Below are 57,671 nucleotides of genomic sequence, written 5' to 3' on the forward strand. Positions count from 1 at the left end.
GAGCCTAATAAAAATTGTATTAATATGTTTCATGATGGAGATTGGGCAGTTGCTAAATTAATAAAACATAAACTTAATGGAGATCATATTTTTTATGCAGAACTTATTGAAAGAATTATAAAAAAAAACGATCCTTTTATACCATGGTCTGTAACTTTAGCTAGACATTGTCTTGATAGACAAGAACCATTAGTAGAACAAAAAGATTTTACATTAAAAGAAAATCATTATAGAAAAGATTTAAGAAATTTAGATTTTATTACTATAGATAATTTAAACACTAAAGATATTGATGATGCTCTTTTTATTTATAAAAACTCTGATAATGAATTTTGTTTAACAGTAGCAATTGCCGATCCAACAGCATATATAGAATATGGAAGTAAATTAGATATAATGGCCTCTAAAAGAGGTTTTACTAATTATTTGCCAGGATTTAATATTCCTATGTTACCGAGAAACTTATCAGAAGATATCTGTTCATTACATCCTAATCAGTCTCGTCCAGTATTAGCTTGTCGCATTATTATACAAAAAGATGGTAGTATTTCTAAAAACATTCATTTTTTTTTAGCATGGATTAAATCTAAAGCAAAATTATCTTATGAACACGTTTCGGATTGGATTGAAAAATCTGGAACATGGACACCTCAAAACAAATCTATTGAAAAACAAATATCACTTTTACATCGTTTATGTTTACTCCGTATAAAATGGAGAAAAAAAAATGCAGTATTATTTAAAGATAGTTTAGAGTATAGATTTCATTTTTCTGAAACTGGAAAAATTTTAGATGTATTCGTAGAAAAAAGACGTATTGCTCATAAAATAGTAGAAGAATCTATGATAATTGCAAATATATCTGCAGCTAATTTTTTATCTAAAAATTTAGGATTTGGAATATATAACATTCATACTGGATTTGATCTTATTAATGCTGAAAATGCGGTTTCTTTTTTAAAAAATTATAACTTAAAATTTAGTGTTAAAGAAATTACAACCCTAAAAGGTTTTTGTAATCTTAGACGTGTTTTGAATATATTATCTGATAATTATATTGATAGTCGTATTCGTCGTTTTCAATCTTTTGGAGATTTTAGTATTATACCTGGTCCTCATTTTGCACTTGGTTTTTCAGAATATGCAACTTGGACTTCTCCTATTCGTAAATATAGTGATATGATTAATCATCGTTTATTAAAATCCATTATAAATAAAAATCAAGCAATAAAACCAAGTGAAGAAATAAAATCTAAAATCAGTGAACAAAGAAGAAAAAATAGAATGGCTGAAAGAGATGTTTCAGATTGGCTTTACACTATATTATTACAAGATCAAAAATATCAAAATAAAATATTTAACGCTGAAATAATTGATATTTCTAGAAATGGGATAAGAGCTAGATTAACAGAAAATGGCGCAAATGTTTTTATACCTGGAACGTTTTTACATCCTATTAGAGAAGAAATAACATTTAACCAAGAATTAGGTAAAGTTTTTATTAACGGTGTTGTGCATTATAAAGTGTCTGATTATATTCAAGTAACTTTATCAGATATTAAATTAGCAACACGAACTATTATTGCTAGACCTGAGTATTAAATATTTAAATATTTTAAATAAGTTATAAAAATTCAATATAAATCAGGAGTATAATATGAATATTTCAATATTTGATTTGTCTATATATATAAAATTTTTTATAGGTTTATGTGCTTTAGTTAATCCAATTGGAATGATTCCTATATTTACAACAATGACTAATCATCAGTCTTTATTAGAAAGAAAAAAGACTAATTTAATAGCTAATATTGCTGCATCATTAATTTTATTAATATCGTTATTTTTTGGTGGTAGCATTTTGAACGCTTTTGGTATTTCTATTAATTCTTTTCGTATTGCTGGTGGAATATTGATTATTAGTATTGCTTTTTCTATGATAAGTGGTGATTTTATAAATAAAATAAAATCAACTAGTCATGAAGAAAAAAAAACAATAGATAACATTAGCGTTGTTCCTTTAGCTATGCCTTTAATTGCAGGTCCTGGAGCAATTAGTTCAACTATTGTTTGGAGCACTTATTACTCCACTTGGATGAATTTATTTGGATGTAGTTTTGTTATTTGTTTATTTTCATTAGTTTGTTGGTTATGTTTTCAAGTTTCTCCATTTGTTGTTCAAATTTTAGGAAAAACTGGAATTAATGTTATTACTCGTATTATGGGATTATTACTAATGTCTCTTGGAATAGAATTTATTAGTGCTGGTATTAGTTCTATTTTTCCAAAATTATTACATTAATATTTTTAATATATTAAATTCTTATTGGATGGTTTCTTGAAAAATAATATTATTATTTTCCGTCATTTAGGATTAGAACATTGGCGTACTACGTTTAATAAAATGAATGCTTTTACAACATCACGTAATTTATACACGTTTGATGAAATTTGGTTTGTTCAACATTATCCAATTTTTACAAAAGGACAGCTAAATAAAGATGAAAATATAATTCATCTTAATAATATTCCTTTAGTATGTGCTAATAGAGGAGGTCAAATTACGTACCATGGACCTGGACAACAAATATTATATTTTTTAATTAACTTAAAACGTCGAAAAATTAGTATTCGTGAACTCATTGATATTATGCATAAAATAATAATAGAAACATTAAAAAATTTTTCTATAGAATCATATATTAAAAAAAAATCACCAGGTGTATATGTGTATCAAAAAAAAATATGTTCTTTAGGATTAAGAGTAAAAAAAGGATCTACCTTACATGGTTTAGCACTAAATGTTAACATGGATTTAAAACCATTTAAATATATTCATCCATGTGGAGATGCAAAAATAAATATGACACAAATAAAAGATTTTAATCCTAACATTCAATTAAAAGACATAAGAACTATTTTAATTGATAATTTGTCTAAATTATTTAATGTGATTATGATAAATGGTAAAAATATTAAATAATTTTTATTAAATATAAAGAAATTAAATAAATAATATGTATTTAAATACCTGTACTTGAGATAATAAATCTTATGAAGAAAGATAAAGATATTTTTTTGAAAAATAAAATATCAAACAAATCGAATATTATTCCTACTAAAAAAATTTATAATACTTCAAACATATTAAAAAAACCTGATTGGATAAAAATTAAACTACCTATTAGTACATCTCGTATAAATTATATAAAAAATGCTTTAAGAAAAAATAATTTACATTCTGTTTGTGAAGAAGCACATTGTCCAAACTTATCTGAATGTTTTGATAATGGTACTGCAACGTTTATGATTCTTGGTTCTGTATGTACAAGAAATTGTCCTTTTTGTGCAGTACTTCATGGAAAACCTGATGCTATAAATATAGAAGAACCAAAAAAATTATCGAATACCATTTTTGATATGAAAATTAATTATGTAGTGATAACCTCTGTAGTTCGTGATGATTTATACGACGGTGGCGCTCAACATTTTGTTAATTGTATTCAAGAAATTAGAAATAAAAATAGAGTAAAAATTGAAATATTAGTTCCTGATTTTAGAGGAAAAATAAATTTAATTTTAAAAATTTTTGAACAATCATTACCTGATATTTTTAACCATAATATAGAAAATATTCCAAGAATGTATAAAAAAATTCGTCCTGGAGCTAATTATAAGAGATCATTGTCTTTATTGGAATTATTTAAAAACAAATATCATAATATTCCTACTAAATCAGGTTTGATGTTAGGACTTGGTGAAAAAGATCATGAAATTATTAAAGTAATGAAAGATCTTTATTCAAGTGGAGTAACGTTATTAACCATTGGTCAATATCTTCAGCCTAGTTTTCGTCATTTACCAGTAGAGCGATATATATCACCTTTAGAGTTTGAAAGTCTTAAAAAAGAAGCGTTATCTATCGGTTTTACTAATGCTTTTTGCGGTCCTTTTGTTCGTTCATCATATCATGCTAGTGTTCAATCTCATTTACCTATTATCAAAAAATAATATTTTCTATCTTTTTGAAAATTATTTGTTACCAATTTTTTATATTATATAATTTGAACATTTTTTATTTAAAAAAAAATATATAATATTTTTACTGATGTAAATTATTTATATTAGAGGCTTAATAGTGTTAGATCTTAATTTTTTTAAAATCCCAAAAATTATTATTGCATTAGACTTTAACAATAAAAAATCAGCTATGGAACTAGTGAATCTTCTTGATCCTAATATTTATTATTTAAAAATTGGAAAAGAAATATTTACAATTTTAGGCTGTCAATTTATAAAAGAATTGCATAAAATAGGATTTAAAATTTTTCTTGATTTAAAGTTTCATGATATTCCAAATACTGTTTTTAATGCTACAAAAGCAGCAGCAGATTTAGGAGTTTGGATGTTAAGTGTTCATGCTTCTGGTGGTAAAAAAATGTTAATTGCAGCAAAAAAAGCCTTACAATCTTTTCAAACCGCTCCTTTATTAATCGCTGTTACAGCATTAACTAGCTTAAAAGAAAAAGATTTAAAAGAAATTGGAATTCAAATTTCATTAACAGATTATATTGTGAAATTATCAAAATTATCTAATGATTGTGGTTTAGATGGTATAGTATGTCCAGGGCAAGAGTCAAAAAAAATAAAGTTTTTATTTGGCAATACATGCAAAATTATTACACCAGGTATTAGAATTTCTCAAGATTTATTATATGATCAAAATAATGTCATTACTCCTAAAGAAGCTAAAAAATTTCAAATAGATTATATAGTAATAGGACGTTCTATTACGATGTCAAAAAATCCAATAAAAAAATTAGATGCAATAATAGAATCTATGCAATAAATATTTTAAAAATATATTTAATTCTATATTAGGAAAGTTCATGCAATTAAAAAAAATAGATAAAGCTATATTACCTACTCCTTGGGGAAATTTTTTTATATTTGGTTTTGAAGAAAAACAAAATGGTAAAAATCATATAGCTCTTGTATATGGTAATATACAAAAAAATACTCCTATTCTTTCAAGAGTGCATTCAGAATGTCTTACAGGTGATGCTTTATTTAGCTTAAGATGTGATTGTGGAAATCAACTAAAAATGGCTATGAAAAGAATTGTCAAAGAAGGTAGTGGTGTTTTAATTTATCATCGTCAAGAAGGAAGAAATATTGGTCTTCTTAATAAAATTAGAGCATATGCTTTACAAGATAAAGGATTCGATACTGTACAAGCTAATCAAAAACTTGGTTTTTCTGCAGACGAAAGAGACTTTTCATTATGTGCTGATATATTTAATATATTAAATATTAATAAAATTCGTTTACTAACAAATAATCCTTTTAAAGTGAAAATGCTTTGTAATGCTGGAATAAATATTGTAGAAAGAGTTCCTATTATTACAAAAAAAAACTCTACTAATGCTTATTATTTAAAAACTAAAGCTGAAAAAATGGGCCATTTATTACATGAGTCTAATAATTAATGTTAATCAAAATTTATATTTTTTTTGGTTTATTTTTTTGTGTTTTATTTAATAAGCAGGGGTTTTTTATAAACCCCTAATAAATATTATTATAAAAAATTTTTATATTTCATATTTTTATAAAATATAATAGATAATTATTAAGAATAATTACTTGTTTGTATATGTGATTTTTTAATGTTTTTATGTAATATATTAAAATTAATTTTTATTTATAACTCATTTAAATTTGTATTTTTAGATATTAATATTTTTTTGTATTTTAAAGATTTATAATTCTTTATATGATATATTTATTTTTTGTTCTTTTTTTAACTTTTCTATAAAACGTTAAATTGATTAATATTTTTTAAAATTTTAAAAGGTATATATATTTATATGTATATAAAATTTATAAAATATTTTTTATAATTTTCAGTATTACACTGGTTTTCAGTGTTATACTGATCAGTAGTATTTTATATTTACAACTATAACAATGGACTTAAAAAATAAAAAATTTTTTCAAGAATTATCATCCAATATGATCTGGTAGACCAGACTTTTTTATCTAATAAATAAGAATCAGAAATATATTGGTTTTGTATACAAAATAAACTATTTCCAAAATTACTATCATCAATAACTAAAGTAATTTCAAAATTCAACCAAAGACTTCTCATATCTAAATTTACAGTTCCAATAAGACTTAATTGTTGATCTACTAATATACTTTTACTATGTAATAATCCTTTTTTAAACTGATAAATCTTTACTCCAGCTTCTAATAATTCACTAAAAAAAACTCTACTAGCCCATTTTACTAAAATAGAATCGTGATATAAAGGTATAATAATGCTAACTTTTACTCCTCTTTGGGCAGCTGTACAAATAGCATATAACAAATCTTCACTAGGAACTAAATAAGGAGTAGTCATAATTAATTCATGTCTAGCTGAATAAATAGCAGTTAATAATGCTTGATGAATCATATTTTCTGGGAAACCTGGTCCTGATGCAATTACTTGAATGCTAGAATTTTTATTAGATTTATTTTCAACGATTTTATTTTTAGGTAATGGAGGTAAAATTTTACAACCTGTTTCAATTTCCCAATCACAAGAGTAAATTATACCTATTGTTGCTGCTATCGGTCCTTCTATTCTTGTCATTAAATCAATCCATTGACTAATTCCTGAAGATTTTTTAAATAAATAAGGATCAACAAGATTCATACTACCTGAATATGCAATGTAATTATCTATTAATACAATTTTTCTATGTTGTCTAACATCTATTCGTCTTAAAAAAACTCTGATTAAACTAACTTTTAATGCTTCTACTATTTGAATACCAGATTCTCTCATGATTTCAGCCCAAGGACTTTGAAAAAAATCAATACTTCCCGCAGAATCTAACATTAATCTACAAGTTATTCCGCGTTTTGCAGAATTAATAAGAGCTATTGCAACATCATCAGCTATTCCACCTGGTTTCCAAATATAAAATACCATTTCTATATTATTACGTGCTAAATAAATATCGCGTATTAACATTTGCATTATTTTTTCAGTATTAGTTAATAATTCAATTTTATTACTTTTAATTCCAGAAATACCTTGTCTATGTTTGCATAATTGAAATAATGAATTAGCTACTTCACTATTATTCATTTGAAAAATATAGGTACATGATTTTAGTTCATTAAGCCATTTATTAGAAATAGACCAAATTCTATTTGCGATTTTTTTTTGTCTTTTTCCTAAATATAATTCACCAAAAAAAAACCAAATAGAAATTCCAATAAGAGGAATAATGTATACTATTAAAAGCCAAGACATGGAAGAGGGTATGCTACGACGTTTTATTAATACTCTAAAAGTAATATTAGCAATAATTAAAAAATAAATTGAAAAAACTAGATATTTTATTACATGGTAGAAAATATCCATTCATTGAAGGTCCTATTCATACTTTTTATTAAAAGTGTCTTATATTTAATTAAGTATTCTTTTTATTTTAAACAAAAAGAATAAAATAATTCATTAATAATCAAAATTTATTTATTAGTATTTTAAAATTAATTTTATTTAGTATTTTAAAAAAATAATTAGTTAATAACTATATAATTGTATATTTTTTAAAAAAGAATTTAATAAAATTATTTTGAGCATTGTAAAAAAATTAAAAAATTTCTAAAAAAAATTCTGATTAGTATTTTATATGCATATTCTTTTAAAGAATATAAACGTATATTAAACTATTTACATATTTAAATTAATATTATTTTTAAATACGTAATTATTTATATTTTATATCAATTGTTATTATTTAGATAATACTCATAGGTAATAATTCACAAGGCTTTCCTGTTTCGTTGATCGCTACATAAATGAATTTTGCTTCTGCAGCACAATAAAATTGACCTAATGGTTTAGAATGAATTTTTTTAATCCATATTTCAACATTAATAGTAATTGAACTTTTTCCAATTTTAATACAATGTGCATAACAATTAACAATATCTCCAACTGATATAGATTTTAGAAAAGTAATATTATCTACTTGCACAGTAACCACTTTTCTACATGAAATTTCTTTTGCTAAGATTGCTCCACCCATATCCATTTGAGACATAATCCAACCACCAAAAATATTACCATTGGCATTAGTATTTGTACGCATAGCAAGTGTTTTTAATACTATAATTCCTTTTGGTAATTGATTTTTTTCTGACATTATTAAAATATTCGCTCTATTATAAAATTATTTTTCTTTTGATATTTTACAATTTATATAAATACCAGTTATTAAAATTACAAAAAATGTTAAAAATGTAAATCCAAATACTTTAAAAGCTACCCATGTTTCTTCTGAAAAATAAAATGCTATGTAAACATTTAAAATACTACAAAATAAAAAAAATAAAGACCAAAAAAAATTAATTTTACGCCAATAAACATTAGAGATAGTTATATCTTTTTCTAGTAATCTTTGCATTATTGTCTTTTTTGTTAAAAATTGACTAATTAATAATATTATAGAAAAAATTATGTAAACTATTGTTATCTTCCACTTAATAAATTGACTATTATGAAAAAATATTGTAAGGGAGCCGAAAAAAGTAATTATAAAAAAACTAAATAAATTAATTTTATCTATTTCATGATATAGTATCCAATAAAGTATACATAGTAATCCTGAAGAAATAATTAAGCTTCCAGAAGCTATGAAAATATCATAAAATTTATAAAATATAAAAAAAATAAACATTGGTAATATATTTAATATATGTTTCATAATATATACCTAAATAATTTTAAAATTTTTAACAACGTATTAAAAGCATGTAAAATCGAAATAAAAATATAATTAAAATAGCATATAATATATTAATATTAATATTTAATATAAAAAAAATAATATTTTTATTAACAATATAAATATTAGAAAATAATACTGTTAACATAAGTTTTCCAAAAATCCAAAATAAAACACCTGGTGCTATTATTCTAATATTTTTACAAGATATATACATACTTAGACGTATAGAATCAATTAAACTATGTTTTTTGAAATGAAAAATAATTGGTGATAAAGATAATATTATTGTTAGAAAAATACCTAGAATAAACAATAATAAATATCCTAATTGAGCAATAAAAGTAATCATAAAATTTAAAATAAATAAACTTGGCAAAGAGAAAAAACAAGAATAAATTAATGATATAATTGATTCTTTTTTATTTTTAGATAAAGAAGAAATTAAAGTAATTAAACTTGATAAAAAAAATGTTTTATTCATTAGCAATGCTATTGTTTTTAATATAGAATATTTTAATAATTGCTTTTTTTCATCAAAATTCATATTATTAATTGATTCTAATAACCTATTAGTGCTAATAAAATTACTCTTTTCTATTATAGATATAATATGCATTTCCGGTTTAATCAACATATCTATTAATACATTAATACATGTAATAAAAATTGATAGAAAAAAAATAGTTGATATTTGTTTATAAAAAAAACATTGCGTATCATATCGTAATTCTTTTAAAGTAATCATTATTCGTATACTCCTCATAAACGTTATATATAATAAAAGATTATACATATTATTTTAGATGAGCATATTTATATATATATAATTATAGATTGTATTTAGTAGATTTTTTTAACAATTTAACAAATGCTTTTATTTTTTTAAACATCAAATCTTGATTAATTAAATTTTTTTCAATAATTTCTATAATTGCAGAACCGCATATTATACCTGATAAACCAGACGTTATAGCTTTTTTAACTTGTTCAGTATTAGAAATGCCAAAACCTTGTAATAATGGAATAGAAGTATATTTTTTTATTCTTTTTATAAAATTTTGAGATAATGAAAATATATCATCTTCTTTTCCTGTTATTCCCAAACGAGACAATACATAAATATATCCTTTAGCATATAAAGAAATTTTCTTTAATAAATCATCATTAGCATCTGGTGGACATATAAAAATAGAATCAATTTTGTATTTATTTGCATTATTATAAAAAATTTTTGATTCTTCAATTGGAACGTCAGCTATTAAAACTGAATCTATACCAGAACTAAGACACTGTAGATAAAAATTATTAATACCTTGATTATATATAAGATTAGCATATATTAAAATGCCAATAGGTATTTCTTTATATTGTGTTCTTAAACTTTTTAATATATCGAAATATTCTAAAAAAGTATTTTTATTAGATAAAGCACGTAAACTTGATTTTTGAATAATAGGTCCATCAGCTAATGGATCTGAAAAGGGAATTCCAATCTCTAAAGCGTCGATACCATTTTCAATTAAAATCTTAATTATTTTTATTGATATTTCTAAAGTAGGATCACCTAAAACAACAAAGGGAACAAAACACCCTTCTTTCAGCATAGATAATTTTTTAAACATTTTTTTATATCGGTTCATTATATTTTTCCTTTTTTAAAAAATTATTTACTGTATTAATATCTTTATCTCCACGTCCAGAAAGATTGACAATTAAAAGTTGTTCCTTTTTAGAATTAATTTTCATTATTTTTAATGCATATGCTAATGCATGAGAAGATTCTAAAGCAGGAATAATTCCTTCTTTTTCACATAAAGTTTGAAATGCAAAAATGGCTTCTTCATCATTGATTGAGACGTATTGAGCACGATTAATACTCTTTAACCAAGCATGTTCTGGACCAACAGAAGGAAAATCTAATCCTGCTGAAATGGACCATGAATTTTCAATTTGACCTTCTTTGTTTTGCATTAAATAAGACTTCATTCCAAAATAAATACCAGTTCTTCCATGTGTTAATGGTGCACCATGTTTACCTGTTTCTATACCTCGACCAGCTGGTTCAACACCAATTAAAGAAACTTTATGATTATCAATAAAATTTGAAAAAATGCCTATAGCATTAGAACCTCCACCAACACATGCAATAATTGAATCTGGCAATTTATTTTCTTTTTCTAATATTTGTTTTTTTGTTTCCGTTCCAATAACTTTTTGAAATTCACGTACAATAGTAGGATAAGGATGTGGTCCTGCTGCAGTTCCAATCATATAATGAGAAGTTTTATGATTTTTAGACCAATCGCGTAAAGCTTCATTACATGCATCTTTTAAAGTTCCCGAACCGTTAGTTACTGGTATAACTTGTGCTCCCATTAATTTCATACGACATACATTAGTAGATTGTCTTTTAATATCTTTAATGCCCATATAAATTCTACATTTTAAATTTAATAATGAACACGCAATAGCAGTAGCCACACCATGTTGACCAGCACCTGTTTCCGCAATAATTTCTTTTTTTTTCATTCTAATTGCTAACATTGCTTGTCCTAAAACTTGATTCGTCTTATGTGCACCTCCATGTAATAAGTCTTCTCTCTTAAGATAAATTCTAGTTTTTGTACCTATAGTTAAATTTCTACATAAAGTTAACGGAGTTGGTCTACCTGCGTAATTTTTCAATAAATCATCGATTTTTTTTTGAAAATCTAAATCCTGTTGTGCAGCTATAAAATGTTTTTCTAATTCAAATAAAGCAGGCATTAATATTTGAGGAACGTACATACCACCAAATTCACCAAAATACGGGTTTAGTAAAGTCATGTAATTATTTCCTTAATATATTTAATATGAATTAATTTAATAATTTCTTAATTTTTGAAATATTTTTTTTATTTTTTTATGATTTTTAATACCAGGAGAACTTTCTACACCAGAATTTAAATCTAATCCTGAACAATTTAATTTTAAAGCTAAAGTACAATTTTTTAAATTAATTCCTCCTGCTAAAAGAACATTATCTAATAAGTAGTTATTTAAAAGAGACCAATCAAAAGAGGTGTTACTTCCTCCATGAGAAGAGTCTAATATATACATGTTTATATTCTGCCAATTAAGAATAGGTAATTTTGATTGAATAGAAAAAGCTTTCCAAATTTTAATTTCTTTAGGAAGAGCCATTCTTAATTTATTAACATATATTTGATTTTCTTGACCATGCAATTGAATCGCATATAGAGATAGTTCTTCAGCAATTTTAGTGATAATATTAATTTCTTCATTTTGAAAAACTCCTATTAATCGTAATTGCGTGTCAATAGTGATATTTTTTGCAATATTTTTAGAGATATTTCTTAAAGAAGATTTAATAAAAATAAGTCCTCCATAAATTGAACCATATTTTTCTGCAACATTAATATCAATCTTTCGTGTTAATCCGCAAACTTTATTATCACCTATAATTATAGAACGAACTGCTATATCTAAATTTTTTTTAGACATTAAATGTGAACCAATTAAAAAACCATGAACTAACTTGCTTAATTCTTTAATTTGACTATGATTACGTATACCTGATTCACTGATAATTATAACTTCTTTTTTAACAACTAAGGGAGCTAACATACGACTACGATTCAAATCAATTGATAAATCATGTAAATTACGATTATTAATACCAATAATATTAGCATTTAATTTAAGAGCACGATTTAACTCTTCAATATTGTTTACTTCGGTTAGTATATCCATATTTAATGTTTTTGCTATTCTAGAAAGTTGTTTATACTGCGTATCATCTAAAATAGACAACATCAATAAAATAGCATCTGCATTATAATATCGAGCTAAATATACTTGATATGGATCGATAAAAAAATCTTTACATAAAATAGGTTGACAAACACGTTTTCGCACTATATCAATAAATTTTAGATTTCCTTCAAAATATTTTTCATCTGTGAGAACTGAAATAGCAGAAGCATATTTTTTATAAATATGCGCAATATTAATTAAATTAAAATTATTTCTAATAATTCCTAAAGAAGGAGATTTTTTCTTACATTCAAGTATAAAAAAAGTTTTTTTATTTTTTAGGGAATAATAAAAATCACGTGTTTGTGTATTAATTTTGTCTTTAAAACTGATTAAAGGTTGTTTTTTTTTTCGAAACATTATCCAATCATGTTTATCTTGTATAATTTTTTTAAGTATAGTCTCTTGCATAATTGTCTTCTTTTAGCATATCAGAAACGTTTTTTATATATTTATAAATATCTCCACTACGAATTTTATCTAATGCTAATTCAGTATTTTCTTTTAAATTTTCTTCTCCAAATACTTTTAATAATAAAGCTGTATTTACTGCGATTAATTCTTCGTGTATTTTTTTTCCATTTCCTTTAATAATTTGATAAATTAAATTATAATTTTCTTCTGATGAATTATTTAAAGATAATTTTTCGGTATGCATTTTTAAACCAAAGTCTTTCGGTTGTAATTCATATGAAATAATTTTCTTATTTAATAGTTCAGAAACATATGTAATTCCATTTAACGTAACTTCATCGGTATTATTGCCATGTAACACTATTCCTCTTTTATATTTTAATTTTTTTAAGATAGTTATCGCAGGACTGATTAATTTTTTATCATAAACACCAATTAGAGTAAGAGGAGGTCTTGCAGGATTAAGAAACGGTCCTAATATATTAAAAATAGTTTTAGTTTTTAGAATTTTTCTGACATTATCGGAATATTGAAAACCATTGTGATATTTAGGAGCAAATAAAAAACAAATGTTTAATTCATTTAAAGTTTGAAGAGATGTTTTTGAAGATGCATACAAGTTTATATCAAATTTTCTTAAAAGATCAGAAGAACCTAATGTACTAGAAACCCCTTTATTACAGTGTTTAATAATTTTAAATCCACAAGATGCAGCAACAAATGCACTAATAGTTGAAATATTAATAGTATTTTTAGCATCACCACCCGTCCCTACTATATCTGAAAAGATATAATTAGGTTTTAAAAAAGATTTCATATCGTCTAAAAATGCATATATTGCTCCTATAATTTCGTTTTCTGATTCGCCTCTAATTTTCATTGCGATTAAAACAGAAGCTAACTCAATTTCTGTTATTCTTCCAGAAGAAATAAACTTAAATAATTCATAACTTTCTTTTTGATTCAAGTATTTTGAATCATAAATTTTTTTTAAAATATTTTGCATGTATAACCTTGAAAAATTTTAAATAAAATATTTATATATAAAGTTTTTTTGTGTTAGTTGAATTTTACAATAATCTATTGACGTAGATAATTCAATTTAAATTTAGTAAATTTTTTTTGTAAAAGTTTTATAAATCTTTTTCAGTATAAAAAATATTATACAATTGTTGTTGTAGTAAATTAATTTATTATGTTTTTATTTTTAGGAATGTTTAAAATGAATAATGTAGTAATAATAATATTATTTTCTTTAGTATCTATTACATGGGGCACTACTTGGATTGCAATGAAAATTATCACAGAAACTATTCCTCCATTTTTCGCTACTGGAATACGTTTTTTAATAGCATCTCCTTTATTGATCGTTTTAGCTTATTATACAAAAACACCTCTATTATTTCCATATAAACAAAGATGGTTTCAATTAATTATTTCTATATTTTATTTTTCTATACCATTTACATTAATGTTATATGGAGGCAAATATGTCAATTCTTCTCTAGCTTCTATTATATTTTCAAATATGCCTGTAATTGTATTAACAATATCATCCTTGTATTTAAAACAAAAACTATTTTTAATACAAAAAATAGGAATATTTATTTCATTAACTACATTATCAATTATCTTACTTATAGAATTAGTATCACAATCTTTTTTTCAATGGAAAGGTATTTTAGCTTTACTAATCGCATTGTTTAGTCATGCTATGATTTATTCTGAATGTCAAAAAAAATGTTGTAATGTATCAGTTATTACTTTTAATGCATTACCCTCATTATTATCTGGTATATTATTATCTATAATATCTTGGTTTATAGAACATCCTCATATTAGTTTATTTTCTAAAAAATCTATTTTAGCCATATTTTACCTTGGTGATTTTTCTGGCATTTTTGGAATTCTTTCTTATTTTTATTTACAAAAAAAAGTTAGTGCATTCTATGCATCTACAGTTTTTTTAATTTTTCCATTTATTTCTGGATTTTTAGATAACTATATTTATAAAAATACTATTTTATTTTATGAAATATGGTTTATTTTTCCTTTATTTATAGGAATATTATTAACTTTAATTCCAGTAAATTATTTAAAAAAAAATAAATAATCTAATATTAATGTTCTATAAATTCTAAAATAATCAAGGATTTTAAATGACTGAAAAAGTACAAAAAATATTGTCACGTGTTTCATGTATTTCACGTCGAAAAATAGAAAAAATGATAAATACTGGAAGTATTTTTATTAATGGCAAAAAAGCTTTAATTGGTCAGCGTTTAAATAATAAAAATCTTGATGAAATAATAATTATGGGAAAATTAATTTCTATAAAAAAAATCGATTTTAAAACTAAAATTATTATTTACAATAAACCTGAAGGAGAAATTTGTACTAGATATGATCCTAAACAACGTCCTACTGTATTTGAGAAATTACCTTTTTTCAAACATAACAACTGGATTAGTGTTGGAAGATTAGATATTAATTCTAAAGGATTATTAATTTTTACAAACAATGGTGATTTGGCTAATAAACTTATGCATCCTAATAATAAAATAGAACGAGAATATTGCATGCGAATTTTTGGAAAAATTAATAAAAATACAATGAATATTTTAAAAAATGGAGTTAAAATTAAAGATGGTTATGCTTCATTTAAGAAAATAGAAGCTATTAACGATAAAAAATCAGGTCAAAACAAATGGTTTAAAGGTATTTTATGTGAAGGAAGAAATCGTGAAATTAGATCTATGTGGAATAAAGTTCAATGTCAAGTCAGCCGATTAATTAGAATTAGATATGGAAATATTATTTTACCGAAAAATTTAAAACCAGGTCATTGGCTTGAATTAAATTCAATTTTAGTAAATGACTTATGCAATTCAATCTCTATTAAATAATTTTATAATATTTTACATTATATTAAAAATTATTGATTATTTTAATAAAACATTCTACTTTTAAAAAGGTTTATTTTGTGAATTTAATTGTAAATTATGGCTTGTTTTTAGTAAAAATAGTTACTGTAATTATGATCATTTTTTCTTCATTGTTATTATTTACTCTAATATTAAAAAGAAAAAACAATAAAAAAAGTAATCTAAAAATTACTTTATTACAAGAAAAATATGATAATGCTAAAATGAAAATTTTGTTTTCTACAATGAAAAATTTTGAAAAAAAGATATGGTTAAAAAAAGAAAAAGAAAAAAATAAAAAAAATAAAAATAAAATTCTATATGTTTTAGATTTTAAAAGTGGAGTATATGCTAATGAAGTGCTTGGATTAAGAGAAGAAATATCGGCCATACTTTCAGTTGCAAATAAAAACGATGAAGTATTATTGCGTTTAGAAAGTTCTGGCGGAGTTATTCATGGATATGGCTTAGCTGCTGCTCAATTAAATAGATTACGTCAAAATGGAATAAGATTAATTATATCTGTAGATAAAATTGCAGCTAGCGGAGGTTATATGATGGCATGCGTTGCAGATTGTATTGTTGCAGCACCATTTTCAATAATAGGATCTATTGGTGTCGTTGGTCAAATACCTAATTTTAATAAATTATTAAAAAAATTTCATATTGACATGGAACTTCATACTGCTGGTGATTATAAACGGACATTAACTATGTTTGGTAATAATACTGAAGAAACACGTAAAAAATTTCAATCAGAACTAAATGCGACGCATGATCTGTTTAAAAATTTTATAAAAGAAATGAGACCTTGTTTAGATATTGAAAGTGTATCTAATGGTGAGCATTGGTTTGGAACGACTGCTTTAGAAAAAAAACTAGTCGATAAAATAAGTACAAGTGATGATATTTTAATTTCTAAAATGGAAGAATATATTTTATTAAATATTCAGTACGTCTATACTAAAAAAATAATAGAACGTTTAACTACATCTATTGCAGATAATATTAGTCAAATTTTATTAAAGTTATTTTTTTATAAAAATTATTTATAATAAAAGAAATAAATAAATTTTTTAAGAAATTTAATATTTCATTGTTTTTTAAAAACAAATAAATATAACTTAATAAGTTATGATTTACTAGGTAAAAATATGCAAAAATCTCTTGTAATAGTTGAATCTCCAGCAAAAGCAAAAACTATAAATAAATATTTAGGACAAAAATATATAGTTAAATCTAGCATAGGACATATTCGGGATTTATTTAATAGCAAATATAAAAATAAAAAAAACTTAAAAAAACCCATTAAGAAAATAAAAAATACTATTTTACAATCTGATAAAAAAAATATTTTTTTTAAAACAATGGGTATTAATCCTTATCAAAATTGGAAAGCTGAATATTATATTTTACCTGGGAAAGAAAAAATAATTTCTGAGTTAAAAAATATTGCAAAAAAAGTAGATCATATATATCTTGCTACAGATTTAGATAGAGAAGGCGAAGCAATTGCTTGGCATTTAAAAGAAGTTATTGGAGGAGACTCTTCTAAATTTAGTCGTGTAATATTTAATGAAATTACAAAACATGCTATAGAAAACGCTTTTAAAAATAAAGGTCAGATCAATATGCATCGAGTACAAGCCCAACAGGCACGTCGTTTTATGGATCGTATTGTAGGATACATGATATCGCCTTTATTATGGAGAAAAATTTCAAGAGGTTTATCTGCTGGACGTGTTCAATCTGTAGCTGTTCGAATAATTACTGAACGCGAAAATATTATAAAAAACTTTATTCCAGAAGAATATTGGAAATTAAATGTAACTCTATTTTCTAAAGACAAAGAAGAAATTACTATGGAAGTTACACATGATAGTGATAAAAAAGTTTTTCTAAAAAATAAAAAAGAAGTAGATTCTGTAATAAAAAAAATTAAAACATCATCATGTATTGTAGAAAATTATGAAAAAAAAACACTTTATAAAGTAGCACCTGCTCCTTTTATAACGTCTACTTTACAACAGTACGCAAATTTTTATTTGAGTTTTAGTGTAAAAAAAACAATGTTTTTAGCACAAAAGTTATATGAAGAAGGTTATATAACTTACATGAGAACTGATTCTATTTATTTAAGTAAACATGCTATTAAAAAAGCTAGAGAATATATAAAAAATACTTATGGTAATGATTATTTACCTGAAGAACCAAATATATATTCTAATCATAAAAATTCTCAAGAAGCTCATGAGGCTATTCGACCATCTAATGTAAAAATAAAAAATATAGATTCTGATGAATTGACTATAGACGCTAAAAAATTATACATATTAATTTGGAATCAATTTATAGCATCTCAAATGAAACCAGTCATATATGAATCTATAACTCTAACAGCATCAATTGATAGATTTAAATTAAAAAAGAAGAAAAAAATAATAATTTTTAACGGTTGGAATAAAATATTAAAAGAAGAAAAGAACATAATTTTTCAAACTTCTGCAATAAATATAGGCAGCATATTATTGATAGATAAAATTAATTGTTATCAATTTTTTACTAAACCTAAACCTCGTTTTAATGAAGGATCTTTAGTTCGTGAATTAGAAAAAAAGGGAATTGGAAGACCTTCAACTTATGCTTCGATAACATCGAAAATACAAGAAAAAGGTTATGTCAAAATAAAACAAAATAAATTTTATGCAGAAAAAATGGGAGAAATTCTTACTATTAGATTAAAAAAAAGTTTTAGTAATTTAATTGATTATAATTTTACTGCACGTATGGAAAAAACACTTGATAAAATTGCTGAAAATAAAATAATATGGAAAAATGTTTTAGACTCTTTTTTTAAAGACTTTTCTAGACAATTAGAAAAAGCTAAAAAAAAACCAGAAGAAGGAGGAATGGAGCCCAATACTATTGTTCCTACATCTCTAAATTGTCCAATTTGTTCTAAAAAAATGGGAATAAAAAATGCTACTACAGGTGTTTTTCTTAGTTGTTTAGGATATTATCCTCGATCTAAAAAAAGTTGTAAAAAAACTATTAATCTTATACCATTAAGTGATTTTGATATTAATAATATTAATATTGAAAAAGATCTATCTTTAAATAAATGTAATATATGCAATATGATAATGGATACTTATTTTATTAATAAAAACCTTAAATTACATATTTGTGTTAATAATCCCAGTTGTTTGGGCTATAAGGTAGAAAAAGGAATTTTTCAAAGTCCTGATTATTTGTCTAAAATTATTAAATGTGAAAAATGTCATGATGACATGATATTTAAAATAGGTCCATTTGGAAAATTTTTTACATGTACTAATAATACTTGTAAAAACACAAGAAAAATATTACCTAATGGTAAAATATCTGATCCAAAATTAGAACCAATACCATTTCCAGAATTATTATGCAAAAAATCTAATGCATGGTTTGTATTACGAGAAGGAGTCTCAGGTATCTTTTTTGCTGCTAATACTTTTCCTAAGTCACGTGAAACTAGATCTCCATTCATAGAAGAACTTGTACGTTTTCAACATTTATTGCCAGAAAAAATACATTATTTATCGAGCGGTCCCGTAATTGATAATAATGGTAATAAAACAATAGTTTGTTTTAATAAAAAAAATCAACAACACTATATTGCTTCTAAAAAAGAAGGAAAATTTACAGGATGGTCAGCTATATTTATCAATAAAAAATGGCATATTATTGATAAATGATTTTTATTAAAGTTAATAAAGTATATTTATATATAATTATTTAATTATAATATACAATATTCACGAACTTTTTCAGTAATTAATCTAATAAATTTTGGACTACTGATTAAATTTCCACAATGAGAATTATTATTTCTATAGCCTCCTGTGAAATTACTAATTAAACAACCAGCTTCTTGTACTTGTAATTTACCAGCTATAAAATTATTTTGTTTTAAATTAAAATTAAACAAGCAATCAATTCGACCAGCTGCAGTGTATGCTAGATCAAGTAAAATGGAACCAGTACATCTAAAAGAAATTCCACATGAAGTTAGTTTTTTGTATATTTCAAAATAGGATAAAGATTGATCATTAATGTAATTAGGCAAATTGATTGCAACAGTAGTGTGGTTTAATGTATTAATATTACTACATCTAGTTCGATAACCATTTAATTGTGAACCTTGTCCCTTGACTGCTGTAAATAAATCATTTCTTATAGGATCGTATATAACAGAAATTTCTATTTTTCCTTTTACAATTACGGCAATAGAAATACAAAAATGGGGAAAATGTTTAATAAAATTATTTTTTCCATCTAATTCATTAATAATCCAAATAGTATTTTTTTTATTTATTTTTAATAAAAAATTTTCATTTTTATTTAAAATAAGATGATTCGGATAAGATTTATAAATAATTTCAGTAATTATTCTATATGTTTTATACATAATATTCTTTATAAATATCTTATTTTTCTCTGTATCTTCATTAATAAATTTTTGTGTATCGTAATTTTGAACAATAGCATTTCCTCCTTTTCGTACTGCACGAATAGCAATATTTAACATGGGATGCATTCAATTCTCCTAGATTTTAAAATTTATTAAAATAATAGCACGATTAGACTATCTTTAATATTTATTAATAATTAAAAATATTACAAAACTAGAAATAAAATAAAAAAAATTATTAAATAATATATAATTATTATTAATTTTTATAAAAAATATTATTTATTTTTTTTATCAGGTTAATGGTTAATGAAAAATTATTTTACATTATTAGGATTTTAGATGAAAAATAATATTAATATATTAAATATTTCTAAATCTAGAATTAATTTATTAAACTTAAATCGTCAAGATTTAAGATGCTTTCTTCTTTCTTTAGGAGCTAAAAATTTTTCTGCAGAACAAATTATGAATTGGATTTATAATTATTACTGTCAAGATTTCAATAAAATGTTAAATATTAGTCTTAAAATTAGAAATAAACTAAATGATATATCTTATATATTTGCACCAAAATTTATAGAAGAAAGAATATCTTGTGATGGCACGATAAAATGGCTTACTTCTATTGACGATCAAAAAATAGAAACTGTTTATATTCCTGAAAATAAACGTTCTACATTATGTATATCTTCACAAATTGGATGTTCTTTAAAATGTAGTTTTTGTGCTACTGGAAAAAAAGGTTTTAGTAGAAATTTAACAGTTTCTGAAATTATTTCTCAAATCTGGCAAGCAAATCAAGTTTTAAAACAAAAAAATCTTAATAGATGCATTACTAATATAGTTTTTATGGGAATGGGAGAACCTCTATTAAATATAAATAATGTTATTTCTGCACTAAAAATAATTTTAGACAAACATGGTTTTGGATTATCAAAAAGACATGTTACTCTGTCAACGTCAGGGATAGTGCCAGCATTAAATAAATTAAGACACAGCATGATTGATGTATGTCTAGCTATTTCTTTACATGCTCCTAATGATTATATTAGAAACCTTATCATGCCAGTTAATAAAAAATATAATATTGCATCTATTTTAGATTCATCGTTACAGTATTTAAAATTTTCATATGCTAATCGCGGTAAAATAACAATAGAATACGTTATGTTAGATAGAATTAATGATTCTAATCAAAATGCTGAACAATTAGCTATCCTATTAAATAAGATGCCTAGTAAAATTAATTTAATTCCTTGGAATTCTTTTTTTAATTCATCTTTTAGATCTAGTAACATGAATAGAATTAATATTTTTGCAAATATTTTAAGAAAAAAAGGATTTATTACAGTTATTAGAAAAAATAGAGGAAGAGATATTAACGCAGCATGTGGACAGTTAACAGGTAATATAATTAATCGTATTTAAAATAAAATTAATATTTATTAAAAATTATCTACATTTTTTTACATAGATTTAAAAAATTTTAAAAGAATACTTCATTTATAATATAATTTATTTGTCATATTAATTATTTTAAACATAAAAAAATTTATGAAAACAAAAAAAAATATTAATAGAAGAAAATCTGATCGTATTTATGTCGGTAAAATACCTGTCGGAAACAATGCTCCTATTTCAATTCAGTCGATGACTAATACTCGTACAACAAATATTTTAGAGACTATTAATCAAATTATACAATTGCAAAAAGTAGGAGCAGATATAGTTCGTGTCTCTATACCGACATTAAAAGATGCTGAATCATTTAAAATTATTAAAAAACAAGTATCAGTACCGTTAGTTGCAGATATACATTTTGATTATAGATTAGCTTTAAAAGCTATAGAATATGGAGCAGATTGTTTAAGAATCAATCCTGGTAATATTGGAAATAAAAAAAGAGTATCAGAAATAATTAATTATGCGAAAAATAAAAATATTCCTATTCGTATTGGTGTAAATTCTGGTTCTTTAGAGAAAGATATATTAAAAAAACACAAAACCCCTACTCCAGAAGCTTTAGTAGAATCAGCTTTAAGAAATATTGAATTTTTTGATACTTTAAACTTTAATCAATTTAAAGTTAGTGTTAAATCATCTGATGTCTTTTTAGCTATTGAAGCTTATAAAATATTAGCAAAAAAAATTACTCAACCTTTGCATATCGGTATAACAGAAGCTGGAGGTTTAAGAAGTGGAACAGTAAAATCATCTATAGGTATTTCTTCTTTATTAACATTGGGTATCGGAGATACATTAAGAGTCTCATTGGCAGCCGATCCAATTGAAGAAGTAAAAGTAGGGTATGACATTTTAAAAGCTTTATGTTTGCGATCAAGAGGAATTAATTTTATTGCTTGTCCTACTTGTTCTAGACAAGAATTTGATGTAATTAATACAGTAAATGTATTAGAAAAAAAATTAGAAGATATTTCAACTCCTATTGATGTATCTATTATTGGATGTATTGTTAATGGCATAGGTGAAGCTAAAACAGCTACATTAGGACTGACTGGAAATCATAAATACAGTGCATTTTATGAAAATGGTATACGTCAAAAAAATAAGTTAAAAAATGAGGAAATAATAGAACAAATGGAAAATAAAATTCGTAAAAAAGCGAAAGAATTAGATCAATTAAATTATTATAAAAAATAATATTTAATTATAAATTGCACTTAATTTATAGCTAACATAAGAGATAATAGTGAATAAAGAAATTCAGTCTATCAGAGGAATGCATGATTATTTTTCACAAGAATTGCAAATATGGAATTATCTAGAAATTATTTTTAAAGAAGTATTGACTAGTTATTGTTACTTAGAAATTAGACTACCTCTCATAGAAAAAACAGAAATTTTTAAAAGGGCTATTGGAAATATTACTGACGTAGTAGAAAAAGAAATGTACTCTTTTAAAGACAAAAAAGGTAATAGTTTAACTTTGCGACCAGAAGGAACTGTAGGTTGTGTTAGAGCTCTTATACAAAATAATTTATTAAATACAAAAAACCATAAGTTTTGGTATTTAGGTCCTATGTTTCGATATGAAAGACCTCAGAAGGGAAGATATCGTCAATTTCATCAATTAGGAGTAGAAGTATTTGGATTAGATAAAGAAGATATTGATTTAGAAATGATTCTTTTAACTAATCGTTTATGGAAAAGAATTGGTATTGATTCATATTTAACATTAGAAATTAATTCAATTGGTTCTAGAATAGATCGCATTAAATATAAAAAAGAATTAGTTTTGTTTCTTGAAAAATATCGATATTTATTAGATGAAGATTGCAAAAGACGATTATATACTAATCCTTTGCGTATTTTAGATACTAAAAACATAGAAATTCAAAAAATTTTAAATCAAGCTCCATTATTAGAAGAGTACGTGAATATTTCTGCATATAATCATTTTAAAAATTTATGCAAAATGATTAGTTCTTACGGAATAAAATATCAACATAATAAAAAATTAGTACGAGGATTAGATTATTATAATAACACTGTATTTGAATGGAAAAGTAATAAAATAGGAACACAAAATGCTATTTGCGCAGGAGGACGATATGATTATTTAGTTGAAGAAATGGGAGGGCAAAAGACACCTGCTATAGGATTTGCGATAGGAATAGAACGTTTGGTATTACTAATGCAAGAATTAAATATTTTTTCAGAAAAAGTAGAGAATATTCATATTTATATTATTTTCATTGGAGAACATAATAAATTTTATGCTGTTAACTTGTCTGAAGAAATAAGGGATTTATATCCAAAATTAAAAATATTTATTAATTTTTTTAATCAAAATCTTAAAAAAAAAATAAGACATGCTATTAATTCTTCCTCTGAGATTATTATTTTAATAGGTGATAAAGAAATAAAAAACGGTTTTTTTTTAATTAAAGATATAAAAAAAAAAGAAGAATATTTTTTATTAAAAAACGAATTATTATCAAAAATAAAAAATTATTTCAAACATATTAATTAATTTTTATAAAATAATTACAAATTTAGGTTAAATATGCTTAACAATAAAATAGATTTTTCTAAATATGATCCAGAATTATGGGATGCAATAGAAAAAGAAAAAACAAGACAAGAAAATCATATTGAATTAATTGCATCAGAGAATTATACAAGTTATCATGTTATGCACGTACAAGGTTCACAATTAACTAATAAATATGCAGAAGGTTATCCTGGTAAACGATATTATGGAGGTTGCGAATATGTAGATACAATAGAAGAATTAGCAATTTTTCGAGCAAAAAAATTATTTTCTGCAGACTATGCTAATGTTCAACCACATTCTGGTTCTCAAGCTAATTTTGCTGTTTATACAGCACTTTTAAATCCTGGTGATACAGTACTGGGCATGAAATTATCTCATGGAGGTCATTTAACTCATGGATCTTCTGTAAACTTTTCAGGAAAATTATACAATATAATTTCATATGGATTAGATAAAAATGGTAAAATTGATTATGAAGAATTATCTTTTTTAACTAAAAAATATAAACCAAAAATGATAATTGGTGGTTTTTCAGCATATTCTGGTATTTGTGATTGGGAAAAAATGCGAAAAATTGCTGATACAGTTAATGCTTATTTTATTGTTGATATGGCTCATATTGCAGGTTTAATTGCTGCTAAAATTTATCCAAATCCAATAAATTATGCACATGTTGTTACCAGTACAACTCATAAGACGTTAGCTGGACCTCGTGGCGGTTTAATTCTTGCAAAAAATGGAAGTGATAATTTATATAAGAAATTAAATTTATCAGTTTTTCCAGGTGCTCAAGGAGGTCCTTTAATGCATGTAATAGCTGGAAAAGCTATTGCATTTAAAGAAGCTTTAGAACCAAAATTTAAAACATATCAAGAGCAAATTGTAAAAAATTCAAAAATTATGGCAAAAAATTTTTTAAAAAAAGGATACGAAATAGTATCTGGAGGCACTTATAATCATTTATTTTTAATTAATTTAACTAATAAAAACATAACTGGACAACATGCCGATATTGCTTTAAGCAAAGCCAACATAACTATAAATAAAAATACTGTGCCTAACGATTTAAAAAGTCCTTTTATAACTTCAGGAATACGTATTGGCACACCTGCTGTTACTAGAAGAGGGTTTAAAGAAAAAGAAGTTTTGGAAATATCAAATTGGATGTCTAGTATATTAAATGATGTCAATGATAATATAAATATCATCAATGTTAAAAATAAAGTATTAGATATATGTTCTAAATATCCAGTTTATATTTAATTAAATCAAATATATCCATCTTTGTTAAAAATTATATTAATAGTAAAAACAAGATTTTAATTAAAAAATAATACATTTACTTTATGAAGGCAATGTTATATTTATTTGATTAAATTTGATGTTATTTGTATCTATTAAATAAGGAATTATACCCAATAATGGAGCTTTAATATAACTTAACAAAGTTTGGATGTAATATGGGTTATACATGTCTTTTGGATGAATATTGTTAGCAATCCAGCCGCCGCATTTTATTTTTTCTGAAATAATCGCTTTTTCTGTTAAAATAGCATGATTAATACAACCTATTTTAATGCCGACAACAATAATGACAGTTAATTTCTCATGTTTTACCCAATCTGAGAAAGTATCTTGATAAGATAAAGGTGTATACCATCCACCAGCACCTTCTATTATAATCCAATTACTTTGAGTGATAATTTTTTTTAAACCTAAAGATAAATCTTCTTTTTTAATGTTCTTTTTTTGAAGTTGACTTAAAATATGAGGAGGAGCGTTTTCAATAAATGAAATTGGATTAATTTCATTATTTTTTAATTTTACAGCACTATTTTTTCCTAAAATAACTGCATCATTTTTAAAAAAGCAACATGGTCGATCTTGATATCCAGATGATACTGGTTTATATCCTGCTGTTTTATATCCAGATTCTGTAGCTTTTTTTAACAAAATACTACTAACAGTTGTTTTGCCTATATTTGTATCAGTTCCAGTAATGAAAAATTTTTTAATCATAATAATGTCGTATTTGACAGTGATATTTAATAGTATTAAATTAATATAAAATTTAATAATTAGTAATAATTTTTTTTTGATTGATAAAATAAATAATTTATATTAATAAAAAAATATTTAATTTTACTCTAAATAGAGTAACTCTACTATAGTGTTATAATATATTAAATAATATAACATATAATATTGAGTTACTCTTAACAAGAGTTACATTATTATAACTTATAATAAATATATTATATAAAATTATATTGCAGCATTATAATATTGTTCTTTATCAATTTTTAATGATTTAATAAAGAATTTATTTTCTTGTTTTTTTAATATAAAGTTTTTTTTATATTCAGGATGTAAATTAAGTTTTTTTAATAACTTTATATCTTGTTTTTTTTCTGGATTGTCTGTAGTCAATAGTTTGCATCCATAAAAAATAGAATTTGCTCCAGCCATAAAACACATTGCTTGAGTTTGATCATTCATTTTTTGACGTCCTGCAGATAATCTAATATAAGATTTTGGCATCATAATACGAGCAATAGCAATTACACGAATAAAATCAAACGGTTCAACATCATTATTTTGTTCCATTGGAGTTCCTGGAATTTTAATCAACATATTAATTGGTACACTTTCTGGAGGAATAGGTAAATTAGATAATTCCATTAACAATTCTATGCGATCTTGTACCTTTTCACCTAAACCTATAATGCCTCCAGAACAAATTTTCATTCCAGCATTACGTACTGTATGTAAAGTTTCTAGTCTTTCTTCATATGTACGAGTGGTTATGATTTCTTTATAAAAATTAGAAGATGTATCTAAATTGTGATTATAAAAATCTAAACCTGCCTTTGCTAGTTTTTTTGCTTGTGAAGTATTTAAAGTTCCTAAAGTCATGCATGTTTCCATACCCATTGCTTTTATTTCTTTTATGATTTTTTCTAAATAAGGTATATCTCTATCTTTTGGATTTTTCCATGCAGCTCCCATACAAAATCTACTAGATCCTGAAGATTTTGCTTGTTTTGCAGCATTGAGTATTGTTTCTATTTCTAATAAAGGTTCTTTTTTTAAATTTGTTTTATATCTTGAACTTTGTGGACAATATTTACAATCTTCTGGACAAGAACCAGTTTTTATTGATAGTAATGTACTTATTTGTATTGTATTAGGATTAAAATATTTTCTATGTTCTTTTTGAGCTTTAAACATAAGATCAAAAAATGGTTTTTCAAAAAGTATTTTAGTATTTTCTAATGTCCATTTTTTTTTCATATTATCTCCAAAAAAAATTATGATTTTACCTTAACAAAGGTTTATACTAAATTATTTAATATTTTATATATAAATAATCATGAATCAATTCGATATATTTTTTGATTATAAACATATTTGGCATCCTTATTCATCTATGATAAACCCTATTCCTAGTTATTGTGTTAAATCTGCTAAAGGAATTTATTTAAAATTAAAAAATGGAAAAAATATAATAGATGGAATGTCTTCATGGTGGTCTGCAATACATGGATATAATCATCCTATTTTAAACAAAGCTCTAAAAAAACAAATAAAAAAAATGTCTCATGTAATGTTTGGAGGAATTACACATCCTTCAGCAATTGCACTTTGTCAACAATTAATCTCATTAACACCAAAAAAATTAGACTGTATTTTTCTTTGTGATTCTGGTTCCGTTTCTATTGAAGTAGCAATGAAAATGTTAATACAATATTGGCAATCATTAGGTCAAAAACGAAGATTGTTTTTAACAATTAAAAATGGATATCACGGTGATACTTTTGCAGCTATGTCAGTATCTGATCCTGAAAATTCTATACATAAAATTTACAATAATTTACTACCAAAAAATTTATTTGCAAATACTCCAAAATCTTCTTTTCATAAAAATTGGAATACTAGTGATATTATATCTTTTAAAGAAAAAATAGAAAAAAATTCGCTTAAAATAGCAGGAGTGATATTAGAACCTATAGTTCAAGGTGTAGGAGGAATGAATTTTTATCATCCTACATTTTTAAAAGAAATAAAAATTTTATGTGATTATTACCGTATACCGTTGATTTTTGATGAAATTGCAACTGGTTTTGGTCGTACTGGAAAATTTTTTGCTTTTGAACATGCTAATGTAGTACCAGATATACTATGTTTAGGAAAAGCTATGACTGGCGGTACAATTACTTTAGCTGCCACCTTAAGTTCTCGACATATCGCAAATACTATTAGCGAAAGTAATGTAAAATGTTTTATGCATGGTCCTACTTATATGGCAAATCCATTAGCATGTGCTGTTGCTAATGCTAATATAAAAATATTAAAAACTAATGAATGGAAAACACAAGTATCTGATATCGAAAGTCAACTTTCTAAAAATTTGTTACCATTAATTAATCATCCTTATGTAACTGACGTACGTATATTAGGTGCAATTGGCGTTGTAGAATGTTCTCGTTCGGTTAATATGTTTTTAATACAAAAATTTTTCGTAAAAAATGGTGTATGGATTAGACCATTTAAAAATCTAATTTATATTGTACCTCCTTATATAATAAATACTTATGCATTAAAAAAATTAATAAATGTAATTATTGAAGCATTGGATGATAATTCCTTGTTTATATAAATATTATTATAATTTATGTATTACTACCCATATAGGTCTTTTACCAGTATGATGTATATTCAATAATTTTAATTCTCCAGTTTCATTATTTATACTATAAATAATTAATTTATTAGATTTTTCACCAGCAACTATTAAATATTTATTCGTAAAATCAATAGCAAATGACCGAGGTTGTTTTTCTGTTTTATAATTTTTATAAAAAACAATTTTATTATTATTTTGATTAATATGAAATAATGAAATTATATTAAAAAATCGATCAGAAGCATATAAAAAACGTCCACAAGAAGTCAATTTAATATCGGAAGACCAATGTTTTTTTTGAAATTGATCTTTTAAAAGATTAATATTTTGTATATGTTTTATATGTATTCTATTATTGATTTTATTAATATTCCATACATCTATAGTACCATTTAATTCATTTATAGTATAAATAAAATCTTGATTTGGATGAAAAACGATATGACGAGGTCCTGATTTTTTTTGAACATTTAAAAATTGTTGTTCAGTACTTTGTAATATTCCAAAATTTGTTAAATAATATAAATAAATACGATCTTCTTTAAGAGATGTTACAAATAATATATTATATTTATCATTTATTCTAGCACAATGACAACCTTGTATATTATGAATAATTTGTATTGCATTTTGAGGTATTCCATATTGATTTAATGAATTAACATTAAGACAGTTTGCATGATAAGAACTGCAAAATAAAAATTCATTAGTATGATTAAGAGAAATATAATTTGCTTTTCCTGTAATCGAAATACTACTTTTTTTTTCTAAAAAGCCATTATCGTCTATAAAATATGTAATAATTTCATTATTAGAACTAACTCCAGCATATAATAGATTTTTTTCTTTCATAATTTCAATAGGTTGAACTTCAGCATATGTTTCAATTTTTTGAATTAAATTCATGTTCCCATTACAATGTAAATTCCATACTTCAATGCTTTGACTGTCTGAGTTTGCAATGTAAACAACTTGTCTCATATTATTCCTTTGATTTTTTTTAATAAAAATTTATATAGTATTTTACTATAAAAAATTTATTATCATCAAATATAATTTAATTTAATTTAAAAAAATTAACATAAGATTTTTTAATAATATTTAAATATTATTTTTTTTTAATTTTTTTAATAATTCTATAATCCATTTCAAACGAATAACATCATTGTTTAAATTAATAGTAAATTTTAATTTTGTTGAACTTATCATTTTCCAAACATTTGGTTCTTCTGAAAATATTTTAAGTAAATATTGAGTATTAACAGAATTATTTTTATGAAATTCTATAAAACCTATATTTTTATTAGATTTTATATATTTAATACCTAATTTATATGCAATTAATCGTATTTTAGCAATTGTAATTAAGTTTTCAGAAAAATCAGGTAATTTACCAAATTCTTTTATTAATGTATATTTTATTTTTTCTATTTGTTTTTCATTTTGAGCACTAGCTATTTTTTTATAAAAAAACAACCTTGTATTGACATTTATAATATAATCTTCAGGAAATAAAGAAGATACATTTAATTCTATTTCTAATGGTTTTTCTACTAATTCATTAACAGTTAAACTTTTTCCAGTTTTTAATAAATTAATAGCATTCTCCAATAATTTTACATATAAAGAAAAACTAATGTTTTTCATATGTCCGCTTTGCTCTTTACCTAATAATTCACCTATTCCACGAATTTCAAGATCTTGATTTGATAAAGAAAAACCTCCTCCAAAATTATTAACTGACGAAATTGCTTCAAGTCTTTTTTTCGCATCAGAAGTAATTTGACTAAAATTATTAACAATAAATAAAGCATACGCTTGATGATTTGATCTGCCAATACGACCACGTAATTGATGAAGTTGAGACAATCCAAAATGATCGGCATTTTCAATAATAATTGTATTAGCTCTTGGTATATCAACACCGCTTTCAACAATTGTAGTACAAATTAAAACATTAAATTTATTTTTATAAAAATCAGTCATAATTTTTTTTAAATCTATATTATTCATCTGTCCATGACCTATCTTAATATTAGCTTCAGGAATTAATATTGATAATTTTTCAGCAATATTATTAATATTTTTAACTTTATTATATATATAATATACTTGTCCTCCTCTTGATATTTCACGCAATATTGTTTTTCTTACTAATAATGGACAATATTCTTTAATAATAGTTTTGATTGCTAATCTTTGAGCTGGAGGTTTTTCTATAATAGATAAGTCTTTTATGCCAGTCATAGCCATGTTTAAAGTACGAGGTATAGGTGTAGCAGTTAAAGTTAATATATCAATATCAGAATAGTTTTTTTTAATAATTTCTTTATGATTAACCCCAAATTTATGTTCTTCATCAATAACTAATAATCCGATATTGTACCATGTAATTTTTTTAAATATTAATTTATGTGTTCCTATTAAAATGTCAATTTGACCATTTTTAGTATTTTGAAAAATTAAATTTTGTTCTTTTTTACTTTGAAATCTAGATAATATATGAATATTAACAGGCCAATTAGAAAAACGAATTTTAAAATTTTTATAATGTTGCCGTGCTAATAAAGTAGTTGGAACTAAAATAGCTACTTGTTTTTTATTAGATACAGATAAAAAAGCTGCTCTCATTGCGACTTCTGTTTTTCCAAAGCCTACATCGCCACAGATTAAACGATCCATAGGAGTTGATTTACACATATCTTTTAATACAGCTTTTATAACTTGATTTTGATCATTTGTTGTTTCAAATAAACAATCTTTACAAAACATTTGATATTTTTTTTCATCATGTTTAAAAGAAAAACCTTTTTTAGATTCTCTTTTTGCATAAATTTCTAATAATTTTGCAGCATGATCGTGTACAGTTTTACTGATTCTTTTTTTATCTTTATGCCATTCATCACTGCCTAATTTATGAAGTGGAGCATTTTTTATCGATGAATCAGTATAAGATGAAATAAGATGTAAATATGAAACTGGTACATATAATTTATCTCCTTCTGCATATAAAATAATTAAATATTCAGATTTTATACTAGCAGTTTTTATAGTAGTTAGTCCTTGATATCGTCCAATTCCATGTTCAATATGTAAAATGGGTTGATTTAAAATAAGATCAGAAAGATGATTCTTTTTAAGAACTGTAGTATTTTTTTTAATATAAGAAATATATTGATTTTTAGATAACAATGGCAATAAATCTTGTGTAGAAATAAATAAAATATTGTTTTTTTTATCTAAAAATCCATTTTTCAGTTCTTGTATCATATAAAAATAATCAAAATTTTTATTGATATCAATAATTTTTTTAATACATTGTGGATGAATGTTATTTTTTATTAAAAAATTTAAAATTGTTTTTAAAAACTTATTTTTTGTTAAAGAAAATATAATTCTTCCTGAAAATAAACGCAAATTATATAATAATTGATTATTTGATTGTTGATTTTGAATTTTTTGAAATAAATTTAACAAATTTTGGTATTTAAAATAAATAATTTTTTTATTTTTTAAGATTTTATTTTCTGTAATTTTCATAGAATTATATTATTTTTAAAGAAAGTAATAAAAATTTAATTTTAATAAATATTTTAATAATTAAAAAAAAATTTTTTATTTAATAAAATCAATATTTTTATAAAGTTTATTAAATCGATTTAGATATTTTATAATAAAATAAGCAAAAGATAAAAAATAAAAATTTTTATTAAATCTATATATGTCTAATTTTAGATAATTTTAAATTATTAAAAAATCAATATTAATTGCATCAATTAAAAATTTTTTTATAATTAGTTATATTTTATAATCTTTTTAATTTTATGAATTTAAATACTTAAAATAGTATATATTCTTTCTATTTAATATATTTTATTCATGAAATATTTATTTATTTTAAGACAATATTTTAATGTATAAACCTATATCTTTTTTTATTGGTTTTCGTTATCTTTGGAATTCTCATTTACCAAAATTTAAAAAATTTATTACTATTCTATCTATTTTAGGCATTAGCATTAGTACATCTTCACTAATTATTATATTGTCTATAATAAACGGATCTGAAAATAATTTTAAAAAAAATATTTTGACTTTTATTCCACATTTGATAATCACCAATCAAAATAAATATATCAATAAAAATAAATTTCCTAAAGATATTTTACAATCACAAGAAATCGAAAAATTTTCTACTTTTATAAGTAAAGAAGTGATTGTAAAAAATAAAAACAACGTAGCTATGGCGGAAATAATTGATTTTGATCCTAATAACTATGATAATGTGAAAAAGTATAGTACTAACGATGTTTTAGATAAATTAAAATCAGGTGAAAATAATATAATTATAGGAAAAGAATTAGCTAAAAAAATTCATGTTAATATTGGTGATAAAATCACATTAATTGTTTTATCTGATAAAAAAAATTATTTTTCAGGAAAGATTTTTAATGAATGTGTATTTAAAATTATTAATACATTTAGCACTCAAAATGAAGTTGATTATTATCAAATATTAATGAATAAAGAAGATGTTTTAAAATTTTTAAATTATTCGAAAAATTATGTTACTGGATGGAGATTTTGGCTAAAAAATCCATTAGATTTTAATATAAACGAACTAAAAAAAATATCAACTCAACTAGTTGTATTAGATTGGAAATTACAAAAAGGTGAATTTTTTAAAGCTATAAAAATAGAAAAATATATGATGTTATTCTTATTTTTCTTGATTTTATTCATATCTATTTTAAATATATTTATTACACTTACTGTATATATAATAGAAAAGAAGAATGCTATTGCTATTTTGAAAACACAAGGATTATTGAATTGGAAAATTATGTTGATCTTTATTATTATAGGATCTAGTACAGCTATTATTGGAAGTTTTTTTGGTACAGCAATTAGTATTGCATTAATTATACAAAATGATTTGTTAAAATTTTTTATTAAAATTTTTTTTCATGAAATTAATATTACAATAATAATTAAACCATTTCAGATTATTTTAATTAATTTAATTTCTATATTATTAACAATAATTACAATCGTATACCCAACTTTGAAGGCTATTCGATTACAACCAGTTAAGCTTTTATCAAATGAATAATATTATAAAATGTGTTGATTTAACTAAATCTTATAAAAATGGAAATACAGTTTTAAATATTTTAAAAAATATATCATTTGAATTAAAAAAAGGAGAAATAGTAGCAATTATAGGAAAATCAGGTTCAGGAAAAACTACTTTACTACATTTACTTGCGGGACTAGACAGCCCAACTTCTGGTAGTATATTTTTTGACGGTAAATCGTTCAATTCAATGTCATCTAATCAAATAGCAGATTTTAGAAATATAAAATTAGGTTTTATTTATCAGTTTCATCATTTATTATTAGATTTTAATGTATTAGAAAATGTTGCAATGCCTCTTTTAATCAGTAAAAAAAATAATAAAGATTCTGAAGAAAAAGCATACGAAATGCTAAAAAAAGTTCGATTAGAAAATAAAATCAAAAAATATCCATCTGAACTTTCTGGAGGAGAAAGACAGCGTGTTGCTATTGCTCGAGCTTTTATAAATACACCAGTTTTAGTAATAGCAGATGAACCGACCGGTCATTTAGATATGTACAATTCACAAATTTTTTTAAATTTAATGTTACAATTAAACATTGATTTTAATACTTCTTTTATAATTGTCACACATGATCCTTTTCTAATAAAAAAAATATCTATTTTATTCAAAATAAAAAATGGTCAACTATTCAATTATAAAAATTAATCATAAAAAAACATTAGATGAATTTTTTACCTTTTTTAATCTCAAAAAGATTGTGTATCGCACAAAAGAAAAGTTATACGTTGTTTTTAATTTCTATTTTATCAAAAATAGGAATATCTATTAGTGTATTTGCCTTAATAATAAGTTTTAGTGCATTAAATGGATTTAAAATACTATTAAATAAAAACGTTTTATCTACTTTTCCACATGGTATTATTCAATTAACTAATCAATCTTCATTAAAATGGCAAGATGTAATAAACGAACTAAAAATTATTCCAGAAATAATTTATTCTGAACCTTATCTTGTTACTAAAGGACTATTAATAACTAATAATAAGATAAAATCAATTGAAATTAAAAGTTTTAAAAATATTAAAAATATTAAAGAAAAATTTTCTTTAGAAATAAGTGATAATTTTTTTAAAAAAAAAAATAATAATGAAATTATTATTTCATCTCATTTGTCAAAGTACTTATCCATTAAAAAAGGTGACTGGATTAAATTAATTATTTTAAATGAAAATACAAATAATTTTAATTTTAATTTAAAATATTTTTCTTTTAAAATTATAGGTATTTTCAAATCAAATAGCATCTTAGATTCATATATAGGATATATTCCGTTTGATTTTTTCAAAAAATATCTTCTTATAAAAAATAAAATTAATTTTATTGAATTACATATGTCTGATCCCTTAAATGCGAATCAAATAATTTTAAAAGTTGCTAGAAAAATAAAAATTCCTCTTTTTATATATACTTGGATTAATAGTTATAAAAGTATTTATAATGACATTCAAACTATTAAAGCAATTATATGTATAACACTTTTATTATTAGTACTAATATCATGTTTTAGTATTGCATCTATTTCTTTAATGACTATATCAAAAAAAACACAACAAATAGCAATTTTACGTAGTATTGGAGCTAATAATTATCTGATTCAAATAATTTTTTTATATTATGGAATACGTTCTATAATAATAGGCGGTTTAATTGGTTTATTTTTTGGAATAATAACAGTTTTAAACTTTAAAAGTATAATTTGTTTTTTAGAAAAATACTTTAAAGATAATATATTATTAGATAATATTTATTATAATAATTTTTTTTTATTAGAATTAAATCTATCAGATATAATTATAATATTTATAAGTATCCTATTCATAGGAATGATAACAAATTGGTATCCAGCATATTATGCTTCAAAAATTAATCCAAGCGAAATATTAAAAGAATATTAAAATTAATAATTAAAAAAATATTAACAAAATAAATTAAAATTGTATTTGACTATCTTATATTAAAAAAAACTTTTTAACTGGTGAAAATATGACAATTAAAGTAGGTATAAATGGATTTGGTCGAATTGGACGCGTATTATTTCGACTTGCTCAAAAGCGTAGTGATATTGAAATTATAGCTATTAACGATTTATTAAGTCCTCAATATATAGCTTACATGTTAAAATATGATTCTACACATGGTCTTTTTAAAGAAAATATTGAAATTGATAATAATGATATTATTGTAAATGGAAAAAAAATTCGTATTACTGCAATTAAAGATCCTGAAAAATTAATGTGGAATGATTTATGTATTGATGTAGTAATTGAATCAACAGGTCTTTTTTTAACAAAAGAAACAGCTTATAAACATATTTTAGCAGGATCAAAAAAAGTAGTTGTAACAGGTCCTTCAAAAGATGATATTCCTATGTTTGTAAGAGGAGCTAATTTTCATAAATATAAAGGAGAAAAAATTGTATCAAATGCATCTTGTACAACTAATTGTTTAGCTCCTTTATCTAAAATAATAGATGAAAACTTTGATCTTATTGAAGGTTTAATGACAACTGTTCATGCTAGTACAGCAACTCAAAAAATTGTAGATAGTGCATCAAATAAAGATTGGAGAGGTGGTAGAGGAGCTCTTCAAAATATTATTCCATCTTCTACTGGAGCTGCTATTGCTGTTGGAAAAGTTTTACCTAATTTAAATGGAAAATTAACTGGAATAGCGTTTCGAGTACCGGTATCAAATATATCTGTAGTAGATTTAACAGTACGTTATAAAAAATCTGCTACATATAAAGAAATATGTCAAGTAATCCAACAAGCTTCTAAAAAAGACATGAAAGGAATTTTAGGATATACTGAAGATGAAGTAGTTTCTACAGATTTTAATGGTCAAGAACTAACTTGTATTTTTGATTCTAAAGCAGGTTTATGTTTGAATAATAATTTTGCTAAATTAGTTGCTTGGTATGATAATGAAACAGGTTATTCTAGCAAAGTTCTTGATTTAGTTTCTTTAATATCTAGAAAATAAATTCAAATTAAAGATAATTTTATTAAAAAATATATTTATTATTTTAAAAAATATTGCAAATTATATTAAATTTATATAATGATAAATATATTTTATTCTTTTTATACTGATAGCGGTATTAAGTAAATGCTTAATACTGCTATTTAATTAGAAAAATATACTGCAACAGTACTTTTTACTGTCTAGCCATTCGAATCAAACACGGTGAATAATAAGTATCACTTCTCCAAGGATTAATATCAATTCCTCCTCGACGTGTATATTTTGCATATATACTAAGTTTTTGAGGTTTGCAAATATTTTTTATATCATTAAAAATTCTTTCAACACATTCTTCATGAAATTCATTATGATAACGAAAAGAAATTAAATAAGATAACAATCCAGAATGATCAATTGCTTGTCCAGTATATATTATTTGTATTGACGCCCAATCAGGTTGTTTGGTAATAGGACAATTAGATTTTAATAAATGACTATATAAAGATTCTTGTATAATTGTTTTTTTAAATGCATTTATAAGAAATGATGGATTATATGTATAACATTTAATTTCAATATTTTGATTATCTATACAAAAACCTTTGAAATTTGAAATTTTTTGATCCTTAATTTGATTTAAATTAAATAATTCTACAGAGACTTTTCCAATAACGCATTTACTAAGATCATGTTTTAAAATCTCAATTAATTTTGTATGATTATCAATTTTTTTTTCATTAAAACTGTTGATATAAAATTTAAAACTTTTAGATTCTATAATATTTATACTATTTATATTAATTTTAATTTTAGCAACAGCTATTTTTGGTAATCCTTTTTTATTTAACCAAGATAATTCATATAAAGTCCAAATATCTTCTCCAATAAAAGGTATTTTTATATTACTTAATTTAATAATTTTACGATGTTTTTTGCGAGGTATGCTTTTTAATAAACTATAATGATTTATTTTCAAACTCATATTTTTTCTTTTTTTATCTAATAATTTATTATAAATATCGGGCAAAATATATATATATATTTTATAGAATATTATTAAAAAAGATAATATACAATAAATTTTATATTTTTTTTGAATTAAAATGAGAAAGAATTATTTTTAACCATTTTTTAATTCTTTCTTTTGTCTTTTCTGCCTGTCGATCTTCATCTAAAACTAATCCAATAAAATAATCTTTATTTAATAAGGATTTAGAATCTTCAAAATTATACTCTTGAGTAGACCATTTTCCAATAATATTAGCTTTATTTTTTTTTAAAATAGCATAAATAACACTCATTGCATCACAAAAATATTCTCCATAATCTTCTTGGTCTCCACAGCCAAATAATGCGACAGTTTTATTAAAAAAATTAATTTTTTTTAAAGTTGGTAAAAAATCATCCCAGTCACATTGCACTTCGCCATAATACCAAGTAGGAACGCCTAATATTAAAAAATTAAAATTTTCAATATCCTTTTTAGTCGCATTGCTAATATCATATAATTCAGCAATATCCTTACCTACATAATGGTGAATTAATTTTGCTATTTTTTCTGTATTTCCAGTATCACTTCCAAAAAAAATACCTATTTTTTTCATATTTAATCTCCTATAATAAAAGATATTTTTAAAAAAAATAATATACAAATAAACATTCATAATATATTTAGAAAAAATTTTTCTAAAAAATGTTATTATTAGTCAAGTAAATAATTTTTTACTTAAAATAAACACTTAAACGGAATAAATTATAAAATTTTTTTTAACACTATCGTTCTATTAATCAAGGATTTTTTATATATTAATATATAAAATATAAAATTATGCAAAAAAATTTAATTTGGTTTCGAAATGATCTTCGTGTATATGACAATAGAGCGTTACATGAAGCATGTAAATTAGAAGAAGATAAAGTTATCAGTTTATTTATTGATGCCCCTATACAATGGAGTTCTTACAATATATCTAAAAAAAAACATCTTTTATTGAACAACATCTTATTGATTTAAAAAAAGAATTATTTAAGTTGAACATTGTATTATATTATCATAAATCTAAGGATTTTTTAAGTTCTATAAAATATTTAATATATTTTTGTGAAAAACATAAAGTAAATAACTTATTTTATAATTATCAATATGAAATAAATGAACGTAATCAAGATGATTTAGTAAAAAAACGATTATCCGAAAAGGGTATTTTTACAAAATGTTTCCATGATAAAATTTTATTTTCTAGTAAAAAAATTAGAAATTCAAATAATAAAACATATAAAATTTTTTCTTCTTTTAAAAAAAAAATAATACAAAATTTATATAATAATTTACCAAAATGTCTTCCTATTCCTTTTAAAAGAAAACCAGATAAAGATCTTTTTTTAGATAACAGTTTCTTAAATAATTCAAAATTATATTTTGACAAAGAAATTTTTCCTATTGGAGAAAAAAAGGCTATTCATTTTTTGAAAAAATTTTTGAAGAATAAAATTCAGAATTATTCTTTTCAGAGAAATTTTCCTTTTTTAGATAGTACTAGCATGCTGTCTCCTTATTTATCTTCAGGAATAATATCATCGCGTTATTGTCTTTTAATGATTTTTAGAAGAAGAAAATATATATCACTAAATGAATTTTTTACATGTTCTTGGTTGAATCAAATATTGTGGCGCGAATTTTATTATCATTTGCTAATTGGTTTTCCGAAAGTTACTAGAGGAGAATCATTATCTATTTGGGAAAAAAATATTCATTGGAATGATAATAAAAATCAATTTGATGCTTGGAAAAAAGGGAAAACTGGCTTTCCTATTATTGATGCAGGCATGAGACAATTAAACGAATTAGGATGGATGCATAATCGATTAAGAATGATTACATCAAGTTTCTTAGTCAAAAATTTATTAATTGATTGGAGAAAAGGAGAAAAGTATTTTATGTCTCGTTTAATTGATGGAGATTTAGCGTTAAATAATGGAAATTGGCAATGGTCTGCATCTATTGGAAGTGATTCTGTTTCTTATATAAGATTTTTTAATCCTTATCATCAATCAAAAACTTTTGATGCATCAGGTCTTTTTATAAAAAAATTTATTCCAGAATTAAAAAATATACCTAATAATTATATTCATCAACCACATGAATGGTTAAAAAAGAATAATAATACAATAAATTATCCTGAACCTATTGTAGATTATTGTGAAAGTAGAAAAAAAACTTTATTAATATATAATCAAGCACGACTAAATTATAAAAAATAGGAAAAAATTACATGAATAATTTTTTTTTAGAAAATATTCTTAATAAGAAATTATTATCTTGTACATATAAAGATATAGTTCCTAATGGTTTACAAATAGAAGGAAAATCAACAGTAAAAAAAATTATTACAGGAGTTACTGCTTGTCAAGATTTATTAGATCAAGCAGTATTATATAACGCTGATGCAATAATAGTTCATCATGGTTATTTTTGGAAAAATGAATCGAAATATATACACAATATGCAAAGAAAAAGATTAAAAACTATATTGTCTAATAACATTAATTTATACAGTTGGCATTTACCTTTAGATATCCATCCTGAATTAGGTAATAATGCACAAATCGCTAAAAAATTAAATATTTGCATTCAAAAAAACATCATAACACCTTATGTATTTTGGGGAAATTTTAAAAAAAAAATAACAGGATTTCAATTATCAAAAATAATTGAAGAAAAATTTAAAAAACATCCTATACATATATCTAAAAATGCTCCAAATTATATTAATCATATTGCTTGGTGTAGCGGAAGAGGACAAGGTTTTATTAAAGACGCTTATAAATTTGGAATAGATGCTTTTTTAACAGGTGAAATTTCAGAAGAAACTACTCATATTGCCCAAGAACTAGGTCTACATTTTTTTGCTTTAGGGCATCACGCTACTGAAAAAGATGGCATCAAAGCGCTAGGAAAATGGTTAGTTAAAAAGCATGATTTAGATGTTAATTTTATTGATATTTATAATCCTGCATAATTTTAAATTATAAATAACATTATTTATAAAAATTTAATTTAACAATTTTTTTAAAAAGAAAACAATGAAAAAAAATACAATAGAATATTGGCTAGATTCATCTTGGTTATCTGGAGCAAATCAAAACTATATAGAAAAAATATATAATAATTTTTTAATAAATCCTGAATCTGTTAATCATAAATGGCGTGAAAGATTCTTGGAAATATCTAATAATCAAAAAAAATACTATGAAATAAATAGATTTTTACTTATAAATAAAATTAATTATCTTATTAATTCATTTCGTACAGTAGGTTATAAAAAATCTTTAATTGATCCTCTTCAACTAAAAAAGTATAAAGAAGTACAAAGTTTAAAACTTTCATATTATGATTTAACAAAAGAGGAAATAAATAAAAATATTAATATAAATTTTAAAAATTGTACTAATTTTAATATTAGTATTAAAAATTTATATAAAATATTATCTAAAAAATATTGTAGTTCTATTGGTTTTGAATATATGTATATCGATAATAATTTAGAAAAAGACTGGATTTCAAATTATATAGAGTCTATTTTTAAGGAACATCAATTTGAAACAAAAGAAAAAATAAGTTTTTTAAAAAAAATAACTTATGCTGAAATTTTAGAACAATATCTTGGAAAAAAATTTCCTGGTGCAAAACGTTTTTCTTTAGAAGGAGCAGAAACATTAATACCTATTCTTCATGAAGTAATAAATTTTGCAAAAAAAAATAATATATCTGAAATAATATTAGGAATGGCCCATAGAGGTCGATTAAATGTACTTGTTAATGTTTTCAATAAAAGTCCTCAAATTTTATTTGATGAATTTTCTGGTATTAATATTTCTAATGAAATTAGTGGCGATGTTAAATATCACATGGGAGGAATCGCAGAAATACAAAACAATAAAAAAATAAAAATAAAAATGGCATGCAATCCATCTCATTTAGAGATAATTACTCCAGTAATTGCAGGAATCACAAGAGCTTCTATTGAAAGAATGAACAATCTTGATTTTAAGATTTTACCTATTAGCATTCATGGAGATGCTTCTATTATTGGTCAAGGTGTAGTCCAAGAAATTTTGAATATGTCTCAAACACCAGGTTATAAAATAGGAGGAATTATTCATATTATTATTAATAATCAAATTGGATTTACAACTTCGGATCGCAAAAATCTTCGCTCTAGTGAATATTGCACAGATATTGCTAAAACTATTCAGGCACCTATATTCCATGTTAATGCAGATGACGTAGAATCAACTATTTTTACTATCCGATTAGCTCTTAATTTTATAAAAAAGTTTAAAAAAGATGTTTTTATAGATTTAGTTTGCTATAGACGTCATGGACATAATGAAGCAGATGAACCATCAGTTACACAACCTATAATGTATCAAAAAATAAAAAATCATCCCACTGTAAGAGATATTTATTCTCGTTTATTAATATCTAAAAAATTAATAACATCTAAACAAAATATAGAAATTATTAAAAAATATTCTTATAAATTACAAACAGGTCAATATATTTTTTCAAGAAATAAAAAAATAAATTTTTTATATGAAAATAAAAATATTTCACTAGAAAAAAAACAAAAAAAAAATATAATACCAAAAATTAATATTTCAGATTTAAAAGATTTAGCTTGTTTAATTAACACTATTCCTGATTCAATTAATACACATAATCGAGTTAAAAAAATTTATCAAGAAAGATTTAAAATGGCTCAAGGATTAAAATTATTTGATTGGGGTGCAGCTGAAACATTATCTTATGCTACTATTATAGATAAAGGATTCTCTTGTCGTATTTCTGGAGAGGATGTCAGTAGAGGAACTTTCTTTCATCGTCATGCTTTTATTCATGATCAAATTAGTGGTTTTACTTATGTGCCTTTAAATCACATAAAAATAAATCAAGGAAAATTTCAAATATGGGATTCTGTATTATCAGAAGAAGCAGTATTAGCTTTTGAATATGGATATTCTTTATTTCCAAATAATGGATTAACTATTTGGGAAGCTCAATTTGGAGATTTTATTAATGGTGCTCAAATAGTTATTGATCAGTTTATAAGTTCTGGAGAACAAAAATGGAATGTCAAAACTAATTTAGTTTTATTTTTACCTCATGGTTATGAAGGACAAGGACCTGAACATTCATCTGCTAGAATAGAAAGATTTCTTCAACTTTGTTCAGAAAAAAATATGAAAATATGCATACCAACTACATCATCACAAATATTTCATATTTTAAGAAAACATGTGTTTAATAATATTTATAAACCATTAATTATTTTTACTCCTAAATCTCTTTTAAGAAATCCAATGGCTGGTTCTTCTTTAAACAGTTTAGCAAATGGTAAATTTCAAAAAATAATAAATGAAATAGATCCTGTTATAAAAAAAGAAATACGTCTTATTTTTTGTTCTGGTAAAATTTATTACGATTTATTAAAAAATCGCATCAAACATAATATTAATAATGTTGTTTTAATTCGAATTGAACAGTTGTATCCTTTTCCTAAAGATGAAATGTTACAAATACTAAAAAATTATTTTTATATAAAAGATTTTATATGGTGTCAAGAAGAACCTGCTAATCAAGGAGCATGGGTTTATATTAAAGATCATTTAATTAAAATACTGCCAAAAAATATTTTGCTAAAATATATTGGTCGTCGATCTTCTGCTTCACCTGCAGTAGGAAATTTTTCTATTCATAAAATACAACAAGATACAATAATTAAAAAAGCACTAAATATCAATTAAATAACAGGATAAGGAATGAAAAAAACGAATATTCTTGTTCCAGATTTACCAGAATCTATTAGTGATGCAACAGTTGTAAAATGGCATAAAAAAATAGGAGAAAAAGTTTTTTTGAATGACAACATAGTTGATATAGAAACAGATAAAGTCATGTTAGAAGTATCATCTCCTTGTAATGGAATATTACAAAGTATTTTTGAAGAAGAAGGGAAAATTGTTAAACCCCAGCAAACACTAGGTCAAATAAATAATATAGAAGTGATTCATAATAATATTTCTAATAACTTTATAGATGAATATAAACAAAATTCTTCAAATAGAGAGAATCAATTATCTATAGATAATAAATTTTTTACTCAAGAAAATAAAAAATATTTAACTCCATCTATAAGAAGATTAATAAAAATACAAAAAATTAAAAAAAATGATGTAAATCAAAAAATAGAAATAGAAAATAAAATAAATAATACTGAGATAATACAAAATATTCCACAAAAATTAAATAAAATTATTCAAAAAAATGATTATACATTTGAAAAAAATAAATTTGAAAATCGAGTAAAAATGACTCGATTGAGACAAAAAATTGCAGAAAGATTGTTAGATAGCAAAAATAACACAGCTATGCTTACCACATTTAATGAAGTTAATATGAAACCAATTATACTTTTAAGAAAAAAATATGGTGAAAGTTTTGAGAAAAAATATGGCATTCGAATTGGATTTATGTCTTTTTTTGTAAAAGCTGTAATACAAGCATTAAAACAATTTCCACAAATAAATGCTTCTATAGATAATACAGATATAGTTTTTTATAAAAATTTTGATATAAGTATTGCAATTTCAACACCAAGAGGGCTGATAACACCAGTACTGAGAAATGCTGATAATATGTCGATGTCAGAAATAGAAAAAAAAATAAAAGAATTTTCTGTTAAAGGACTTCAAAATAAAATTGATATAAAAGAACTAATCGGAGGTAATTTTACTATTACTAATGGCGGTGTTTTTGGATCTTTAATGTCTACACCTATTATAAATCCTCCTCAAACCGCTATATTAGGAATGCATATTATTCAAGAACGTGCAATAGTAGTAAAAAGAAAAATTAAAATACTTCCAATGATGTATTTAGCATTGTCTTATGATCACCGTTTAATTGATGGAAAAGAATCAGTGAGTTTTTTAGTAACTATAAAAAATATATTAGAAGATTTTACTCGAATTTTAATTGATATTTAAAATATATAATGTTTTTAATATTTGATTTTTATTTTTTAACAAAAAAACTAATTTAATTTTTTATAAAATACACTTTTTTAAAAAATCTAAAAAATTTACAAAAAATAATTTGATAATAAATATTACACGATAATAACTTTATATATAAAGATTAAAGGAAAAATATGGAAACTACTAAACTAGTATTGATTAGACATGGTCAAAGTGAATGGAATAAATTAAATAAATTTACTGGTTGGCATGATATAAAATTATCTAAAAAAGGAAAAGATGAAGCAAAAGCTGCAGCGTTGCTTTTAAAAAAAGAAAAATTTTTTTTTAATTGTAGTTATACCTCTGTATTAAAAAGAGCTATTCATACTTTGCAAATTATTTTAGACAAATTAAACCAATCTTGGTTGCCAATTGAAAAATCTTGGCGTTTAAATGAAAGACATTACGGAGAACTAGAAGGATTAAATAAAGATGAAGTTATAAAACAATATGGAGAAGAAAAAGTTCTTTTATGGAGAAGAAGTTTTAATGTTAGTCCTCCCAAAATTAATATTAAAGATAATCGTTTTCCAGGACATGATAGACGTTATGCTCATTTAAATATTAATGAAATTCCTTTAGGAGAAAGCTTAGAAACTACTTCTCATAGAGTTATGCCTTATTGGAATAAGATTATTTATCCTCAATTAAAAAAACATAAAAAAATACTTATTGTTGCACATGGAAATTCTTTACGAGCTTTAATGCAATATTTAAATAAAATAGATAATAACGATATTATAGAATTAAATATTCCAACTGCCAAACCAATTATTATAGATTTTGATAAAAATAACAATGCTATTAAATGGCACTATCTAAAATAATTTTTTAAAAAATATTTTTCGTTTTTATAATCCTCTAAACTTCAATGCTAAATTTATATAGTTAAATATAGAATTATATTCTATAAAAGATTATTAATAATAAGTGAATAAAATTCAAAAAGTCAGAGGTTTTAGTGATTAAAAAAATTGGAGTCTTAACTAGTGGTGGGGATGCTCCAGGGATGAATGCAGCAATTAGAGGAGTTGTTAGAACAGCCTTAAGTGAAAAACTAGAAGTATTTGGTATTTATGATGGATATCTAGGTTTATATGAAAACCGAATGGTAAATTTAGATAGATACAGTGTATCTGATATGATTAATAAAGGTGGAACTTTTTTAGGATCAGCTAGATTTTCTGGTTTTCATAATAACGTAATACGTTCTATTGCAGTAAAAAATTTAAAGAAAAGAAAAATAGATGCTCTTGTTATTATTGGAGGAGACGGTTCTTATATAGGAGCCCAAAAATTAACAGAAATGGGTGTTCCATGCATCAGCATTCCTGGCACTATAGATAATGATGTTGCAGGTACTGATTATACAATAGGTTATTTTACAGCCTTGCAAACAGTTGTAGAAGCCATTGATAGATTACGAGATACTTCTTCTTCTCATCAACGTATTTCTATAGTAGAAGTAATGGGAAGATATTGTGGTGATTTAACGTTAGCTGCAGCTATTGCTGGAGGATGTGAATTTATTGTACTACCAGAAATTCATTATACTAAAGAAGAATTAGTTATTGAAATACAAGCAGGTATTGCTAAAGGGAAAAAACATGCTATCGTTGCAATAACAGAATATATTTGTGATGTAGAAAAATTAGCACAATATATTGAAAAAAAAACATATAGAGAAACAAGAGCAACTATTCTTGGTCATATTCAAAGAGGAGGTCCTCCAGTAGTATACGATCGCATATTAGCTTCAAGAATGGGTGCATATTCAGTAGAACTATTAATTAAAGGTTATGCAGGAAAATGTGTTGGAGTTCAAAATGAGCAAATGGTTTTCAATGATATAAAAAATGCATTAAAAAACATGAAGCGTCCTTTCAAAAAAGATTGGTTAATTACTGCTAAAAAGTTATACTAATTATGAAATTAGTGCCGGTATTTCCGGCGCTCTAATTTACTAAAATTATTTTATTTTCAAATAAAACCATATAGGTTTTTCAAAAATGACAATTTTTAGAAAAAAAAATATCATACAGCAATGTTTTTTTGAGTTTTTTGGAACAGGTCTGATAGTGTTTTTTGGAATAGGATGTTTAGCTGCTTCAAAATTAACAAATGTTAGCTTTAGTCAGTTTGAAATAAGTTGTATTTGGGGATTAGCAGTATCTATATCAATTTATTTCAGTTCTTCAATATCTGGAGCTCATTTAAATCCGGCTATTACTATTTTTTTTTGGTTGTCTTCTAAAATTAATAAAAAAAAAGTTTTACCGTATATTTTCTCTCAAATTTTTGGAGCTTTTTTTTTTACAACATTAATTTACTTTCTTTATTATGATTTATTCATTTTATTTAAAAATAAAAATAATATTATTATAGGAACTCAAGAAAGTCTTAATTTAGCCTCTATTTTTTGTGTTTATCCTAATTATAAAAATAGCTTTATTTATGATATTCTTGTCGAAATTTTTTCTACTGCTTTCTTTATGATTATTCTTTTAGAATTTAATAATAAAAAAAATATTTTTTTTTTATATCACAACTCTATACTACCTATTTTAATCGGAATATTAGTTTGCATGATTAATCTAGTTATTACTCCATTGAATAATATAAGTTTAAATCCAGCTCGTGATTTAGGTCCTAAAATACTTTTAAGTCTAACTGGATGGGGTTTTTTTGCTTTTAGTGGAGGAAATAGTAATTTTTTATATTGTATTATCCCTATAATAGGACCTATTCTAGGAACTAATTTAGGAGGTTGGATCTATAATAAAGTTATAATAAATAATTATCAAAAAAAAAATAATTTTTTATGAAAAAATCATATTTTCAGATATATTTATAATATTAAAAAATTGTTTTGCGTCTAAAGATGCATTTCCAATTAATAAGCCGTCTATATCTGGTTGCTTTAAAAAATCTTTAGAATTATATTGATTAATTGATCCACCATATTGAACAATTATGTCTTTTATATTAATAGGATCATGTTTTTTAATATATTCTTTGATAAATATATGTATTAATTGTACATCTTTAGGATGAGCTGATAATCCAGTACCAATAGCCCAAATAGGTTCATATGCAATAACTGTGTTTCTAAAAGCTAATTGTCCTGAATTTTTAAATATAGAATCTAATTGTTTTTCAATAACCTTTTTTGTTTGACCATTCTTTTTTTCTTCAGCTGTTTCACCTATACACAAGATAGGTATTAAATTTAGTTCTTTAATTAAATTAAATTTTTTTGCAATTAAATCGTTAGTTTCATAATGAAATAAACGTCTTTCAGAATGTCCAATAATAATATATTTTACTCCTATATCTTTTAACATTAAAATAGACGTTTCTCCGGTAAAAGCTCCTTTAAGATTAAGATCTACATTTTGTGAGCCAAGAAAAATATTATTAATATTACTAATAATTTGTCTTACGCGTTCTAAATAAACATTAGGAGGACAAATGACAATGGTATTTTTCTTTACATAATTAGAAAAATACAATTTTAAATATTCAAAAAAACTAGAAATCATTGTAATATTTCCGTTCAATTTCCAATTTGCAACAATTAAAAATTTTTTCATTACTTCACCTTAATATTTTTAAAGAATAGAAACTAAGCTTTTTTATAAAAAATTATATATAAACTTAGTTTCTACTTATAAAAAGAACATTACAATATACTATTTATATGTATTTGTTCGATTTCGTAATTGTTTTCCTGGTTTAAAATAAGGAACATATTTTTCATTTAATTGTACCTTTCTTCCAGTTTTTGGATTACGTCCAATACGAGAAGAACGATAATGCAAAGAAAAACTGCCAAAGCCTCGAATTTCGATTCTTTTTCCTTGTACTAATGAAATGGTTATATGTTCTAAAAGTTCTTTTATAGCACGTGCTATAATCTTATTTGATATGTGAATGTTTTTTTCAGCAATTCTTTCGAATAATTCTGATTTTGTCATAAATCCTCTATAATATATATCTTAAAAATTTAGAAATTTACATATTGTAAAAAATAAAATTCTAAGCGAATCATATATGATTTAATAAAGTAATTATTCAGTATTTTTAGCGGCTTTAAATGCTTCTTTCATAACATTAGAAAAAGAATCATCATTAATTTTATTGTTAGATGCGAGAATCAAATCTTTTTGTTCATGTTCTTCTAATACATGAACGACGAGATAAATTATTCGATTTTTTCGATCAAAACTAAATAATTTAACTAAAATTTTTTCTTCATTTTTAAACTTCTTAATTATTTCTTCATGGTGTACACTTGAAATATCAGATAATTTTATAATTCCTTCTATGCCTTCTTCTAATTTTATTACTACATATTTTTTATCAATAGACTTAATTTGTCCACTAATAATTCCGCCTTTTTTATGATTTGCAATGTATATATTAAACGGATCTTCTTCTAATTGTTTAATTCCTAAAGATATACGTTCTCTTTCTGCATCTACTTGCAGAACTACGGCAGATATTTCATCGCCTTTTTTATATTTTTTAACTGCTTCTTCTCCATTTAATTTCCAAGAAATATCAGATAAATGAACTAATCCATCAATACCTCCATCTAGACCGATAAAAATACCAAAATCTGTAATAGATTTTATTTTTCCAACAACATGTATTCCTTTTTTATGTGTTTCAGAAAATTCTTTCCATGGATTGGTTTTGCATTGTTTCAGACCAAGAGAAATGCGACGACGCTCTTCATCAATATCTAAAACCATTACTTCTACTTGATCATTCACTACCACTACTTTTGAAGGATGAATATTTTTATTAGTCCAATCCATTTCTGATACGTGAACAAGACCTTCTACTCCTTCTTCAATTTCTACAAAACAACCATAATCTGTTAAGTTAGTTACGCGTCCTATTAATTTAGTTCCTTCTGGATAACGCTTAGAAATAGCTATCCATGGATCTTCACCTAATTGTTTTAATCCTAATGATACGCGTGTTCTTTCTCTATCAAATTTTAAAATTTTAATATTAATTTCATCACCTACATTAACTATTTCACTAGGATGTTTAACTCTTTTCCAAGCCATATCAGTAATATGTAATAATCCGTCTACTCCTCCTAAATCGATAAAAGCTCCATAATCTGTTAAATTTTTTACAATTCCTTTAATATGCATGCCTTCATGTAAATTTTCTAATAATTGATCACGTTCAGCACTATTTTCTGATTCAATAACAGCTCGACGTGAAACAACGACATTATTACGTTTTTGATCTAATTTAATTACTTTAAATTCTAATTCTTTCCCTTCAAGATGCATCGTATCTCGAACCGGACGAATATCTACTAAAGAACCTGGTAAAAATGCACGTATATTATTTAATTCAACGGTAAAACCTCCTTTAACTTTACCGTTGATAACACCAATAACTGTTTCTAATTTTTCATGAGCTTGTTCTAATATTAACCATGCTTCGTGACGTTTTGCCTTTTCACGAGATAAAAGTGTTTCGCCAAATCCATCTTCAACAGCATCTAAAGCCACATCAATTTGATCTCCTACATTAATATCTAACAATCCTTGAGAATTCTTGAATTGTTCAGTAGGAATTGCAGATTCAGATTTTAAGCCTGCATCAACTAAAACTATATCTTTTTCTATAGAAATAATTGTACCGCGAATAATTGAACCTGGACGAGTTTTAATTTCTTTTAGTGATTCTTCAAATAATTGTGCAAAAGATTCATTCATATTAATAATATTAGAAATTTTTATTTAATGTTCATTATAACTTCGTGTTAAAATGATCTTGTTTGATATATCTTATAATAATCCTTATTAAAGAGTATAGTTTTAAAAAATATTTTTTTTAATCATGCTTTATTTTTTTAATAACATATTTAATAATATTCTTAGTTGTTTCTGATAAACTCATATGAGTGGAATCTAATATTATAGCATTTTTTGGTATGCATAAAGGAGAAATTAAGCGATTTTGATCTCGTTTGTCGCGATTTTTCATTTGACTGTATAATTCTTTAAAATTAACATGCTTATTATGCTTATTTATTTCAGATATTCTTCTTTGCACACGTATTTTTAAATGAGCATTTAAAAAAAACTTTATTTTTGCATCTGGAAATACTACACTACCCATATCACGTCCTTCTGCTATTAATCCAGGCATGCATCTTAGTAATCTTTGTTTTTCTAACAAAATATTTCTTATATTAGGATAAGTGGCTAGATGAGAAGAAAATTCACTAATTTTTTCAATATTGATTAATGAATGTAAACAATTAATCTTTTTTTTAATTGTTATAATGTCTAAATCTTTTATAAGAGAAATTATACTTTTTTCAGTAAGAGAAATTTTATTATTTAATGCTAAGAACGCTACTAATCTATAAATTTTTCCTGATTCTAATAAAAACCAATTTAATCTGTCTGCTACTATTTTTGATATAGTGCTTTTTCCAACGCCACTAGGACCATCAATAGTAATAACAGGAACTTTATTTATCATTTTTTATCATCTATAATTATAAAATATTTTATTAATAAATTCTTATAAAAATTTATTAAATGTGCTAATAGATAAAAAATCTTTAAAATAAGATGGAAAAGTTTTTGAAGTGCAATCTGGATTAAGTATGTTTACACCAATTCCAGATAAAGATATAAGTGAAAAACACATTGCTATACGATGATCATTATAAGTATTAATATTAGAATATTTAAAAGAAACAGGAGGAGTAATTGATAAAAAATCCTTTCCTTCTTCGACTAAAGCTCCAATTTTCTTTAATTCTATACTCATAGCGGATAAACGATCAGTTTCTTTTACTCGCCAATTGTATATATTCCTAATAATTGTAGTACCTTTAGAAAAAAGAGCAACTATTGCTATAGTCATTGCTGTGTCAGGAATATGATTCATATCTAAATCAATAGCGTTCAATTCATTACGCGTACAGGTAATAGAATAATCTTCCCAATTAATTATAGCTCCCATTTTTTCAAGAATGTTAGCAAATTGTATATCACCTTGAATACTTTTTTTACCAACACCAATAACTTTAATTGATCCGCCTTTGATAGCAGCAGCAGCTAAAAAATAAGAAGCTGATGATGCATCTCCTTCAATTATATAACTTCCTGGAGTTTTATACTGTTGCTTGCCTTTTATATAAAAAATTTTGTAAGAATCATGATGAATGTATATTCCAAAAGATCGAATTAAATTTAATGTAATATCAATATAAGGCTTTGAAACCATATCTCCTTTTATGAAAATAGTTGTATCTTTCAAAGCAAGTGGAGAACTCATTAATAATGAGGTTAAAAATTGACTAGAAATATTACCATTTAAAATAATAGAACCACCTAAAAAACCACCTTTTATACGTATTGGAGGATATCCTTCATTTTTTTGATATTCTATAATAGCACCTCCTTGCTTTAATCCGTCTACAAGATCTTTAATAGGCCTTTCATGCATCCTATCATCACCTCGCAATATAATATCATTATTGCATAAAGATAAAGCAGAAAGAAGAGGTCTCATAGCAGTACCTGCATTGCCTAAAAATAATGAAATAGGTTTAGATAAATACAAAGCTTGTCCTTTTCCTTCAATATAACATTTTTTTTTATCATGAGATAAAGAATAATTTATACCTAAATTTTTTAAAGCATTCAGCATATGATGAACATCATCACTATTTAATAAATTACTTAAAAATGTCGTTCCTTTTGCCATAGCAGCAATTAATAAAACTCGATTAGAAATACTTTTTGATCCAGGTAAATTAACGATGCCATTTACATAAGATATTGGTTTTAAATTCAAAGAATTTTGCATAATACATGTACACTCTATCGAATTAAAATTAAAATTAAAAATAACATACAAAAAAAACAAACTATAATCAACTTAGCCATACCTGTTTTCAAAATATGACATAAACCTTACTAAAGATTTTACTCCTTCTAATGGCATCGCATTATAAAGAGATGCACGCATACCGCCTATTATACAATGTCCTTTTAAAGAAGTTAAACCTAAATCATGAGCTTCTTTTAAAAAAATATTATTTAATTTAGGATTAATTAAATGAAATACAACATTCATTTGTGATCTATTTTTCTTATCTATTCTATTAATATAAAATTCACTATCATCAATTTTTTGATATAGCAAATTCGATTTTTTTGTATTTAATATTTGAATTTTTTTTAAACCACCTTGTTTTTTTAACCATTTAAAAACTAATCCTGATAAATACCAAGCAAAAGTAGGTGGTGTATTAAACATAGAATTATGTTGTGATATTTTTTGATAATCTAAAATAGAAGGAGATATGTTAGAAGAACATTTTATTAGTTTATCTCGAATAATAATTATTGTTATACCTGCAGGACCGATATTTTTTTGAGCACCTGCATAAATTAAATCATAGTTATTAATATTAATTGAACGAGATAAAATAAAAGATGAAAAATCTCCAATTATTATTTTATTATCAAAACTAGGTTCTTCATAAATTGATAATCCTTCTATAGTTTCGTTAGGACAATAATGAATATAAGCTGAATTTTTATTGATATTCCATTGAGAAATAGGTAAAAGAGATATTATTTCATTTGTAGTTTTTTTAATATGTATAGAACTAGGAATGCAATATTTTTTAGCTTCGATTAATGCGCAATTAGACCAATACCCAGTATTTATATAATCTGCTGTTTTTGAAAAAGAATGATTCAATAAATTCATAGGAACAGCAGAAAATTGTCCTCTAGCACCACCTTGACAAAATAATACTTTAAAAGAGTCAGGAATTTTTAATAAATCTCTTAAATCTTTTTCTGCTTCTAAAGCAACTTGTATAAATTCTTCACTACGATGGCTAATTTCCATAATAGAAGAACCTAATTGATTCCAATTTTTAAGTTCTTTTTGAGCTTGATCAAGAACATCAATTGGAATCATAGCTGGACCAGCACTAAAGTTATAAACCATATTCATTACTGTTCACCAATTATTGTTAAAATAATATAAAATTAATTTATAAATTCTAATCCTCTCATATACTTTTTTTGAAGAATTTTAGGAATTTCTACACGACCATCAGCATGCTGATAATTTTCTAAAACTGCTGCTAATGTTCTACCAATTGCTAATCCAGATCCATTTAATGTATGTACAAAATAATTTTTTTGTTCAGATTTTTTTCGATAACGCGCTTTCATGCGACGTGCTTGAAAATCACCCATATTAGAACAAGAAGAAATTTCTCTATATTTTTTCTGGGAAGGAAACCAGACTTCTAAATCATAAGTTTTTACAGAAGCAAAACCTGTTTCTCCTGTACATAAAAGTATTTTTCTATATGGTAATTCTAAAAGCTGTAATACTTTTTCAGCATGATGAGTTAAAACTTCTAAAGTTTTCATGGACTTTTCTGGTTTAACAATTTGAACTAATTCTACTTTATCAAATTGATGCAAGCGTATTAATCCTTTAACATCTCGTCCGTAAGAAGATGATTCTGAACGAAAACAAGGAGTATGTGCAGTTAGCATAATAGGTAAATCTTTTTCTTCTATGATTTTATTACAAACTAAATTAGTTAATGGTACTTCTCCAGTAGGAATCAATATATAACTATTTTTATTCATAATATTAATATGAAATAAATCATCACTAAATTTAGGTAACTGTCCTGTACCATATAAAGCATTAGGATGAACTAAATAAGGTACATAAGTTTCTATATAACCATGATTTATGGTATGCAAATCCAACATAAATTGACTTAATGCTCTATGTAAAAGAGCAATTTTTCCTTTCATAACAACAAATTGTGAACCTGATATTTGTACTGAAGATTTCCAATCTAACTCATTAAGTTTATTACCTATCTCTACATGATTTTGAATTATAAAATCATACTTTCTTTTTTTACCCCAATATTTAATATTCTTATTATTACTTGATTTATTTCCTTCAGGAACATCATCATCGGGAATATTAGGTATATCCATAGAAAAGTTATAGATTTTTTCTTTTAAAAAAGAAAGTTCAAGTTTAGAAGCTTGCAAAGCTTTTTCTGATTCTGAAACTTGTTTTTTTAATGATTCACTTTTTTTTTTAATTATTTTTGCATCTCTAATTAAATTTGATAAACAATTATGTTTATGCTGTAAATTTTCAGTTTTAATTTGTAATTTTTTACGTTTTTCCTCCATAGAGGATATGGCTGAAATATCTAATTTATAACCTTTTTTCAACAATTTTTGAGCTGTTAAATGTAATTCATTGCGTAATAAATAAGGATTTAGCATAATTTTTTTACTTCTTTTAATTATAAATAAATATTTTATAAAATATTTTTGGATTTGCATTATAAGATTTATTAAAGTAATAATAACTTATTTTTTTATTGATAACATAATTTTTATTTAAAAAAAAATCACAGCATAATTAATTTTTTTTAACATATATTCTTAATATATAATATATATTTCTCTTTTATTATTAATTCTCAGGAAATTGAACATGAGTGATATTAAACATAGTAAAATAATTATTTTAGGTTCAGGACCAGCTGGATATACCGCAGCTATATATGCTTCAAGAGCGAATTTGTATCCTTTGCTTATCACAGGAAAAAATCCAGGAGGTCAATTAATGAATACAAATGAAATAGAAAATTGGCCTGGAGATATAAATAAAATCAGTGGTTCAGAATTAATGAATCGTATGAATAAACATGCAATAAAGTTCAAAACTAAAATTATATCTGATACTATTAATTTAGTAAATTTTAAAAAAAAACCTTTTTTATTATCAGGCGAAAAATATCAATATACTGCAGATTCAGTAATTATTGCTACTGGTGCTAATCCTCGTTATCTAGGATTGAAATCAGAAAAGATTTTCAAAGGAAAAGGTGTTTCAACATGTGCTGTCTGTGATGGATTTTTCTATAAAGATAAAGAAATAGCAGTAGTCGGAGGAGGAAATACTGCTATAGAAGAAACATTGTATTTATCTAATTTTGCTAAAAAAATTTATCTTATACATCGTAGAACGAATTTTCGTGCAGAAAAAATTCTAATAGATCGATTACAAAAACAAATAAAAAATAAAAAAGTAGTATTATGCTTAAATTCTATTGTAAAAAATATATTAGGAGATCTTTCTGGCGTTACTTCTTTAGTAATTGAACAAAAAATTTTTGAAGAAACAAGAGAAATTATAATAAATATTTCTGGAGTATTTATTGCAATTGGATATATACCTAATACAAATATATTTATCAATAAATTAGAAATGAATAATGGTTATATCAAAGTGATGAATGGAATGCATGGAAGTTTTACACAAACAAGTGTTCCTGGTATTTTTGCTGCAGGAGATGTAATAGATCACGTCTATAGACAAGCGATTACATCATCTTCTAGTGGTTGTATGGCTGCTCTAGATAGTGAAAGATATCTTAGTTCTTTATAAACAATGTCTTTTATATATAAAAAATATTATTTAAAACATACTAGTCAATACGACTAGTATCTGATAGACTGCAAGAAATTTATATGTAAAATAATTTTTTTAAAGAGAAAAAAATGGCTAAAGAAGAAAACATTGAAATGCAAGGTGTAGTAATAGATACACTGCCTAATACTATGTTCCGTGTTGAACTAGAAAATAAACATATTATTACAGCTCATATATCAGGAAAAATGAGAAAAAATTATATTAGAATATTAACAGGAGATAAAGTTACTGTTGAATTAACACCTTACGATTTAACTAAAGGTAGAATTATTTTTAGAAGTCGTTAAAAGAAATAAAAATCAAAAAATTAAACTTCAACAACTAAACACTAATAATCAATCAATGATTTTCTAAATTAAAAATAAAAATTCACTTCTCAAAACTTATCTATAACTTTTATAAAAAATCTATTTTAAAATCATTAAAAAATTTTTGTTATAAAAATAAAAATTTAAAGAGAATTTATGCGCACTAAATATTGTGGAAACATTAAATTAATCCATTTAAAAAAAATAGTAAAATTATGTGGTTGGGTTCATAAAATACGAAATCTTGGTCAATTTATTTTTATAGATATGAGAGATTATACTGGTCTTATTCAAATTCTTTTTGAATTTAAAAACAACAAGATTTTTAAAAAAGCTTTAAATTTAAGAAATGAATATTGTATTCAAATTTCTGGCATAGTGCAAAGAAGAGAAAAAAGAAATATAAATAAAAAAATAAAAACTGGAGAAGTAGAAATTTTAGCAAATTCTTTAAATATTTTAAATACTTCTAAACCATTACCATTAAATTACACTGATTATAATCAT

General features: G+C 23.8%; 50 protein-coding genes and 1 pseudogene (2 of these 51 only partly in view). 29 read left to right on the plus strand and 22 right to left on the minus strand.

Annotated features, from left to right (window positions below):
- The 6 genes from rnb to ribA form a co-directional block, all read left to right on the plus strand.
- Nucleotides 1-1,602: the 3' portion of an exoribonuclease II gene (gene rnb, locus D9V59_RS01335; protein ID WP_158364358.1), read on the plus strand. The gene continues 336 nt to the left of window position 1, outside the view; 1,602 of the gene's 1,938 nt are visible here — the last part of the coding sequence; its start codon lies beyond the left edge, outside the window; the stop codon is at nucleotides 1,600-1,602.
- Between the two features lie 55 nt (nucleotides 1,603-1,657).
- A complete protein-coding gene (locus D9V59_RS01340; protein ID WP_158364360.1) occupies nucleotides 1,658-2,302 on the plus strand; it encodes a YchE family NAAT transporter in 645 nt (214 codons plus the stop codon).
- A 36-nt stretch (nucleotides 2,303-2,338) separates the two neighbouring features.
- Complete coding sequence (gene lipB / locus D9V59_RS01345) at nucleotides 2,339-2,983, plus strand: lipoyl(octanoyl) transferase LipB (protein WP_158364362.1); 645 nt, start codon at nucleotides 2,339-2,341, stop codon at nucleotides 2,981-2,983.
- A gap of 71 nt (nucleotides 2,984-3,054) precedes the next feature.
- On the plus strand, nucleotides 3,055-4,011 hold the full coding sequence (gene lipA, locus D9V59_RS01350) for a lipoyl synthase (RefSeq protein ID WP_158364364.1): 957 nt from the start codon (nucleotides 3,055-3,057) through the stop codon (nucleotides 4,009-4,011).
- A 127-nt stretch (nucleotides 4,012-4,138) separates the two neighbouring features.
- Nucleotides 4,139-4,849 carry an orotidine-5'-phosphate decarboxylase gene (pyrF, locus tag D9V59_RS01355; protein WP_158364366.1) on the plus strand — a complete coding sequence of 237 codons (711 nt, stop codon included), beginning with the start codon at nucleotides 4,139-4,141 and terminating at the stop codon, nucleotides 4,847-4,849.
- A gap of 40 nt (nucleotides 4,850-4,889) precedes the next feature.
- Nucleotides 4,890-5,489 carry a GTP cyclohydrolase II gene (gene ribA, locus D9V59_RS01360; RefSeq protein ID WP_158364368.1) on the plus strand — a complete coding sequence of 200 codons (600 nt, stop codon included), beginning with the start codon at nucleotides 4,890-4,892 and terminating at the stop codon, nucleotides 5,487-5,489.
- 470 nt (nucleotides 5,490-5,959) lie between these two features.
- Here the strand turns inward: ribA and cls are convergent, their stop codons facing one another.
- The 8 genes from cls to trpD form a co-directional block, all read right to left on the minus strand.
- Entirely contained in the window at nucleotides 5,960-7,420 is a 1,461-nt protein-coding gene (cls, locus tag D9V59_RS01365) for a cardiolipin synthase (RefSeq protein WP_158364370.1), read from the minus strand.
- Between the two features lie 379 nt (nucleotides 7,421-7,799).
- Nucleotides 7,800-8,207 carry an acyl-CoA thioester hydrolase YciA gene (gene yciA / locus D9V59_RS01370; RefSeq protein ID WP_158364372.1) on the minus strand — a complete coding sequence of 136 codons (408 nt, stop codon included), beginning with the start codon at nucleotides 8,205-8,207 and terminating at the stop codon, nucleotides 7,800-7,802.
- Nucleotides 8,208-8,234: 27 nt separating this feature from the next.
- Nucleotides 8,235-8,768: a septation protein A gene (locus D9V59_RS01375; protein WP_158364374.1), complete on the minus strand. Its 534-nt coding sequence runs from the start codon at nucleotides 8,766-8,768 to the stop codon at nucleotides 8,235-8,237.
- Between the two features lie 28 nt (nucleotides 8,769-8,796).
- Nucleotides 8,797-9,540 (minus strand): YciC family protein, encoded by a 744-nt coding sequence (locus D9V59_RS01380; protein WP_158364988.1) that lies wholly within the window; start codon nucleotides 9,538-9,540, stop codon nucleotides 8,797-8,799.
- A 79-nt stretch (nucleotides 9,541-9,619) separates the two neighbouring features.
- Entirely contained in the window at nucleotides 9,620-10,432 is an 813-nt protein-coding gene (trpA, locus tag D9V59_RS01385; protein WP_158364376.1) for a tryptophan synthase subunit alpha, read from the minus strand.
- Entirely contained in the window at nucleotides 10,419-11,618 is a 1,200-nt protein-coding gene (gene trpB / locus D9V59_RS01390) for a tryptophan synthase subunit beta (protein ID WP_158364378.1), read from the minus strand. The genes trpA and trpB overlap by 14 nt, the downstream gene beginning before the upstream one ends.
- Before the next feature lie 36 nt (nucleotides 11,619-11,654).
- Complete coding sequence (gene trpCF, locus D9V59_RS01395; protein WP_158364380.1) at nucleotides 11,655-13,019, minus strand: bifunctional indole-3-glycerol-phosphate synthase TrpC/phosphoribosylanthranilate isomerase TrpF; 1,365 nt, start codon at nucleotides 13,017-13,019, stop codon at nucleotides 11,655-11,657.
- A complete protein-coding gene (trpD, locus tag D9V59_RS01400) occupies nucleotides 13,000-14,028 on the minus strand; it encodes an anthranilate phosphoribosyltransferase (protein WP_158364382.1) in 1,029 nt (342 codons plus the stop codon). Before trpD ends, trpCF begins: the two co-directional genes overlap by 20 nt.
- A 216-nt stretch (nucleotides 14,029-14,244) precedes the next feature.
- Here trpD and D9V59_RS01405 point away from each other — a divergent pair, with 216 nt between their 5' ends.
- The 4 genes from D9V59_RS01405 (at nucleotide 14,245) to topA (ending at nucleotide 19,683) form a co-directional block, all read left to right on the plus strand.
- Nucleotides 14,245-15,135, plus strand: a complete 891-nt coding sequence (locus D9V59_RS01405) for a DMT family transporter (protein WP_158364384.1) — start codon at nucleotides 14,245-14,247, stop codon at nucleotides 15,133-15,135.
- A 46-nt stretch (nucleotides 15,136-15,181) separates the two neighbouring features.
- The gene (locus tag D9V59_RS01410; protein WP_158364386.1) at nucleotides 15,182-15,928 is read left to right on the plus strand and encodes a pseudouridine synthase; all 747 of its coding nucleotides are present in this window, start codon (nucleotides 15,182-15,184) and stop codon (nucleotides 15,926-15,928) included.
- Between the two features lie 77 nt (nucleotides 15,929-16,005).
- Complete coding sequence (gene sohB / locus D9V59_RS01415; RefSeq protein WP_158364388.1) at nucleotides 16,006-17,001, plus strand: protease SohB; 996 nt, start codon at nucleotides 16,006-16,008, stop codon at nucleotides 16,999-17,001.
- Nucleotides 17,002-17,100: 99 nt separating this feature from the next.
- Complete coding sequence (gene topA / locus D9V59_RS01420; RefSeq protein ID WP_158364390.1) at nucleotides 17,101-19,683, plus strand: type I DNA topoisomerase; 2,583 nt, start codon at nucleotides 17,101-17,103, stop codon at nucleotides 19,681-19,683.
- A gap of 44 nt (nucleotides 19,684-19,727) precedes the next feature.
- On the opposite strand, the gene D9V59_RS01425 is transcribed toward topA, so the two are convergent.
- Complete coding sequence (locus D9V59_RS01425) at nucleotides 19,728-20,525, minus strand: inositol monophosphatase family protein (RefSeq protein ID WP_158364392.1); 798 nt, start codon at nucleotides 20,523-20,525, stop codon at nucleotides 19,728-19,730.
- A gap of 216 nt (nucleotides 20,526-20,741) precedes the next feature.
- Here D9V59_RS01425 and rlmN point away from each other — a divergent pair, with 216 nt between their 5' ends.
- The 4 genes from rlmN to glyA all read left to right on the plus strand — a co-directional run bounded on the left by rlmN (nucleotide 20,742) and on the right by glyA (nucleotide 25,683).
- Complete coding sequence (gene rlmN, locus D9V59_RS01430) at nucleotides 20,742-21,830, plus strand: 23S rRNA (adenine(2503)-C(2))-methyltransferase RlmN (RefSeq protein WP_158364394.1); 1,089 nt, start codon at nucleotides 20,742-20,744, stop codon at nucleotides 21,828-21,830.
- Nucleotides 21,831-21,956: 126 nt separating this feature from the next.
- On the plus strand, nucleotides 21,957-23,063 hold the full coding sequence (ispG, locus tag D9V59_RS01435; protein WP_158364396.1) for a flavodoxin-dependent (E)-4-hydroxy-3-methylbut-2-enyl-diphosphate synthase: 1,107 nt from the start codon (nucleotides 21,957-21,959) through the stop codon (nucleotides 23,061-23,063).
- 49 nt (nucleotides 23,064-23,112) lie between these two features.
- Nucleotides 23,113-24,396 (plus strand): histidine--tRNA ligase, encoded by a 1,284-nt coding sequence (gene hisS, locus D9V59_RS01440; RefSeq protein ID WP_158364398.1) that lies wholly within the window; start codon nucleotides 23,113-23,115, stop codon nucleotides 24,394-24,396.
- A gap of 33 nt (nucleotides 24,397-24,429) precedes the next feature.
- Nucleotides 24,430-25,683, plus strand: a complete 1,254-nt coding sequence (gene glyA / locus D9V59_RS01445; RefSeq protein WP_158364400.1) for a serine hydroxymethyltransferase — start codon at nucleotides 24,430-24,432, stop codon at nucleotides 25,681-25,683.
- An 81-nt stretch (nucleotides 25,684-25,764) separates the two neighbouring features.
- Here the strand turns inward: glyA and bioD are convergent, their stop codons facing one another.
- The gene (bioD, locus tag D9V59_RS01450; protein ID WP_158364402.1) at nucleotides 25,765-26,439 is read right to left on the minus strand and encodes a dethiobiotin synthase; all 675 of its coding nucleotides are present in this window, start codon (nucleotides 26,437-26,439) and stop codon (nucleotides 25,765-25,767) included.
- A gap of 246 nt (nucleotides 26,440-26,685) precedes the next feature.
- Nucleotides 26,686-27,714 carry a biotin synthase BioB gene (gene bioB / locus D9V59_RS01455; RefSeq protein ID WP_158364404.1) on the minus strand — a complete coding sequence of 343 codons (1,029 nt, stop codon included), beginning with the start codon at nucleotides 27,712-27,714 and terminating at the stop codon, nucleotides 26,686-26,688.
- A 79-nt stretch (nucleotides 27,715-27,793) separates the two neighbouring features.
- On the opposite strand from bioB, the gene bioA reads away from it, so the two are divergent.
- Nucleotides 27,794-29,080, plus strand: coding sequence for an adenosylmethionine--8-amino-7-oxononanoate transaminase (gene bioA, locus D9V59_RS01460; protein WP_158364406.1), 1,287 nt, complete (start codon nucleotides 27,794-27,796; stop codon nucleotides 29,078-29,080).
- Between the two features lie 6 nt (nucleotides 29,081-29,086).
- Here bioA and pgl read toward each other — a convergent pair whose 3' ends face one another.
- Both pgl and mfd read right to left on the minus strand, forming a co-directional pair.
- The gene (pgl, locus tag D9V59_RS01465; RefSeq protein WP_158364408.1) at nucleotides 29,087-30,088 is read right to left on the minus strand and encodes a 6-phosphogluconolactonase; all 1,002 of its coding nucleotides are present in this window, start codon (nucleotides 30,086-30,088) and stop codon (nucleotides 29,087-29,089) included.
- Nucleotides 30,089-30,208: 120 nt separating this feature from the next.
- A complete protein-coding gene (gene mfd / locus D9V59_RS01470; RefSeq protein ID WP_158364410.1) occupies nucleotides 30,209-32,647 on the minus strand; it encodes a transcription-repair coupling factor in 2,439 nt (812 codons plus the stop codon).
- Between the two features lie 373 nt (nucleotides 32,648-33,020).
- On the opposite strand from mfd, the gene D9V59_RS01475 reads away from it, so the two are divergent.
- From D9V59_RS01475 to gap, 4 genes are all read left to right on the plus strand, one after another.
- Complete coding sequence (locus tag D9V59_RS01475) at nucleotides 33,021-34,220, plus strand: FtsX-like permease family protein (protein ID WP_158364412.1); 1,200 nt, start codon at nucleotides 33,021-33,023, stop codon at nucleotides 34,218-34,220.
- A complete protein-coding gene (lolD, locus tag D9V59_RS01480) occupies nucleotides 34,213-34,896 on the plus strand; it encodes a lipoprotein-releasing ABC transporter ATP-binding protein LolD (protein WP_158364414.1) in 684 nt (227 codons plus the stop codon). Before D9V59_RS01475 ends, lolD begins: the two co-directional genes overlap by 8 nt.
- 17 nt (nucleotides 34,897-34,913) lie before the next feature.
- Nucleotides 34,914-36,146 (plus strand): FtsX-like permease family protein, encoded by a 1,233-nt coding sequence (locus D9V59_RS01485; protein ID WP_158364416.1) that lies wholly within the window; start codon nucleotides 34,914-34,916, stop codon nucleotides 36,144-36,146.
- 88 nt (nucleotides 36,147-36,234) lie between these two features.
- Nucleotides 36,235-37,233 carry a type I glyceraldehyde-3-phosphate dehydrogenase gene (gene gap, locus D9V59_RS01490; protein ID WP_158364418.1) on the plus strand — a complete coding sequence of 333 codons (999 nt, stop codon included), beginning with the start codon at nucleotides 36,235-36,237 and terminating at the stop codon, nucleotides 37,231-37,233.
- A gap of 175 nt (nucleotides 37,234-37,408) precedes the next feature.
- Here gap and queF read toward each other — a convergent pair whose 3' ends face one another.
- A complete protein-coding gene (queF, locus tag D9V59_RS01495) occupies nucleotides 37,409-38,197 on the minus strand; it encodes an NADPH-dependent 7-cyano-7-deazaguanine reductase QueF (RefSeq protein WP_158364420.1) in 789 nt (262 codons plus the stop codon).
- A 100-nt stretch (nucleotides 38,198-38,297) separates the two neighbouring features.
- Nucleotides 38,298-38,819, minus strand: coding sequence for a flavodoxin FldA (gene fldA, locus D9V59_RS01500; protein WP_158364422.1), 522 nt, complete (start codon nucleotides 38,817-38,819; stop codon nucleotides 38,298-38,300).
- Between the two features lie 224 nt (nucleotides 38,820-39,043).
- On the opposite strand from fldA, the pseudogene phrB reads away from it, so the two are divergent.
- From phrB to D9V59_RS01535, 7 genes and pseudogenes are all read left to right on the plus strand, one after another.
- A pseudogene (gene phrB, locus D9V59_RS01505) lies at nucleotides 39,044-40,476 on the plus strand (deoxyribodipyrimidine photo-lyase).
- Nucleotides 40,477-40,487: 11 nt separating this feature from the next.
- Nucleotides 40,488-41,234, plus strand: a complete 747-nt coding sequence (locus D9V59_RS01510) for a Nif3-like dinuclear metal center hexameric protein (RefSeq protein ID WP_158364424.1) — start codon at nucleotides 40,488-40,490, stop codon at nucleotides 41,232-41,234.
- Nucleotides 41,235-41,298: 64 nt separating this feature from the next.
- Nucleotides 41,299-44,022 (plus strand): 2-oxoglutarate dehydrogenase E1 component, encoded by a 2,724-nt coding sequence (locus tag D9V59_RS01515; RefSeq protein WP_158364426.1) that lies wholly within the window; start codon nucleotides 41,299-41,301, stop codon nucleotides 44,020-44,022.
- Nucleotides 44,023-44,037: 15 nt separating this feature from the next.
- Nucleotides 44,038-45,264 carry a dihydrolipoyllysine-residue succinyltransferase gene (sucB, locus tag D9V59_RS01520; RefSeq protein WP_158364428.1) on the plus strand — a complete coding sequence of 409 codons (1,227 nt, stop codon included), beginning with the start codon at nucleotides 44,038-44,040 and terminating at the stop codon, nucleotides 45,262-45,264.
- Between the two features lie 164 nt (nucleotides 45,265-45,428).
- A complete protein-coding gene (gpmA, locus tag D9V59_RS01525) occupies nucleotides 45,429-46,124 on the plus strand; it encodes a 2,3-diphosphoglycerate-dependent phosphoglycerate mutase (protein WP_158364430.1) in 696 nt (231 codons plus the stop codon).
- Between the two features lie 134 nt (nucleotides 46,125-46,258).
- Nucleotides 46,259-47,221 carry a 6-phosphofructokinase gene (gene pfkA, locus D9V59_RS01530; protein WP_158364432.1) on the plus strand — a complete coding sequence of 321 codons (963 nt, stop codon included), beginning with the start codon at nucleotides 46,259-46,261 and terminating at the stop codon, nucleotides 47,219-47,221.
- 85 nt (nucleotides 47,222-47,306) lie between these two features.
- Complete coding sequence (locus D9V59_RS01535) at nucleotides 47,307-48,122, plus strand: MIP/aquaporin family protein (RefSeq protein WP_158364434.1); 816 nt, start codon at nucleotides 47,307-47,309, stop codon at nucleotides 48,120-48,122.
- Here D9V59_RS01535 and tpiA read toward each other — a convergent pair.
- The 7 genes from tpiA to serS all read right to left on the minus strand — a co-directional run bounded on the left by tpiA (nucleotide 48,117) and on the right by serS (nucleotide 55,640).
- The gene (tpiA, locus tag D9V59_RS01540; protein WP_158364436.1) at nucleotides 48,117-48,890 is read right to left on the minus strand and encodes a triose-phosphate isomerase; all 774 of its coding nucleotides are present in this window, start codon (nucleotides 48,888-48,890) and stop codon (nucleotides 48,117-48,119) included. The two genes, D9V59_RS01535 and tpiA, sit on opposite strands and share 6 nt — an antisense overlap.
- Before the next feature lie 99 nt (nucleotides 48,891-48,989).
- Entirely contained in the window at nucleotides 48,990-49,292 is a 303-nt protein-coding gene (gene ihfB, locus D9V59_RS01545) for an integration host factor subunit beta (RefSeq protein ID WP_315984422.1), read from the minus strand.
- Between the two features lie 75 nt (nucleotides 49,293-49,367).
- A complete protein-coding gene (gene rpsA, locus D9V59_RS01550; protein ID WP_158364440.1) occupies nucleotides 49,368-51,044 on the minus strand; it encodes a 30S ribosomal protein S1 in 1,677 nt (558 codons plus the stop codon).
- Nucleotides 51,045-51,162: 118 nt separating this feature from the next.
- The gene (gene cmk, locus D9V59_RS01555) at nucleotides 51,163-51,819 is read right to left on the minus strand and encodes a (d)CMP kinase (RefSeq protein ID WP_158364442.1); all 657 of its coding nucleotides are present in this window, start codon (nucleotides 51,817-51,819) and stop codon (nucleotides 51,163-51,165) included.
- 42 nt (nucleotides 51,820-51,861) lie between these two features.
- Complete coding sequence (gene aroA, locus D9V59_RS01560) at nucleotides 51,862-53,157, minus strand: 3-phosphoshikimate 1-carboxyvinyltransferase (RefSeq protein WP_158364444.1); 1,296 nt, start codon at nucleotides 53,155-53,157, stop codon at nucleotides 51,862-51,864.
- 72 nt (nucleotides 53,158-53,229) lie between these two features.
- Nucleotides 53,230-54,321: a 3-phosphoserine/phosphohydroxythreonine transaminase gene (gene serC / locus D9V59_RS01565; RefSeq protein WP_158364446.1), complete on the minus strand. Its 1,092-nt coding sequence runs from the start codon at nucleotides 54,319-54,321 to the stop codon at nucleotides 53,230-53,232.
- A gap of 35 nt (nucleotides 54,322-54,356) precedes the next feature.
- Entirely contained in the window at nucleotides 54,357-55,640 is a 1,284-nt protein-coding gene (gene serS, locus D9V59_RS01570; protein ID WP_158364448.1) for a serine--tRNA ligase, read from the minus strand.
- Between the two features lie 214 nt (nucleotides 55,641-55,854).
- Between serS and trxB the strand changes: the two genes are divergently transcribed.
- From trxB to aspS, 3 genes are all read left to right on the plus strand, one after another.
- Nucleotides 55,855-56,811: a thioredoxin-disulfide reductase gene (trxB, locus tag D9V59_RS01575; RefSeq protein WP_158364450.1), complete on the plus strand. Its 957-nt coding sequence runs from the start codon at nucleotides 55,855-55,857 to the stop codon at nucleotides 56,809-56,811.
- A 113-nt stretch (nucleotides 56,812-56,924) separates the two neighbouring features.
- A complete protein-coding gene (infA, locus tag D9V59_RS01580) occupies nucleotides 56,925-57,143 on the plus strand; it encodes a translation initiation factor IF-1 (protein WP_158357699.1) in 219 nt (72 codons plus the stop codon).
- 177 nt (nucleotides 57,144-57,320) lie between these two features.
- On the plus strand, nucleotides 57,321-57,671 hold the start of the coding sequence (gene aspS / locus D9V59_RS01585; RefSeq protein ID WP_158364452.1) for an aspartate--tRNA ligase. It continues 1,416 nt past the right edge of the window; 351 of the gene's 1,767 nt are visible here — the first part of the coding sequence; it begins with the start codon at nucleotides 57,321-57,323; its stop codon lies beyond the right edge, outside the window.

Origin of the sequence: Buchnera aphidicola (Artemisaphis artemisicola), assembly GCF_005082365.1 — a bacterium.
Taxonomy (GTDB): Bacteria; Pseudomonadota; Gammaproteobacteria; order Enterobacterales; family Enterobacteriaceae; genus Buchnera; species Buchnera aphidicola_AR.

Bases quoted from the DNA above. Each gene is read 5' to 3' on its own strand.
- lipA (WP_158364364.1), top strand. From the start codon at position 3,055: ATGAAGAAAGATAAAGATATTTTTTTGAAAAATAAAATATCAAACAAA.
- D9V59_RS01340 (WP_158364360.1), top strand. From the start codon at position 1,658: ATGAATATTTCAATATTTGATTTGTCTATATATATAAAATTTTTTATA.
- infA (WP_158357699.1), top strand. From the start codon at position 56,925: ATGGCTAAAGAAGAAAACATTGAAATGCAAGGTGTAGTAATAGATACA.
- pgl (WP_158364408.1), bottom strand. From the start codon at position 30,088: ATGAGACAAGTTGTTTACATTGCAAACTCAGACAGTCAAAGCATTGAA.
- D9V59_RS01515 (WP_158364426.1), top strand. From the start codon at position 41,299: ATGAAAAAAAATACAATAGAATATTGGCTAGATTCATCTTGGTTATCT.
- yciA (WP_158364372.1), bottom strand. From the start codon at position 8,207: ATGTCAGAAAAAAATCAATTACCAAAAGGAATTATAGTATTAAAAACA.
- D9V59_RS01485 (WP_158364416.1), top strand. From the start codon at position 34,914: ATGAATTTTTTACCTTTTTTAATCTCAAAAAGATTGTGTATCGCACAA.
- D9V59_RS01510 (WP_158364424.1), top strand. From the start codon at position 40,488: ATGAATAATTTTTTTTTAGAAAATATTCTTAATAAGAAATTATTATCT.
- tpiA (WP_158364436.1), bottom strand. From the start codon at position 48,890: ATGAAAAAATTTTTAATTGTTGCAAATTGGAAATTGAACGGAAATATT.
- cls (WP_158364370.1), bottom strand. From the start codon at position 7,420: ATGGATATTTTCTACCATGTAATAAAATATCTAGTTTTTTCAATTTAT.
- aroA (WP_158364444.1), bottom strand. From the start codon at position 53,157: ATGCAAAATTCTTTGAATTTAAAACCAATATCTTATGTAAATGGCATC.
- D9V59_RS01410 (WP_158364386.1), top strand. From the start codon at position 15,182: ATGACTGAAAAAGTACAAAAAATATTGTCACGTGTTTCATGTATTTCA.
- ispG (WP_158364396.1), top strand. From the start codon at position 21,957: ATGAAAACAAAAAAAAATATTAATAGAAGAAAATCTGATCGTATTTAT.
- gpmA (WP_158364430.1), top strand. From the start codon at position 45,429: ATGGAAACTACTAAACTAGTATTGATTAGACATGGTCAAAGTGAATGG.
- sucB (WP_158364428.1), top strand. From the start codon at position 44,038: ATGAAAAAAACGAATATTCTTGTTCCAGATTTACCAGAATCTATTAGT.
- serS (WP_158364448.1), bottom strand. From the start codon at position 55,640: ATGCTAAATCCTTATTTATTACGCAATGAATTACATTTAACAGCTCAA.
- rlmN (WP_158364394.1), top strand. From the start codon at position 20,742: ATGAAAAATAATATTAATATATTAAATATTTCTAAATCTAGAATTAAT.
- glyA (WP_158364400.1), top strand. From the start codon at position 24,430: ATGCTTAACAATAAAATAGATTTTTCTAAATATGATCCAGAATTATGG.
- D9V59_RS01475 (WP_158364412.1), top strand. From the start codon at position 33,021: ATGTATAAACCTATATCTTTTTTTATTGGTTTTCGTTATCTTTGGAAT.
- queF (WP_158364420.1), bottom strand. From the start codon at position 38,197: ATGAGTTTGAAAATAAATCATTATAGTTTATTAAAAAGCATACCTCGC.
- D9V59_RS01375 (WP_158364374.1), bottom strand. From the start codon at position 8,768: ATGAAACATATATTAAATATATTACCAATGTTTATTTTTTTTATATTT.
- bioA (WP_158364406.1), top strand. From the start codon at position 27,794: ATGAATCAATTCGATATATTTTTTGATTATAAACATATTTGGCATCCT.
- fldA (WP_158364422.1), bottom strand. From the start codon at position 38,819: ATGAAAAAAATAGGTATTTTTTTTGGAAGTGATACTGGAAATACAGAA.
- serC (WP_158364446.1), bottom strand. From the start codon at position 54,321: ATGAATATGGTTTATAACTTTAGTGCTGGTCCAGCTATGATTCCAATT.
- bioD (WP_158364402.1), bottom strand. From the start codon at position 26,439: ATGATTAAAAAATTTTTCATTACTGGAACTGATACAAATATAGGCAAA.
- ribA (WP_158364368.1), top strand. From the start codon at position 4,890: ATGCAATTAAAAAAAATAGATAAAGCTATATTACCTACTCCTTGGGGA.
- trxB (WP_158364450.1), top strand. From the start codon at position 55,855: ATGAGTGATATTAAACATAGTAAAATAATTATTTTAGGTTCAGGACCA.
- gap (WP_158364418.1), top strand. From the start codon at position 36,235: ATGACAATTAAAGTAGGTATAAATGGATTTGGTCGAATTGGACGCGTA.
- topA (WP_158364390.1), top strand. From the start codon at position 17,101: ATGCAAAAATCTCTTGTAATAGTTGAATCTCCAGCAAAAGCAAAAACT.
- D9V59_RS01405 (WP_158364384.1), top strand. From the start codon at position 14,245: ATGAATAATGTAGTAATAATAATATTATTTTCTTTAGTATCTATTACA.
- rpsA (WP_158364440.1), bottom strand. From the start codon at position 51,044: ATGAATGAATCTTTTGCACAATTATTTGAAGAATCACTAAAAGAAATT.
- trpCF (WP_158364380.1), bottom strand. From the start codon at position 13,019: ATGCAAGAGACTATACTTAAAAAAATTATACAAGATAAACATGATTGG.
- bioB (WP_158364404.1), bottom strand. From the start codon at position 27,714: ATGAAAAAAAAATGGACATTAGAAAATACTAAAATACTTTTTGAAAAA.
- trpB (WP_158364378.1), bottom strand. From the start codon at position 11,618: ATGACTTTACTAAACCCGTATTTTGGTGAATTTGGTGGTATGTACGTT.
- trpA (WP_158364376.1), bottom strand. From the start codon at position 10,432: ATGAACCGATATAAAAAAATGTTTAAAAAATTATCTATGCTGAAAGAA.
- lolD (WP_158364414.1), top strand. From the start codon at position 34,213: ATGAATAATATTATAAAATGTGTTGATTTAACTAAATCTTATAAAAAT.
- mfd (WP_158364410.1), bottom strand. From the start codon at position 32,647: ATGAAAATTACAGAAAATAAAATCTTAAAAAATAAAAAAATTATTTAT.
- cmk (WP_158364442.1), bottom strand. From the start codon at position 51,819: ATGATAAATAAAGTTCCTGTTATTACTATTGATGGTCCTAGTGGCGTT.
- D9V59_RS01535 (WP_158364434.1), top strand. From the start codon at position 47,307: ATGACAATTTTTAGAAAAAAAAATATCATACAGCAATGTTTTTTTGAG.
- trpD (WP_158364382.1), bottom strand. From the start codon at position 14,028: ATGCAAAATATTTTAAAAAAAATTTATGATTCAAAATACTTGAATCAA.
- D9V59_RS01425 (WP_158364392.1), bottom strand. From the start codon at position 20,525: ATGCATCCCATGTTAAATATTGCTATTCGTGCAGTACGAAAAGGAGGA.